The sequence below is a fragment of the Pseudomonas sp. LBUM1647 genome, assembly GCF_059716175.1.
Genome location: NZ_CP166809.1, coordinates 3786943 through 3844613 on the forward strand (window position 1 = coordinate 3786943; position 57671 = coordinate 3844613).

Sequence of the window (57671 nt, forward strand, 5' to 3'; positions counted from 1 at the left end):
TGACCGATGGACACCGCCTGGGATTTGAGCGCGATCTGCGCCCCGCCAAGGCTGTAGGTGCCCGCCAGTTGCCAGCCTTCGATCGGCATCAAGCGATCGGTAGCGCCAGTGCAGAGGATCAACGCATCGTAATCCACCGTCGAGTGCTTGCCCTGACTGACGCAGCACAATTGTCCCGGCGTGAGGTTCCACACCAGCGTGTCAGGTCGGTAATCAATCCGTTCGCGCAAGTGATCAAAACTTTCGTGCAGGTCCCGGGCCTTGGCGGCTTCGGTGCCGTACAGCGTGGCGTAATCGCGGGTGAAGCCTTCCGGTTGGCGACGGTAGATCTGCCCGCCATCCCGGCGATTTTCATCGATCAGGATAGGTTTTAACCCAGCGGCCAGCAGGGTTTCGGCACAGCGAATACCGGCCGGTCCGGCGCCGACGATAACGACTTTATTAGAACTCAGCCGTGCAGTGGCCATTTCGCCTCCGGTTGTGTGGTGACGATGTCCAGTCCTTCACGGACTTCGTTGGAACAGGCACGCAGGCGTTCGCCGCTGCGGGTCCAGACCCAGCAATCCTGGCAGGCGCCCATCAAACAAAAACCGGCGCGCCGGCCCGAATCGAATTCCGACTGACGCAATGTCGAGCCCTGGGTCAGCAACGCGACCATCAGGGTATCGCCCTGCAACGCCTCGATGGGTGCGCCGTCCACCTTCAGATTGACGGTCGGCCGGCCCTGTTCGGCCAGCCTCACAAAACGCCCCTTCATGCATAAGCTCCCTGGGTCATGATGTTCAAATCCTGCTGGGTTTTCAGCAGCTCGGCCGTGTCGTGGTGGCAAAGAATTTCGCTGCCACCGGCGATGACTCGGCGGTTCGGCGCGGTGCGATTGCACAGGCCGTCGACCCGCACCGGGCACCGGTTGAGAAAGGTGCACAGCTCCGGCACGTTGGCCTTGGCCCCGATCGGCGGCAGTTCGCCACAAGTGGTGCCGCAGTTCTCCAGCCAACCCTGGCGCAGTTCCGGCACCGAATGGATCAACAGGTCGGTGTAAGGATGAAACGGCGCCTGGGCGAACGCTTGCCGAGTGCCGGCCTGGATCTTGTGGCCGCTGTACATCACCACAATGTCATCGCACAGCGCCCGCACCGTGGAGATGTCGTGGCTGATGAACAGGTACGACACCCCCAGCTCCTGACGCAGGTCGCGCAGCAGTTCGAGAATCGCCGCGCCGACCACGGTATCGAGCGCCGAGGTCACCTCATCGCACAGAATCAGATCCGGTTTGGCCGCCAGCGCCCGGGCCAGGTTGACCCGCTGTTTTTGCCCGCCGGACAGTTCATTCGGGCGCCGTTCAGCCATGTCTCGCGGGAGGCGCACCAGGTCCAGTAGCTCGCCGATGCGCTCGCGCAATGCGGCTCCTTTGAGACCGAAATACATCTTCAGTGGCCGGCTCAGAATGGTGCTGACGCTGTGCATCGGGTTGAGCGCAGTGTCGGCGTTCTGGAAGACCATTTGAATGCATCGGAACTGTTCGGCGGTGCGCTCGGAGAGGCAGCCGCCCAGGGGCTGGCCATCGAAGGTCAGCCCGCCCAGCGCCGGGGTCAGCAACCCCGCTACCACTCGCGCCAGGGTCGATTTGCCCGAACCCGACTCACCGATCACGCCGATGGCCTGGCCCCGGCGCACGGTCAGGTCGATGTCTTCCAGCACCCGAATCGACGGCATGCCGTGCATGTTCTTGTTGCCGTAACCGGCGGTCAGGCCCTGGATGGTCAGCAAGGGCGTGTCTTGCGCCACATCGCAGGGCGGACGAATCGTCGTATCCGGCCGCGCCGCCGCCAGCAGGCTGCGGGTGTATTCGTGGGCCGGGCCTTTGAGTAAGGGCGCGGTGGCGCTTTGTTCGAAAATCTCGCCGCCGTTGAGCACCACAATCTGATCGGCCATCTGCGCAACCACGGCGAGGTCGTGGGACACGTAAACCGCCGTCGCCCCACGTTCGCGCACCACCCGTTTGAAGGCGCGCAGCACGTCGATCTGGGTTGTCACGTCGAGGGCCGTCGTCGGTTCGTCGAGCACCACCAGCAGCGGATCGCTGATCAGTGCCATGGCCGCCATCACCCGCTGCAGTTGCCCGCCGGAGACTTGATGGGGGTAGCGCTGGCCGATGCGATCGGGGTCCGGCAGCGCCAGGTCACGAAACAGCTCGATGGCCTTGGCTTCGAGCACGGCCCGGCTGCCCAGGCCATGAATCAGCGCGCCTTCCACCACTTGATCGATGAGTTTCTTCGCCGGGTTGAACGCCGCCGCCGCACTCTGGGCGATATAGGACACACGGTTACCACGCAGCCCTTGCAGCTCGCTTTCGCTCAACGCCAGCATGTCGTGCTCGCCGATCTGCACCACGCCGGACGCCAGGCGACAACCGCGCCGGGCGTAACCGAGCAGCGCCAACGCGATGGTGGTCTTGCCGGAACCGGACTCGCCGATCAACGCCAGCACTTCACCTTTGGCCAGGGAGAAACTCACGCCCTTGACGATTTCTACTTCGCCGCGCTCGCCACAGGCGACTACGCGCAGGTTTTCGACTCGAATCAATTCACTCATTTCAATGGCCTCCCGAACGTCGACTACGTCGCGAAGACAGGCGGTCGATAAACAGATTCACACCGATGGTCAGGGTGCCGATGGCCAGGGCCGGAATCACGATGGCCGGCGCGCCCTGGTTGAGGCCGCCAATGTTTTCTCGTACCAGAGAACCGAGGTCGGCATCCGGTGGTTGCACACCCAGACCGAGGAAGCTCATGCCGCTGAGCAGCAGCACGATGAAGCCGAAACGCAGCCCCAGGTCCGTCAGTACCGGGTTGAGCATGTTCGGCAGGATCTCCACGCAAGCGATGTACAGCCGACGCTCGCCGCGAGTACGGGCCACTTGCACGTATTCCAGGGCTTCGATGTTCACCGCCATGCTGCGGGCAATGCGGAACGCGCCGGGGGTGAAACTCAGCACCGCGGTGCAGATCAGCAAGGTCACCGAGGAGCCGAAGGCCGAGACCATGATCAGCGCCAGCATCTTGCTCGGAATCGAGATGAAGGCATCCATCAAGCGACTGATCACCTCGTCCAGCCACTTCGGCGACACCACCGACAGCAGCGCGCAACTGGTGCCCAGCCCGCTGGCCAACACGGCCGCCACCAGCGCCAGACCGACTGTGAAACGTGCGCCGACGAGGATGCGGCTGAGCATGTCGCGGCCCAGGTAATCGGTACCAAACGGGTAAATGGCGCTGATGCTGTCAAAGACATTGTCAGAGACCACTTCGCCCACCGGGTGTGGCGCCAGCCACGGGCCGAAGATCGCCACCAGCAACCAGATAACGCACATCGCAGCCCCGATCAGACCCAGCCAGGCCGGACCATGAGACACCTTGCCAACCGACAGATCGGGGGTCACGGGCGTCGACTTCACAATGAGATTGTTCATTGGTTTCTCAGCCTCGGATTGGACAGAATCGCGCACAGGTCGGCAATCAGCACCAACCCCAGGTACGCCGTGCAAAACAGCATGGTGCAGGCCTGGACCAGCGCCATGTCGCGGTTGGTCACCGCATCGACCATCAGGCTGGCGATGCCGGGGTAGTTGAAGATCGTCTCGACGATCACCACCCCACCCAACAGGTAGGAAAGACTCAGGGCGATGGCATTGGCGATCGGCCCGATGGCATTGGGCAAGGCATGGCGCAGGACGATGCGCATCGGGCTCACGCCTTTGAGCCGGGCCATTTCCACGTAAGGGCTGTCCAGTTGATCGATCACCGCCGCCCGGGTCATGCGGGCCATTTGCGCGACGATCACGCAGCACAGCGTCAACACCGGCAAGGCGTAAGTGCGCATGAATTGCCAAGGCGAGGTGATGTCACTGGCGTACGACAGCGCCGACAACCAGCCCAGGTTCACCGCAAAAATCAGCACCGCCAGGGTCGCCACCAGAAACTCCGGAACGGCGACCATGGCCAGGGTGAAAAAGCTCAGGAAGCTGTCGATGCGCCCTCCGCGGCCCATCGCCGAGCCGATGCCCAGAATCAACGCCACCGGCACCGACACCAGCGCCGTGGCGGCCGCCAGCATCAAAGTGTTGGGTACCCGCCCGGCCATCAACTCGCTGACCGGCATGGCGTTGGAGACCGACTGGCCCATGTCACCACTCAGCAGGTTCATCAACCAGTGCAGGTAACGCAACACACCGGGCTGATCCAGCCCCAATTTCAGGCGCAACGCCGCCACCTGTTCCGGCGTGGCGAACTGCCCGAGCGATTGTTGCGCCGCGTCCCCCGGCAGTACCGCCGTGATCGCAAACACGACCATGGACACGATCAACAAGGTCACGATCGCGGCGCCCAGGCGCCGGCCGATCAACCACAGTGTGTTGCTATTCATCGCCCTACCCTCATGCAATGTCCCCGTCGCTTCAATCACCGCTCATCAAGCGTCCAGCCAGACCTGCTCGGCGAACATGTAGCCCATGAAACCGCCCAGCGGGTTGCTGCCGTAGCCTTTGATGCGCTGGTCGACACCGTCGATGTTGCTGATGAACACCGGCACGCCGATACCGCTGTGGTCATGCACCAGGGTCTGCATGTCGGCGTACATCTTGCTGCGCTTGGCGTCATCGGTTTCACCCCGGGCAAGCATCAGCAACTGATCGAACTGATCGTTCTGCCAGCCCGATTCGTTCCACGGCGCTTTCGACTGGAAGAACTGCGAGAACATCACGTCGGCGTTTGGCCGCGGGTTGATGTTGCCGAAGCTCAGCGGGTGCTTCATCCAATGATTGGACCAGTAGCCATCGCTCGGCAGGCGGTTGACGTCTAGCTTGAGCCCGGCCTGTTTTGCCGACTGTTGCAACAGCACCGCGATGTCCACCGAACCGGTGGCGGCCGGCGATGCGACCAGCGGCATGGTGATGCTTTCCATGCCGGCCTTCTTCAGCAGGAACTTGGCTTTTTCCGGGTCGTAGACCCTTTGCGGCAGGTCGGCGTTGTAGTAACGCGAACCGGGGGAAATCGGATGGTCGTTACCGACCACGGCAAAGCCACGGAACACCGCGGATTTGACCTGTTCACGGTCCAGCAGGTACTTCATGGCCTGGGTGAATTCGGCGCTTTTGCCCGGCATCTGGTCCTGGCGGATGATCAGGTCCGTGTAGTTGCCCGATGGCGCATCGACAACCCGGTGCTTGGGGCTGGCCTTGATGCGCGTGGTTGAGCGCGGGTTGACCTCGTTGATCAGGTGCACGTCGCCCGACAGCAGCGCGTTGATCCGCGACGGCTCATCGGCAATGGCGATGAACTCGATCTCGTCCAGGTACGGCAGGCCCGGTTTCCAGTAGCCGGTATTGCGTGCAGCAATCGAGCGTACGCCCGGTTTGAATTCCTTGACCTTGAACGGCCCGGTGCCGATGCCCTGGTTGAAGTCGGTGGTGCCTTCCGGAACGATCATCAGGTGCGACACGGCGAGGATCGACGGCAGCTCGGCATTCGGCGCGCTGAGGCGGATTTGCACTTCGTTGGGGCCGGTGGCTTTGATTTCTTCGAACTGCGCCATCAGCGGCATGACCTTGGAACCGGTCAGCGGATCCTTGTGGCGCGACAGCGAGTACACCACGTCGGCGGCGCTCAGGGTCTTGCCGTTGTGGAACGTCACGTCCTTGCGCAGGGTGATGGTCCACAGCGTCGCGTCGGTGTTGTCGATGCGCTCGGCCAGTTCCAGTTGCGGCACCAGATGGCTGTCGAAACGGGTCAGGCCGTTGTAGAACATGAAGTGGCGCACGTAGTCGGTCGACAACGCGCCTTTGGCCGGGTCCAGCGTATCGGCGGTGGAACTGGACATGCCGGCGACACGAATGCGCCCGCCCGGTTTGCCTTTGCCGGGGGTGGCGGCTTCTTCGGCGAACAGTTTACCGGCGGCACCGAACAGGCTGCCGGCGCCCGCAGCAGCCACACCGGCCACGCCGAGCATTTGCAGGGCATTGCGGCGCGACATGCCGCGATTGAGGCCTTCGAAAACCCGCAGGCTTTCCTGGCCGGAGATCAGTTGGGAGTCGATCTTCTTGTCAGTCATATCAGTTGTACCTGTCGATAATGAGAAGGCTCGGGTTGTCCGGAGCGTTGAAACGCAAACGACGGTGACGCCACAACATCAACTCAATGCAAATAATCCTGGAAGCGGTAATAGGCGCCCACAAACGGCAGGAACCACGGTTTGCCGAAATGCCCGGGAATCGCCGGCCATTCGAGTTCACGCCAAGGGTTGGCTTCGACGTTGCCGGCCATGACATCGGCCATGACCTGGCCCATGTGCACCGACATCTGCACGCCATGGCCGCTGTAGCCCATGGAGTGATAAATCCCGCCGTGCTGACCCGCCCGGGGTAGCCGATCGGACGTCATGTCCACCAGCCCGCCCCAGCAGTAGTCGATCTTCACGTTGGCCAACTGCGGGAACATCTGCACCATCGCCGCTTGCAGCACCTTGCCGCTCTTGGCATCGTTCACACTGTCCGACATGGCGAACCGCGCACGACCGCCAAACAGCAGGCGATTGTCCGGGGTGAGGCGAAAGTAGTTACCGATCATGCGGCTGGTGACATAGGCGCGTCGGCCCGGCAACAACTGCTCGATCAGCGACGGTGGAAGGACTTCGGTGGCAATCACGAAACTGCCCACCGGCACGATCCGCCGCCGATACCAGCCCAAACCACCGTGCTGACAGGCGCCCGTGGCCAGCAGCACCTGGCCGGCGTACAGCGATCCTTTGCTGGTGTTGACCTGATAACCGCCGGCCTGGGCTTTCCAGTCCACAACCGAGGTGCCTTGATGGATCAGCGCGCCGTGACGGGCGGCGGCCTCGGCCAACCCGACACCGAAGCGCCCGACATGCATCTGCACGCCGTTGCGCTGCAGCAAGCCGCCGTGGAACTGGGCCGAATTGACTTCCGCCCGGGTCTGCTCCGCGGTCAGCAATTCGACGTCGGCATCGACTTCCTTGCGAATCAGTTCGCAGGTCCGTGCCAGGCCCTCGTAGTGCATCAGCTTGGCCGCCAGTTTGAGCTTGCCATTGCGAATCAGGTCGCAGGCGATCTGCTCCTGTTCCACTAATGAAACGACACTCTGCACGGCACTTTCGTAAGCCTGGTAATAGGCCCGAGCCTTGTCGGCACCGAGGCTGGCGCTGAGCCCGGCGTAGTCCTGGGCAACACCGGTGTTGCACTGGCCGCCGTTGCGCCCCGATGCTTCACCGATGACCCTTCCGGCCTCGAGCACCACCACACTGGCGCCCTTCAAGGCCAGCGCCCGGGCCGCTGCCAGGCCGGTGAAACCACCACCGACGATGGCCACGTCGACCTGCCCGGGCAATGCGCCGAGCTGTGCACCGCTGAACGCCGGTGCGGTGTCGAGCCAGTAGGATTCACTGCCCATGTCTAACCCGCCTATGCCAAAAAAAAGAATGCGTTGAAGAGCGCCGTTACCGTTCGACTCAGAGACCCACCAGCGCCGCCAGCCCACCAATATCGGTGATCTGCTGGTAGCCGTAGAAGGCATTCGCCGGGACCTCGTGACCACGGGCGACGAAGGCCTTGTTCTTGATCTTCATGTCGTGGGCCGGCATCAGGTCATAACGGAAGCTGGAAGACACATGCAAGATGTCTTCCGGGCCGCAGTTGAGGTTGTCGAGCATGTACTCGAATGCCGCCAGACGCGGCTTGTAGGCCTGGGCCTGTTCGGCGGTAAAAACCTTGTGGAACGGCGCGCCGAGCTTGTCGACGTTGGACATGATCTGGCTGTCGCTGGCGTTGGAGAAAATGACAAGCGGGATCTTGTCGGCGATTTTCGACAGGCCGGCCGGCACATCGGGGTGCGGGCCCCAGGTCGGAACGGCGTCGTAATACAGCTGACCTTCGTCACGGTATTCAATGCCCCAGCGCTTGCAGGTCCGCGCCAGTGCGGTTTTGAGAATCTCGTCATACGGCATCCAGTCACCCATGACCTGGTCCAGGCGGTAGGCCGAGAAGTCTTTGACGAACTGATCCATCTGCTCGGGCTTCACGCGATCGGCGAACAGTTCGCGAGTCATCGTGCCCATGTGGAAATTGGTCAGCGTACCGTAGCAGTCGAACGTAATGAATTTGGGGCGAAGAAAGCTCATTGAGTGCGGTCCTGAAGTTCGTTGAGGTCATGGCGTGACAAGCATTCGCTCCGTTACCGAAGCTGTGATGCAGCGCTGCAGCACACCGTCATTACAACACTGTGAAATCAGCAGATGGCGTTAAAAGCGACCTTCGCTCGATACAAACCACCGTTTTAACGCCCGCCCTCAGCAGACTTTGCGGCGCGCACAAGCCTTGGGCAAACCCCGTATTTGTGCGCTCTTATGGGCCTTTATAGCCCTGCAAGGCCCGATCACGCGCCGATCTGCCGCAGAACCTGCGCCGGGCTGAACGAAAACGGGCGCTTCCTTGCGGAAGCGCCCGTTTGGGTGCGGTTTGAAACTTTCCTCTTGTAGCAGCTGCCGAGCCTGCGAGGCTGCGTTCGGCTGCGCAGCAGTCGTGAAATCATGCGCCTCGGTGTGTCAGGTAAACCACGTCATCCCGGTTGACGACTGCTTCGCAGCCGAACGCAGCCTCGCAGGCTCGGCAGCTGCTACAGATGACGTGCTGTGTGTTATTGCACGATATCGATCAGCACACTCTTGAAGCGTAAATTGGCTTCGAACGCTTCGCGCCCCAGGTCCTTGCCGATACCGGAGCGCTTGTAGCCGCCCGTCGGCAGGATGTAATCGTTACTGCGCCCGTAACGGTTAACCCAAACGGTCCCCGCCTCCAGCCGCCGGACCAGACGCAGGGCGCGATTGATATCGGCGGTGTGCACCCCCGCCGCCAATCCGTAGGTGGCGTGCGCGGCCAGGCTCAGCGCCTGTTCTTCATCATCGAATGCCTGCACCGTCAGCACCGGGCCGAAGATTTCTTCGCCGATGGCCGGGTTGTCATTGTCCAGACCCGCCAGCAAGGTCGGTTGGTAATAAGCGCCGCCCAGACCTTCAAACACTCCGCCGCCGGTCAGCACCTCAGCGCCGGCCTGACGCGAGCGTTGGACGATGCCGTCGATGCGGCTGGCTTGCAGTCGGGAAATGATCGGCGACAGCGTGCTCTCGGCTGACCAGGTCGGCCCCGGGCGCAGTTCCTCGAAATACGCCTGCAGATGCGCAATAAACGGCTCCATGATCGAGCGTTGGATTAGCAGTCGCGAGCCGGACACGCACACCTGCCCGGCGTTACCGGTGATGGCCAGCGCCACAGTGCGCGCGGTTTTGGCGATGTCCGGCACGTCGGCGAATACCAGTTGCGGGCTCTTGCCGCCGAGCTCCAGGGTCACCGGTTTCGGCCCCACCAGCGCGCAGGTCGACATGATGCTGGACCCGGTCGCCGTGGACCCGGTGAACGTCACCTTGGCCACGCGCGGATGGCGACACAAGGCATCGCCAGTGATGCGGCCATCGCCCTGGATGACGTTGAAAATCCCCGCCGGAATGCCCGCCTGTAGTGCCAGTTCGGCAAAGCGCAGGCTGGAGAACGGCGTCAGCTCCGAAGGTTTGAGGACCACGGCATTACCGGCGGCCAACGCCGGGGCCACTTTCCAGGAGGCCATGCTCAAGGGGAAATTCCACGGTGCGATGGCGGCAATGACGCCGTAGGGCTCGGCGATCTGCATGCCCAGTCGATCGGTCTGGGTCGCCGCGACGTGACCGCCATGCTTGTCCGCCAGTTCGGCGAAGAAGCGAATGCCTTCGGCGACATAAGGAATATCCCAGGCGATCACATCTTTATGAGGACGCGTCGAGCCCACGGCTTCCAGCGGAGCCAGAATGGCGGCGTCCGCCTCGATCAGATCGGCCCAGCGGCGCATCACCCGCGCCCGCTCCCGGGGTGGACGACTGGCCCAGTCACTGCGGTTGAACGCCTGCCAGGCATCCGTAACGGCTTCATCCACCAGGTCGGCATCGGCGATTGGCAACTGGGCATAGACCTGACCGTCAGAGGGGCGCACCACCTCAAGCCCGGGTTGTGCATCGCGGTATTTACCCGCAATGAAGTGAGCACTGCGCACAGCGATAAGGCGGGGATCGAAGCTATCCATGGAGCACTCCAAAAAAGGGACGATGCGTCGTGAACTCAGGTCTCCATCGTAGAAAAAAAGCCCTGGCATTTGCTGCCGACCTTGCGGTGCATTTAAGTAGTAAGTGTGGTCTGCCGGCCTCGGGCTTGCGGAATCTGCCGAATGCTCCAGCCCCTCTTGTCAGGCCTTCACACAGATGGGATACAGGCACCATCGCGCTGGAAATCCGGCCGCTCGCGCACACTGTCCAACGGAGACTCGCCATGTCCGCCTTGCAACAACCTGCTTATGTCTATCGCCCGATGACGGCCGCCGACCTGCCCTCGGCCCATGCTTTGTCCGTGCAGTTGAAGTGGCCCCATCGCCTGGACGACTGGGCGATGCTGCAACGGGTCAGTGACGGCTTTGTGGTGCTGGATGGCGAGCGTCTGATCGGCACGGCATTCGCCTGCCCCCAAGGTGGCTTCACCACCATTGGCCTGGTGATCGTCAGTGATGACTATCAGGGCAAGGGCATCGGCCGCAAGCTCATGGAACAGGCACTGGATGCTTGCCAGTCACGCACCCCGATGCTCAACGCCACACTGGCCGGCGCGCCGCTTTACGCCAGCCAGGGCTTTGTCGAATTCGGCCGGATTCAGCAGCATCAGGGCAATGCCAATGCACCTGCACCCGCCGCACTGGCCGACGGCGAACATTGCCGTGTGCTGAACGCGGCGGATCAGGCTCGCGTGCTGGCGTTGGCCAACGCCGGCAGCGGGCTGGATCGCAAAGCGGTACTCGCCGATCTGTTTGAGGTGGTCGAGCATTCGGTGGGGATCGAACGCGACGGCCAGCTACGCGCCTTCGCCTTGCTGCGCCCCTTCGGCCGTGGTCGTTGCATCGGCCCGGTGGTCGCCGAAAACCTCCAGCAGGCCAAACACCTGATCGCCGTTTTGCTGGCGCAAGTACCGGACGCCTTCGTGCGCATCGACATCCCGGCAGACAGCGGCCTGGCCGAATGGCTGGAGTCCGCAGGTTTGAAGCAGATCGATACCGTGGCGCAAATGGCCAAGGGCACGCCGCCGCAAACAGCCAATGGCGTCCAGCAGTTCGCACTGGTGACTCAAGCCATCGGCTGATCGCTGTCCCCACAGTCTTTTTTTTTGGAGCGTCACCCGTATGTCTGAACCTACCGTTTTGCTGTTGGCTCGCGCCGACGGCAGCCGCGTTGCCACGTCTTTTACAGCAGCGTCTTTGGGTGCTTTCGATCCGTTCAAGGACGGTCGCCAGCAGGCCTACAACGGCCCGGACGGCGTGTCAGCGGGCATCGTGCACATCAGCGGAACGTTCGATAGCGATGACTTTCCGCACACCGAAGTGATCGTGGTCCATGCCGGCCACGTCGTGCTGCAATCCGAGGAGCAGACGCTGGAACTCGGTGTCGGCGCCGGCGCCGTGATCGGTCGCGGCACATCGTTGCGACTCCAGGCCCACGCTGATACGTGCTGGGCCTTTTGTGCAGTCACCAGCCCCTCCGCACTCCCGACACCCGGTCTGACCGCCCTCGACCCGCTGGACATGCTCTCGCCTTCGGCCGCACCGGAACCGCAGATTCTGATCGGGCCGACGCCGCAGTGCCGCTCACACAATGCCTTCGAAGACGACGCCACCCACTTGCGTGTCGGCGTTTGGGATTCGACACCGTATGAGCGTCACGGCCGCCCCCACAAACTCCATGAATTGATGAATCTGATCGAAGGCAGCGTCACCTTGCTGGCGCCTGATGGAACGAGCGTGAAGGTCAACACCGGCGACAGCGTGTTTGTGCCGCTAGGGGCACCGTGCGCGTGGAAAAGTACGCGGTATGTGCGCAAGTTCTATGCGGTGAAGTAGTGGCCATTTTTCCTATCCTTTTACGCACACCACCTGACGCAAGGTGTGCAGTACTTCCACCAACTCGCGCTGGGCGTGCATGACGTGGTCGATGTCCTTGTAGGCCATCGGAATTTCATCGATGACGGCAGCGTCCTTGCGGCACTCCACATGGGCGGTGGCACGGATCTGGTCTTCGACGGTGAACAGGCTTTTCGCTTTGGTACGACTCATGGTGCGGCCGGCGCCGTGGCTGCAGGAGCAGAATGAATCCTCGTTACCCAGCCCACGGACGATGAAGCTTTTGGCGCCCATCGATCCCGGAATAATCCCCAACTCGCCCTTCTTCGCCGACACCGCGCCTTTACGGGTGACCAGAATTTCCTCACCAAAATGCCGCTCTTTCTGCACGTAGTTGTGGTGGCAGTTTACCGCTTCCAGCGCCACCTCAAAGGGCTTGCTGATCACTTTTCGGGTCGCCTGAATCACCGCTTGCATCATCAATTCACGGTTCTGCCTGGCGAAGTCCTGGGCCCAGCCGACCGCTTCGACGTAGTCATCGAAGTGCCGGCTGCCCTCTTTAAAGTAAGCCAGGTCACGGTCCGGCAGATTGGCGAGGTGCTGACGCATGTCCGCCTGAGCCATTTGAATGAACAGGTTGCCAATAGCGTTGCCGACACCACGGGAACCGCTGTGCAGCATGAACCAGACCCGGTCGGTTTCATCCAGGCACACTTCGATGAAGTGGTTCCCACTACCCAGCGTGCCCAAGTGCCCACGGTTGTTGGTGTTGGCGAGTTTCGGGTACTTGCCGGTGATCGCCTTGAACCGTGGGTCCAGTGCCGCCCAGGCCCGGTCCGCCTGATGCGGAACGCTGTCCCAGGCGCCTTTGTCCCGAACGCCGCGCCCACTGGTGCGACCATGGGGCACCGCTTTCTCGATCGCGCAACGCAAGCCATGCAGGTTGTCCGGCAAATCGCTGGCGGTCAGCGACGTGCACGCGGCGATCATCCCGCAGCCAATATCCACCCCAACAGCGGCCGGAATGATCGCGCCGATCGTGGGAATCACGCTGCCGATGGTCGAGCCCTTGCCCAGGTGTACGTCGGGCATCACGGCCAGATGCTTGAAGATGAACGGCATCTTGGCGGTGTTCATCAATTGCTGTCTGGCTTCGTGTTCTACCGGGACGCCTTCGGTCCAGAGCTTGATCGGTTTACCGTTGGCGACTTCCAGCAGTTGGTAGGTATGTGCTTGCATGATTTTGATTCTTTTCTATTGGCCGATTGTTCGGCGTTGTTCTGGCGCCTAAGGTGAAAAAGGTATAGCAGCCGACGCGCCAGCTTTGATTTTCCTACTTCGCGGAAAAAAGGGGACAAATTTATTTACCGGGAGTCGCCCGGTACGCAAGCTTCGATGAGCAGACGCGGCTCCCCCGAGTAGCGCTCGGTACACCGTAGAAAACAGCCACCGACCTGTCTTTTGTTTTTTGTGTACATATCCGTTTCTGCGGTCACGGCTGCTTATGGTTCCGCTCTTACAGCGGGTTACTTGGAAAAGCCCCAAGTAACCAAGGGCTTTTGCCCCTTTCGTTCGGTGGCTCGCCTAGGCTCGCCATGCCCTCGCTCCGGTCCTGCTCCGTGGGCCCGCCGCCATCCATGCCGGGTTGCCCACTGCGCAGAACCTCCACTCGGCCTCTCGAGGGGGCGTGCACCGCAAAAGCCAAAGCGAGGCGGCCTACCGGCCGGCCTGGCTTCAAGTGAACACATTTCCCTGTAGGAGCTGTCGAGCGAAGCGAGGCTGCGATCTTTTGATCTTGCCGTTGCCGTTGCCGTTGCTTTGTTTTGCCTTTAGATCTGCCGCCCCTTTCCCAGAGGCCGAACGCAGGCGTTGCGCAGGGGGCACCGCGGCAGGGATGCCGCGGTAGCCGCCCCCGGCCATGGATGGCCGATGGCGGCGGGCCCCCGGAGTAATGCCGGAGTGAGGGCATGCCGAGCCTAGGCGAGGCACCGAATGGAGGGGCAAAAGCCCTTGGTTACTTGGGGCTCTTCCAAGTGACTCGCTGTAAAAGCGAAACCGCCAGCAGCCATCACCGCAGAAACGGATATGTACCCCAACCCTAAGTGAACAGCGTTACGCTCAGTGAGCGGCGTTTTCTGTGGATCCTGCTGGAGTAACGAATAGGCATCACTTCAGCTATTGGCGATGGAACCTAGTGATCCATAGCTGCAAACCCGCGTTCCAGATCCTCAATCAACGCCTCGACATCCTCAAGCCCGATATGCAACCGCAGCACCGGATTCAATGAACGATCCGTAGCACTGTTGCGATCCGTGGTATCGGCAACGGTGACCAGGCTTTCGTAGCCGCCCCAGGAAGCACCGAGCCCAAACACCTGCAGCGAATCAATAAAGCGTTCGACGTAGGTTGGGTCTGCGTCATGCAGCTCGAAGGACAGCAACCCGTTGCTGCCATTGAAATCGCGCTGCCACAGCGCGTGACCGGGATGCTCGGGCAACGCTGGATGGAACACCCGTTTCACCTGCGGTTGCGCTTGCAGCCAATGAGCGATTTCAAGCGCCTGGCGCTCGTGCACTTCCAGTCGCGGCGCCAGGGTTCGCGCGCCGCGCAGCACCAGGTAGGCGTCGTCGGGGCTGACGGTGGCGCCAAAGGTGTCGCCCATGGACGCCAGCGGCTGCCAGACGTCTTCGCGGGTGCAGACGCTGCCCATGACCACGTCGCTGTGGCCGCACAGGTACTTGGTCAATGCCATGATCGAGATGTCCGCGCCCAGGGTCAGCGGCCGGTACAGGTAACCCGAGCCCCAGGTGTTGTCGACAGCCAGGAGAATGCCTCGCGGTTTGCACAGGGCGGCGATGGCCGGCAAATCGCAGAGCTCATACAGCAAGGAACCCGGCACTTCGGTGTAGACCATTTTGGTGTTGGCTTGCAGTTGCGCTTGCAGGCCGCCGCCATCCGGCGCGAAGTAGCTGACTTGAATGCCGAACGGCTCAAGAAACTCACGGGCCAGCCGTCTCACGGGCGCGTAGACCGCGTCGCTGATCAGTACGTGATCGCCGGGCCGAAGGTAGGCCAGGAAGGTCTGCGCAATCGCCGCCAGCCCGGTGCCGAACAAGCGCGTGCGGTAACCGCCCTCCAGCTCCGTCACGAAATCTTCCAGGGCGAAGGCCGTCGGATTGCCTCGGGCGCCATAGCTCAGGACCCGCTCGCTATCACGGCGAGCACGGGCGTCGCGCATTTGCGCCAGGTTATCGAACAGCACCGTGCTCAACCGCGTGACCGGCACGTTGACTGCCCGACCGCCACCGCCCTGCTCGGTACGCGCCGAATGGACCAGACGCGTACGCACCCGGGCATCGCGGGGCACTGTGACGCGCAGCGGCTTGAGACTGGCGATTTCGTCGTCGCTCATCTGCGCCAGCAAACCGATTTCCCAGGCCAGGTACTGACGCGCCGCGTCCTTGTTACCGGCGTGACGGTCATGGGTGAAGAACAGAAAATCGATGCATTGCTGATCGGGCGGTGTATGGGCGGATTCCTGCACGGCAAGGCCCGCCGCACGCCAGGCATCAAGTCCGCCGTCCAGCAGCCGGACTTGAAGGTGCTGATTTTCCGGCAGTTCCTGCGCCGCGAAAGCAGCCAGCAAAGGATCATCGGCGACCAACACCAGTGGCCGTTGCTTATCGGCCACTTCAGACGCCAGCAACGAGCGAATCGACCAGCGCGACCCGACGATATGGCCCTTGCGATAAGTCATGCTCGGTCGCAGGTCAATCAGCGCGACCGCGTCATCCTTCAGCGCATCGGCCAAGGCCCGCGCCGTGATCGATGGCAACGCCTCATGAGCGGACATTTCGCCAGCGGCCAACTCCAGACTGCTGCTCACTCCACCCTCCAGGACATACGCTTCATGCCCCAACTGCCGCAACCAACTGGCAATAATCGGTGCCCGCACGCCATCACTGTCGAACAGCACCAACCGCGCCTGGCGCACGCCGACATACAGATCGGTGGATTGAATCAACTGCCCGCCCGGTGTGTGTTGTGCACCCGGCAGACTGCCCGCGGCAAACTCCTCGGCGGTGCGCACATCGCACAAAAACAGGCTTCGACCGGCCTCCTCGGCCCATTGCTCAACCTGCGCCGCCTCAACGGTCTTCACACCGGCGCGTTCCGCCAGTTGCGCAGCAGCGAGTCGCTTCCCCGGCAAGGTGCCAGACGACACCTCCTCGGCGTACCGTCGGGTGCTGCCATGCTCCAGCTGAAAATCTTCCAGATACCAACCCTGAGTTCCGTTTTCCAGCGCGTAGATCGGGTTCTTCAACCCCAGATTGATCAACGTCTGGGCCCCGATAATGCTGCGGGTCCGACCGGCACAATTGACCACGATCGGCGTGCTTTCGTCCGGCACCAGATCGTGGACGCGATAACCCAGCTCACCATTCGGGCAGCACACCGAACCGGGAATGGTCATCTTGCGGTACTCATCGAACGGCCGACCGTCGAGCACCACCAGCGGCTCGCCGCGCTCTTGCCATTCGGCCAGTTGCTGCGCGGTGACATGCGGCGTATGACTTGCCTCTTCCACCAATTCACCAAACGCCTTTGAGGGCACATGCACGCCGGCAAACAACTGAAAACCGGCGACCTGCCAGCCATCAGCACCGCCGTCGAGCACATGCACCTGGCTATATCCGAGCGCCTGTAGTCGTTGAGCGGAGCGCCCCGCCACATCCCCGCCGCCCTGGTCATAGATCACCAGCCGGACCTGAGGATTCGGCGCCAGACGCCGGGCCTCCAGCTCCAGGCGGCTGTAGGGCAAATTCACCCCGAAAAACAGGTGGGCTTCGCCATATTGGCCGTGCTCGCGCACGTCAAACAGGGCGATTTCCTGCCCGTCGAACAGCCACTGCTGCAGTTGCCCTGGAGTTACGGTCTGGCTCATGGGAGTCCCGTTTGAAAAAAGAGTTATTGAAGCGCCAGAGAGCGCTCATTGGCCGCAACTTCCCGACCCTTCGCATACGCACGCTGAATGGCCGGTCGCGCCTTGAGGCGTTCGCGCCAGGCATGGACATGCGGGTAGTCCGCCAGGTCCTGGCCCTGTCGCAACGGTTGAATCCACGGAAAGATCGCCATGTCGGCGATGGAGTAATCGCCCGCCACAAACGGCACGTCAGACAGACGCGTTTCCAGCACCCAATACAGCCGCGTGGCTTCGGCATTGAGCAAGTCCAGGGCGAACGCAATCGGTTCAGGCGCCTTCTCCTTGAACAGCTGCAACTGGCTCAGGTACGGGGTGATATGCCCCACCTGCCAGAACAGCCATTCCTGAACTTTTTGTCGCTCGGCACTGCCGGCCGCCGGCAAGAAACGCCCGGCCTTGTCGGCCAGGTAATTGAGGATGGCACCAGACTCGAACAGGCTCAGCGGCTCGCTTAAGCCCTGGGGTGCATGGTCGACGATCGCCGGAATCCGTCCATTGGCGCTGATGCGCTGGAACGCTGCCTGCTTCTGCTCGCCTTCACGGATGTTGACCGGCAGCACACGGTACTCAAGTTCCAGTTCTTCCAGCAGGATGCCGATCTTCAAGCCATTACCAGTCGGCCAGTAATACAGATCGATCATGCGTAGGCCTTGATCGACGGCGCCATTTGCGAGGCGTTGTAATTGAGGATGCGCCCGTCGGCCTCGACGCCGTAACGGCCGTTGAGGGATTCAAGTGGCAAACCGTACAGGTGGAAATGCAGGGTCGCCTGCTCGCCTTCGACACGAATGCCGTGCAGGTCTTCGCCAAGAAACGAGATGGAAGTGCCGGGCTGCACGATCACTTCTTTTTCCAGGTGCAAGGTGGTGAAACCGGGCTCGCGGCCTTCGTCATCACGGCGGTAGACGTAGTTGATTTCCTGGCCTTCGACCGCGCTGATGATCGCCCAGGTTTCATGGTTATGAGGGATCGTGCTTTTGCCCGGCAACAGCGAGTTCAGGTACAGCGTCGGCGTGTCGCCATCGTCATTGAGACGGTAGCGGAACGCGGTGCTGCCCTGCCCCGGTACTGGCGCGGGGAACTCGTCGAAATTGAACAGATCACGGCGCTCGGCCAGGGCTTCAAGCAAGGAAACGATGTCTACCAGCGCGGCGCGGTCGACGCCTCGTTGATGGATGACGCGGATTTTCTTCAGGAAATCCTCGATGACGGCGGCACGGTTAACGGTACTCATGAACAGGCTCCTCGGTATTAGACGGACAGGCTGTAGCGACTCAGGTTGGTCAACAGATACGGATCATTGGCGATGGGCGGCCGGCGCCCCGGATCACCCAGGGCGTGACGCAAAAACTCCTGAGTGCGCTCGCTGGTGGGGTGCTGAAAGATTTGCGCGGCGCTGCCGTGCTCGACGATCACGCCGTTCTCGGTGAAATAGACGATGTCGCTGATTTCTTCGGCGAAGCGCATTTCGTGGGTGACCAGCACGCAGGTCATGCCCTCTTCGGTCAACTCGCGAATCACCGTCAGCACCTCGCCGACGGTTTCCGGATCGAGGGCCGAGGTCACCTCATCAAACAGAATCAGTTCCGGGCGCATCGCCAGGGCGCGGGCAATCGCCACCCGTTGTTGCTGACCGCCCGAGAGCTGGCCCGGATAGGTATCGGCCTTGTGTTCCATCCGCACCTTGGCCAACAAGGCGCGGGCGTCTTTCTCGGCTTCGATCCGGTTGCGACCCAGCACCTTGCGCGGGGCAATCACCAGGTTTTCCAGTACCGACAAATGCGGGAACAGGTTGTATTGCTGGAACACAAACCCGACACGCTTGCGCAACTCGATGCGCTGGGCTTCCTTAGCCTGCGTGTGAACCTCGGTCGTGCCAACACGGATGCTGCCGCGCTGGGGCTGCAACAGGCCGGTAATGCAGCGCAGGATGGTCGATTTGCCGGAGCCGGACGGGCCGATGATCGACACGGCCTGGCCGCGATGCACGTCAAGGTCGATGCCTTTGAGCACCGGGTTATTGCCAAACGACAGGTGCAGGTCGCGCAGACTGACCAGGGGCTCGGCGACGGTTTCAGTAGAAGGCATAACGTCGCTCCAGGCGTTGGGTGAGTCGGGAAATCGGGTAGCAATAGGCAAAGAACAGCACCAACAGGCTCAGGTAAATCACCACGGTGAAGCCGGTCATGTTCACGGTGTTGCTGGCGATTTGCGCGGTGTCGATCACGTCATGTACACCCACCAGGGACGCCAGCGCAGTGCCCATGGTGATCACCGCATACAGGTTCATCCACGGCGGCAACATGCGCTTGAAACACTGCGGCAGGATGATCGAACGGAAAATCTGCCCGCGGGTGAACGCCAGGGAACGTGCGGCTTCCCACTGGGTGCTAGGGATCGAGGCAATGGCGCCACGGAAGATTTCCGCGACATTGGCACTCGCCGGCAAGGCCAGGCCGAGGGTGACCTTGACCCAATCCGGGAAGGAGACATAGGCACTGCCGATGTGGATCTCGAACGGGAACACATAGGTGGTGAAATAGATCAGCACCAGCCAAGGCGCATTACGGAAAATCTGCACCCAGATCCTCGCTGGCAAACGCAGAAGTCGCAGTGGCGATAGCGCCAACGCGCCGACCAACAGCCCCAGCAACGACCCCAGACCGATGGCGACGAGGCTGATCAGAATGTTCTGGCCAAAGCCCACCGCCAGCGCCGGCGACCATTGCAGCAAGGCCTTGAACACCGGGCTTTGCGGGGCGAAATACACCAGCCACAGTACGACGCAAACCAACAACAGCAGCTTGCCGACATGTCGGCGCGGCCAGGCGAGCGGCGCGCTGACGGACGATTCAATGGCCATAGCCGGGCATCCTCAGGCGCGCTTCAAGGTAGCGCCCCACGCAATTGACGATAAAACTCAGCAGGCCGAAAAAGCTCAGGATCAGAATCATCAGCTCCAGCACGTTGTCGCTTTGGGTCCAGATCATGATCGCCGCGTAAGTGATGTCCCCCACGGCAATGGCCGAGGCCACGGCGGTCATCTTCACCAGGTCGATCAGGTTGTTGATCAGCGATGGCAAAGCAAAACGCAGGGCCAACGGCAGCTGCACATTCCACAGCAGCTGACGGCTGCTGAACGCCAGTGAACTGGCCGCTTCCAGCGTCACGGTCGGCACCGCCTCGATGCCGGCGCGCAAGGCTTCGGCATGGAATGCGCCCTTGTGCAACGAAATCACGATCACCACCCAGGCGAACGGTGTCAGCGGGTTGGCCGCGCCGACGGCCTGAGTCAGCAACATGTTCAGCACCAGGAAGGCGCAATACAGCTGCACCAGCGTCGGCGTGTTGCGGGTGACCTCGACAAATACTCGTGCCGGTTTCGCCAGCCAGGGTTTTCCAGAGGTCAGCATCGCCGCCAACCCGACACCGGCCAGCAAGCTGCCGACAATGGTGAACAGGCAAAGCAGCACCGTGGTCAACGCACCCTGCTCCAGGGTTCCGCGCTGGTAGGCGTCCAGCAGAAAACCGTAGTTCAGGCCCAACCCGGCGGTCCAGTGGACGAAAAGCTCCAGCCAATGGCTCATGGTTCGCCCCGCAATTGCACGCAGGCGTGAGCGATGCGACGCCCGGCTTCGACAACGCTGTCGGTCGCCGTGGCGATGGACAGGCGAAACCACGGCGACAAGCCATAAGCGCTGCCCGCCACACCGGCCACGCCCTCTTCCAGCAAATACGCCACGACATCGGCGTCACTGTTAAGGCATACGCCGTCCGGACGATAACGCCCCAGCAACCCGGCGCAGCGAACAAACACGAAGAAGCCGCCTTGGGGTTCCAGCACTTCAAGACCGTCCACGTTGCGTAAGGCGCTCACCAGTAAATCCCGACGCTGCTGATAGGCCGATACCTGTTCTGGCAAGAAATCCAGACCACCCTCGAAGGCCGCAAACGCAGCAGCCTGTCCTACCGAAGAGGCTCCCGACGTGGATTGCGATTGCACGACGGCCATTGCCGTCGTCAGCACTTGCGGCCCGGCACCGAAACCGATGCGCCACCCGGTCATGGCGTACGTCTTCGACACACCGCCCACCAGCAGGCAGCGCGACTGCAAGTCCGGCGCGACGTTGAGCAGGCTCTGCGCCGGATGACCGTCAAAGCGGATATGTTCGTAGAGTTCATCCAGCAGAATCAGCACCTGCGGATGGCGACGCAGCACCTCGGCCAAGGCTTGCAGCTCGGCCGCGCTGTACACCGCGCCGCTGGGGTTGCCGGGGCCGTTGAGGATCAGCCAGCGAGTCCGCTCGCCGATGTGTTGCTGCAGCTGTTCTGCGGTGAGCTTGCAGCCCTGCGCCAGTGCGCACTCGATAAACACCGGATCGCCGCCATTGAAGCGCACGCTGTCCGGGAATGACGGCCAGTACGGCGTCGGCACCAGCACTTCATCGCCGTCGTCGAGGGTCGCGGCGAAGGCATTGAAAATGATCTGCTTCGCCCCGTTGGCAATCACGATCGATTCCAGCGGATAGTCCAGACGGTTTTCCTGCTGGAGTTTGCGTTGCACCGCGACACGCAAGGCTTTTACTCCCGGCGTCGGGGTGTACTTGGTGGCACCGGCGGCGATGGCGGCATAAGCGGCCTGCTTGATGTGTTCGGGGGTGTCGAAATCCGGCTCGCCGGTGGTCAGGTCGAGGATGTCGCGACCGGCATCACGCAACGCCGTGGCTTGGGATTTCGCGGCGGCATTGGCCGACAGCGAGACGCGCTGAACGCGTTTGGACAGACGAAGCGTCATGACGGAACCACCTCCAATACCTTGCCCGGATTGAGCAGGTTTTTCGGGTCCAGCGCCTGCTTGATGCGGCGCATCAGGTCCAGCTCCACCGGGCTTTTGTAGCGCCCGAGCATGTCCCGTTTGCGCTGGCCGATGCCGTGTTCCGCGCTGATCGAACCGCCGTGGGCATGGGCGCTGTCGTGCACCAGCAAACTCAACGCCGCGTAATGGGCCATGTGCGCCTCGGCAGTCGAATCAAGCGGATGAGCAACGTTGTAGTGCAGGTTGCCGTCGCCCAAATGGCCGAACGTGAAATGGCGGACACCGGGAAAATTCGCCTGCAACAACGCATCGGTCTGGGCGACAAACGCCACGACCTGGGAAATCGGTACTGAAATATCGTGCTTCATGTTGCGACCGGCGCGCTTCTGCGCCTCGCTCATGTTTTCCCGCAGCAGCCACAGGGCTTCGCTTTGGGCCAGGCTTTCGGCGATCAACGCATCGACCAGCAACTCGCGCACGAAGGCCTCCCCCAGCACTTCTTCAAAGGCTTGGCGGGCATGGGCTTCGCTGTGGTTGTCGGACAGTTCCAACAGCGCAAACCAAGGCTGCACGGCGCCGAGAAAGGGTTGCGGACCTTCGGGAAATTGCTCGCGCAGCAGCGCGAGGCAGTCGGCACTGAGCAGTTCGAACGCGGTGAGGCTGGCACCGAAACCGGCGCGGGCATGGGACAGCAATTGCACTGCCTGGTCCAGGGAGTCGAAGGCCAAGAGTGCCGTCGCCTGAGCCTTGGGCAGCGGGAAGAGTTTCAAGGTCGCGGCGGTGATGATGCCGAGGGTGCCTTCACTGCCGATGAACAGGTCGCGCAGGTCGTAACCGGTGTTGTCCTTGCGCAAGCCGCGCAGGCCATTCCAGATTTCACCCTCGGCGGTGACCACTTCCAGGCCCAGGGTCAGCTCACGGGTATTGCCATAACGCAGCACCGCGGTGCCACCGGCATTGGTGCCCAGATTGCCGCCGATGGTGCAACTGCCTTCGGCGCCCAGACTCAGGGGAAACAGCCGGCCGGCGTCGCGCGCAACGTCCTGGACGGTTTGCAGAATGCAGCCCGCTTCGACGGTCAGGGTGTCGTTGTCGGTGTCCACCACCCGCACACGATTCAGCCGATCGAGCAGCAACAACACCGCTCGGCCGCTGGCATCCGGGGTCGCGCCGCCCATCAACCCGGTGTTGCCGCCCTGCACCACCACCGGCGTATCACTGGCCACGCACGCGCGAACCACGGCCGCGACTTCCTCGGTGTTCGCCGGATGCACCGCAGCGATGACCTGCCCGACATAACGGCCCTGTTTGTCGGTCAGGTAAGGCGCGGCTTCTTCACTGCTCTGCACATGACTGGGGCCGAGCAGTTGCTGCAACGCAACAAACAACGGCGAACTCATGGTTGCGACGCCAGGGGTGTCGCGTTGCGGTACTGCTCATGCAGATCACGCAATGCCTTGGACGGCGTCATGCCGGTGCGCTCGCCCAATTCGATCAGCCAGCCGCTGCGGTGCCAGTCGCGCACGATGGCGTCCAGTTTTGCCTGGGTATCGCGCTCACCTTTGCGCAGCCAGATCACCGAGTTCGACGGGATCAAATCACCCGGCAGCGGGATTTCATAATCAGCCCACTCGGCATCGCTCAACAACGCGTGCATGGTCGGACTGACATGCACCGCCGCCACGCAACCATTGCCGCGCAGCGACAACAACGATTCGGATTGGCTGCGGAACGCCTTGATCTCGGCGCCGTAGGTTTCCTGCAACGGTTTGATGAAGTTGCTGCCCTGGGACACGCACACCGGCTTGCCCTTGAGATCAGCCCATTGAGTCACGTCAGCGCCTTTGCGAATCAACGCGGCGCCGCCGACTTCTTCATAAGGCGTGGGTACGTAATCGAGAATCTCGCCGCGCTCTTCGGTGAACTGCATATTGGCGATTAGGATGTCGACCTTGCCCTGTTGCAGGAACTGCACGCGGTTGGGCGCCAGTACCGAAACGGTCTTCGCTTCGACGCCCAAAGCCTTGGCGATGCCCTTGGCCAGTTCAACGTTATAGCCCAAGTGTTCGCCAGTCTTCGGGTCGATGGTGCCGAATGGCGGACCACTGAGAATCACCCCGACACTGATGGCGTGGCGTTGCTCGATCTTGTCCAGCGTAGCATCGGCCTGGGCAAGGCTGGCGCCTAACGCGGCGGACCAGGCGAGGCAAAGCGTGGTCAGGGTTCTGACGGAAAAATATCGGTTCATGCACGACTACCTTGAACGACCGCCCGGCAAAAGGACGGTCTGTTGAAAACGATGAGGTGGAGAACCGGGGTCAGGCGCCGTTGGCCTGGAACTGTTTCTGCAGTTCCACCAGGGCGGGTGACGCGGGGGTGATGTGGTTGCGGGTCTGGGCCTCAATCAACCAGCCGCTGCGGTGCAGCTCCTTGACGATCGGGTCGAGCTTGGCCTGGGTATCGCTTTCTCCGGGGCGGGTCCAGATCACCGACGGCGCGGGGTTGAGTTCCGGCGTAAGCGCGCGATAGCCCTGCCATTCGGCGGTGCCGGCGAGCAGCGGATTGATCAGCGTGGCGTCATGCACGGCCGCGACGCAATTGTTGCCGCGCAGCGCCAGCAGGGATTCCGAGGAACTCTTGAAGGCTTTGATCTCGACGCCCAACTCGGTGAGCGGCTTGATGTAGCTGCTGCCCTGGGAGGTGCAGACCGGTTGGTTTTTCAGGTCTTCCCAACGGGTGATTTTGCTGTCCTTCAACACCGCTGCGGTTCCGCCTACGCGGTAGAACGGCGTCGGCACAAACCCGAGGATCTCGCCGCGTTCGGCGGTCCACTCCATGTTGGCAATCAGCAAATCGACTTTGCCCTGCTGCAAAAACTGCACGCGGTTGGCGGGCAATACCGGCACCAGCTGCACTTCGGCGCCCAGTTGCCGTCCCAGCTCCTGAGCGAGGTCAACATTCAAACCGCGCGGCTTTTGGGTCGTTGGATCAATCCCGCCAAACGGGCCGCCGGACAGCAATACACCGACCACCAGCACATGCCGTTGTTCGATCTTGTCCAGGGTTGCATCAGCCTGGGCACCGGTGCTGGCAACCAGCGAGATCAAGGCGCCCAGCATCACAGGCAACAATTGTTTTACGGCTGAGCACTTTTGCGGCATGGATCTTCCCCTGATGATTGATCGGCGTACCCCGACCTGATGTGGAGGCATCCTAGGTACAGCGTTGAAGTAACGGAAATTCAAATATCTAATATCGTTATAACTTCCCGTATTCACACCGAAGGCGTATTTCCATAAAGCCCGAATTTACTGGCACTCAAGATCTACCAAAGAAAAAAATCAGCAAAAATACATAAATAATCGTAATGTTTATGTTTTCAGCCTTGATATAAAAACAGCCCCGGAAATGCCCATGTCGACCTCACCCACCCTCGATCTCGAATTACTGCGCACCTTCATTGCCGTGGTTGATCACCACAGTTTTGCCGAGGCCGGCGCGCAACTGGCCCGCACGCAATCGTCGGTCACCCAACACATGCAACGCCTGGAACAGCAAGTGGGGGTGAGCCTGTTCGAAAAGCGCGGACGGCAAAAGCAACTCACCGAACCCGGCTTGCAGTTGCTGCGTCATGCCCGGCAGATGCTGTCGCTCAACGACGAGGCGCTGAACTCGCTGCGTGAAAGCAGCTTGAGTGGTGTGTTGCGCATCGGTTCGCCCCACGATATTGCCGACACCATCCTGCCGCCGATCCTCAGCCACATCGCCCGCTCGGCACCACGCTTGCGCCTGGAGATCGATGTCGGGCGCAGCCCGTTTCTGATGGACGACTTGCACCGGGGCAAGGTCGACATGGTGATTTCCACCCGCCAGGACTCGAGCCTGGAAGGCTTCGCCTTACGCACTTCGCCGGTGTGGTGGATCTGCTCGGCGCGGTACATTCACAACCCCGGCGAACCGCTGCCACTGATCCTCGTGGATGAACCAAGCATCTACCGGCGCTATGCCCTGGAAGCACTGGAACGCGCCAACATCAGTTGGCGCCAGGCGTACCTGGCGTCGAATCTGATTGGCATCAAGGCCGCGACCCGCGCGGGTCTGGGTGTCACCCCCAGAAGCATGGAGATGCTCGGTCCAGACATGCGCGTGCTGGGTGAAAATGACGGATTGCCGCGACTGCCGGACGTGACCTACTACCTGTGGATCAGGCCCAACACCGCGAACTTGATTGCCCGAAAGGCCTATGACTTGATTCGTGCGAGCCAGGGGTTGTCCTTTTCCTGACGTGAGCGGCTCCGCGGATTCAAGCCCTGGCCATTTCAGAGTTTGGCGATCGAGACCTCCGTGGATTTGACGAAGGCAATCACCTCGCTCCCCACTTTCAACTCCAGATCGCGCACTGAACGGGTGGTAATCACCGAGGTGACGATGCCGGAGGCGGTTTGCACATCGATTTCGGAGACCACTTCGCCTGTCACAATTTCCTTGATGACACCCTTGAATTGGTTGCGGACGTTGATCGCTTTGATGGTCATGATGAGGCTTCCTGTCTGATGTCGAATACATCCGCACGGATGTGCAGGCCTTCAAAATGAACCTCACGAACAAATATTAAAAGGAATAAATATCGATTTGCTTATTCCTATATCGAATATAAAGTCCGCCCCAGCATTTACCACAACGCCACGGTATAGCTGGCGATCACGCGGTTCTCATCCAGGTCATTACCGAAGTTCGAGCGCACCGACGCGTTGCGCCATTTGAGGCCGAGCCCTTTCAACGAACCGTCCTGCACCACGTAAGCGATATCGGTGTTGCGCTCCCATTCCTTGCCTTCACCCGGCGCAGTGCGTTGCACATTGTCGCCAGAGATGTAGCGCGTCATGAAGGTCAACCCCGGCACACCGAGTGCGGCAAAGTTGAAGTCGTAGCGCGCTTGCCAGGAATGTTCGTCGATGTTGGCGAAGTCACCGATTTGCACGAAGTTGACCAGGTACGGATCGCTGCGCCCGATATACGGAAACGGATCGTCGCCGCTCATGCGCTGATAGCCAAAGCCCAGCGCATGACCGCCCAGGCTGTAGGTGAACAACGCACCGAAGGCCTGGTTATCGATATCTCGAAAGTTGCCGTCTTCGGTGCTGCGCGCATAGCGTACGTCGCTCTTGAGCGACTGGCCGGAGCCCAGGTCCAGCGCGTGCACAAGCCCGAGGTAATTTTGCTGGTAGATGTTTTCCAGCTTGCCGTAGCGGTATTGGGTCGTCAGGTTCGGCAACCATTGATAGTCCACCCCGGCAAACTGGAACTTGTCACTCTGCCCGCCGATGCGGTTGGCGGTCATGTCTTGATAGTCGGTGGAGTCGACAAAATTGATCTGCGTGAGCTGACCGGCCGTGAGCTTCAAACGATCGATTTCCTGCACATTCACCAGGCCACCCTTGAACGTTCCCGGCAGCAGGCGGGTATCGTTGGAATTCACCACCGGGTCCTTGAAAAACGGCTGCGATGAAATTCAGGGCCACTTTTTCAGCAGAGCGGTCAGCGCAGAGGAAATCAGTCTGTTACTGCGTACGCCCCGGTTCCCGCAACCAAGCCGTATTGCGAGCCCTGACTCGGCAAGGCGAAAACGCCATGTAAAACGCCCAAGCAGTCCAATGCCCGGGCATTAATACTGCGCAGAGCCCATCCCCAACTTTTCAACAGCGAAATCGTGACGTTGCCGATCGGCGCCAGCGCAGCATAAAGGACTTCCGAAGTTGGCGAGCAGTTGAGCGCGCTACCGCCCGTCGAATGAGGGCCAGCCCGCATTATCGGCGCGGATACCGCGGCTACGCTTCACTGGCAAGTGCTACATCTACCTACGCCCCGCAGTTCTGAGCGTGACCATCGAACTCAAACAGTTCCGAATGGAGCAAAGAGCTATGCGTCCCTTCAAGTTGATCGCTTTCCTTCCCGTTGCGATTGTCGGCACCTTGCTGGCATCGGCACCCGTGTTTGCGGAGCAAGTTACCGGCACGCTGGGTACGCCCAGTGCCACCATCAGTATCAGCGGTGCGCAACTGCCCCCACCCGATCCGAAGTTTGGCGGCGTCATTCAGGACGACGCCTTGCATTCCAAACCGTGGTGGGCTCCACGCGTGGTTCCGCCGAAAGGGGCGCCCAACGTGCTGTTGATCATCACCGACGACGCCGGCTTTGGCGTGCCCAGCACCTTCGGTGGCGTCATTCCGACACCGACAATGGATCGCATCGCGCAGCAAGGGCTGCGCTTCAACCGGACCTTCTCCACGGCGCTGTGCTCGCCGACTCGGGCCGCGCTGATCACCGGGCGCAATCACCACTCGGCGGGCTTCGGTGTGATCTCGGAGCAGTCGACCGGCTTCCCGGGCTACAACAGCATCATCGACCGGGACAAGGCGACTATCGGGCGCATCCTGCGTGACAACGGCTACTCCACCTCCTGGTTCGGCAAGGACCACAACACACCAGTCTTCGCTGCCAGCCAGGCCGGGCCATTCGATCAATGGCCAACCGGCATGGGCTTTGAGTACTTTTACGGCTTCGTCGGTGGCGATTCCAATCAATGGGAGCCAAACCTGTTCCGCAATACGACCCAAATCTATCCGTTCCTTGGCAAGTCGCCCGGCACCTGGAACCTGGTCACGGCCATGGCCGATGACGCGATCGACTGGATGACACGCATCCATCAGATCGACCCCAACAAACCGTTTTTCATCAAGTACGCGCCCGGCGCCACGCACGCGCCGCACCACCCCACCAAGGAGTGGGTCGACAAAATCAGCCAGATGAAGCTCTTCGACGAGGGGTGGAACAAAGTGCGCGAGCGCATCTTCGAAAACCAGAAGCGCCTGGGGGTGGTGCCGAAAGATGCCCAGTTGCCACCGTGGCCGAAAGAGGTGCTGAAGGAGTGGGACCAACTGACGGCCGAGGAGCAGAAGCTCTATATCCGTCAAGTTGAGGTCTTCGCCGCCTATGTCGCCTACAGCGACAGTGAGATCGGCCGCGTCGTCCAGGCAGTCGAGGATCTGGGCAAGCTCGACAATACGTTGATCATCTATATCAACGGCGACAACGGCACCAGTGCCGAGGGGGGACCACTTGGCACCCCCAACGAAGTCGCCTTTTTCAACGGCATCAGTGTGCCGGTTGCGGAACAAATGAAGTACTACGACGTGTGGGGCACCGATAAAACCTATAACCACATGTCGGCCGGCTGGTCCTGGACCTTCGACACACCGTTTTCCTGGTTCAAGCAAAATGCCTCACAGCTCGGCGGCATCAATCAGAACATGGCGGTGTCATGGCCGGCGCGGATCAAGGACAAGGGCGGCCTGCGCGAGCAGTTCGTGCATGTGATTGATGTGGTGCCAACGATCCTTGAGGCGGCCGGCATCCAAGCGCCCGACACGGTGGATGGCATCCAGCAGAAACCGATCGAAGGGACGAGCTTTGCCTACACCTTCGACGCGAAGAATGCCAAGGTGCCGTCGCAGCACACGACGCAATACTTCGAAATGATGGGCCAGTGGGCCCTGTACAAGGACGGCTGGTTTCTGAGCACGAAGGTCAATCGTGCGCCGTGGGAAGCCTTTGGCCCGGCCAACACGGATCCGTTGAACAACCAGGTGCTTGAGCTCTTCAACCTGAACACCGACTTCAACCAGACCGATAACCTCGCGGCCGCGAACCAGGAGAAGGTCAAAGAGATGAAGCAGATGTTCATCGCCGAGGCCAAGAAGTACCAGGTTTTGCCGCTGGACGCCTCCGTGGGTGCGCGCATCATTGCGCCGCGCCCAAACATCACCGCCGGACGCACGGAGTTCGTCTATACGAAGCCGATGACCGGATTGCCGCAGGGCGACTCGCCGCTGTTGCTAAACACCTCCTACACGATCAGCGCCGACATTGAAGTACCGCAGGGTGGTGCCGAGGGCATGATCCTTACGTCTGGAGGACGGTTCTCGGGGTATGGTTTCTACCTGCTGAAGGGTAAACCGGTGTTCTTGTGGAACCTGATTGATCTGCAACGCGTGAAGTGGGAAAGCACTGAGGCGCTACCGCCGGGCCGGCACACGATTGAGTTTGACTTCAAGTACGAAGGGATTGGTGTGGGCACGCTCGAGTTCAACGACTTCAGCGGCCTCGCCCAGCCCGGCACTGGCACGTTAAAGGTGGATAACAAGGTGGTCGCCACACAACGTATGGAGCGCACGCTGCCGATGATCCTGCAGTGGGACGAGGCGTTCGACATCGGTTCCGACACACTGACCGGCGTGAACGATGCGGACTACCAGCCGCCGTTCCCACTGACGGCCAAACTCAACCAGCTGACGATCAAGGTCAATCGCCCGCAGTTGTCACCCGAGGACATCAAGAAGTTGCAGGCTGCGATGGAGGAGAAGGCAAAGCAGGATTGAGCCCGCGTCGGGTGTGAGGAGCGCAGACGGTGCCTGCCTGGGCGCAGATTTCACCCGTGGTCAAAGGGTTAGCAATAGTCACAACCTACAGAAACCAAGGGGAGCGCAAATGCTTAACAGGAAACGGCGATTGGGCATCGCTTTAGTCGCAGTCGGGATAGTGTCTGCCGGCCTGGCTTTTGCGGCGTACCAGCACATTCGCGGTCCGTCGCCTTTGACCCTCGGTGTTGGGGAAAATGGCCCCGTGGGTATGGTCTGGCTGCCTGCGGGTGAATTTTTGATGGGCAGCGATCATAAGCAGGCGCGACCCAACGAGGGGCCGGCTCACAAGGTTCGACTCGACGGCTATTGGATCGACCGCTACGACGTCACCAATGCTGATTTCGCCCGTTTCATTTCTGAAACGCATTACATCACCACCGCAGAACGCAAACCCGAATGGGAAGACCTGAAGGTACAACTTCCGCCGGGTACTCCAGAGCCGGACGACAGTGTCATGGTACCTGGGGCATTGGTTTTCGTAGGCACAGACAGACCAATCCCTCTGAATGACTTCAGTCAGTGGTGGGCATTTGTCCAGGGGGCCGACTGGCGCCACCCGTTGGGCCCCGACAGTACAATCGAGGGCAAGGAAACCCATCCAGTTGTTCAGGTTTCACGCGAGGATGCACAGGCGTATGCAGCATGGGCTCATAAGCGCCTGCTGACCGAAGCTGAATGGGAATACGCCGCCAGAGGCGGACTGGAACAAGCGAACTATGCGTGGGGGAATGATTTTTCGCCTGGTGGAGAAAAGATGGCAAACACCTGGGATGAGATACAACCCTTTCCCGTTACCGGGTCCAGCAATAAATTCAAGATAGGCACCAAACCGGTAGGCAGTTACAGACCTAACGCCTATGGGCTATACGACATGTCCGGGAACGTTTGGCAGTGGGTCGCCGATTGGTACCGTGCTGATGCGTTTAAAGTTGGACTGAAACTGAATTCGACAGGCGAAGTAGCGGTTAACCCGGTGGGGCCAGCTGAGAGCTACGACCCAGAACTCGGAGTAACGGCCAACGCACCACAGCGCGTGATTCGAGGGGGCTCTTTTCTGTGTAGCGACAGCTATTGCACGAGCTTTCGAACCAGTGCCAGGCAAGGTGCGGATCCTATGAATTCCATGTCCCATCTCGGCTTTCGCTTGGCGATGAGTAATGACCAATGGGAAAAGAACCAGACTCAGCTACGCGCTGCGCCAGGACACTGATATGAACTTCAGCTGGGTCACCCTCAGGCTCGGGACATGCCGGTGGATCAGACAAAAACCTTGTCCGGCGATCGAACCTCGGACTAGTTCGGCAATGTCAGGATTCATGCGCTCACGGGCAACATGACCTGATGTTTCTGAAGTTGTATTGACGACAAATACGACTTAATCCAAGGAGCACAAAGCACCATGAACATGTCCCGAAAATTGCTCGTCGGTGCCGCTCTGACCGGGGTTCTACTCGGCGGTTGCACGTCGAAAGTCACCGAGCGTGAGCAGTACTCCGGTTACCTGTCCAAATACAACAACCTTCAAGAAATTTCCACCCCCAGCGGCGGCACGGCGATGCGTTGGGTGAGCCCGTCGTGGAACCCGAATGCGTATGACACGGTGGTGTTCAACCGGCTGGAACTCTATCCGGCACCTAAGCCCAATGAGCGGGTCAACCAGCAGACACTTGACGATATCCAGAACTACATGACCACAAAGGCCAAAGGAGTGCTAGGCCAGAAATACCGGCTGGTATCCACTACGGACGCAGCACCGGCCGGCTCTAAACCCTTGATTCTCCGAGCGGCCATCACCGGGGTAACAGCTTCGAACGAAGGCATGAAGTGGTATGAAATAGTTCCGGTCGCTGCCGTGGTCGGGGCGACACAAGCAGCCACCGGTCACCGGGACCAAGACACTAACTTGTTCATCGAAGCCGAGTTTATTGACGCAAACACCAATCAAACCGTTGCCAAGGTGGTGCGCAAGGTGTTCGGCACCCAGCTTTCGAATGAAAGCGAGAAAATCACCACCCAGGACTTCAAGGCCGCAATCGACAAATTGAATGCCGACCTGTGGGCATTCATCCGCAGTTGAGCCCTGCATACAACCGCCAACACCCGTTGGCGGTTGAAAAAACCTCAACCGGAGGGCAGCTGACATGTCGGCTCATTCATCGCTTAGATACGAAAAATTTCAAATGCCATTACTCTGCGCCGCCCTCCTCACCAGCGTGCTCGCGCTGAGCGCTTGCGCGACGGTTGACGCCCAGACGACTGCTTACGTTGGGGTTGAACATCCTGCACCGACTCTGGCCAGCGAGGTCCAGGTATTACGGGTAGAACCCACCCGGCCCAACGTACGGCTGGGTGAGATCCTGATCGATGCCAGTGTCGATCCAGCGCCGCCCATCACACAAGTTGAACAGAAACTGCGTGAACAGGCCGCCACACTGGGTGCAGACGCAGTCGTCGTCGTTTATGACCACATTCAGCCAGTGGCTGCGTACGTTTCCGGGCCGCTATGGAACCGGGACATAGAAACGATTCAGGGACGAAAACTCAAAGGCATTGCCATCCGATATCAATAATGAGGTGCACAGAAATGAAAACAATCTTGTCTTGGATGACGCTTACGTTGGTGGCTGTGCTGATCAGTGCCTGCTCCACCGTGGGATCAACCGATGGTGGTGCCGGTGAAATCGAGATTCGCTCAGGGAAGATCGAGCAGATATCGCTGACGCAGATGCAGACCAATCACGACAGTGGCGTCGGCGCTGTTCTCGGTGGCCTTGGCGGTCTCGGTATCGGTAGCCTGATCGGTCGTGGCACCGGACGCGACGTCGCCATGGTTGCGGGCGCTCTCGCTGGCGCTGTCGGCGGCAATTACGTGGAGAAGAAAAAATACGACCAACCGATAGAAGCGCAACAGATCATCGTGCGGGTCAAAAGTGGTGTGCTGGTATTGGTTACCCAGCCGATCAATCCATCCCTCGGTAAAGGCATGAATGTTTACATCCAAGGCTCAGGTAATGACGCTCGAGTGGTACCGCAAGGCGGTTAAAGCTCACTTAGGTCTTCGGTACTACTCCGACCAAAAATGCTTTCAACTGACTCGCGATTCGAAGGCGACGCGAGCCTTTCTCACGACGGCAGGAATTCCAAGGTGATTCGATGCGCATTTTTCTCTTATGAGCCATATAGCTATCGGACTCATCGCCTTCGTCGCTATCTTCGGCGGCGCCCTTGTTGGCATCTTTGCTGCGAGGGCTTTGCCCGAGCATCACCTCAGCAATGAGTCGCGCAATGCGATCTCCGTTTCAGCGGCGATTGTCGGAGGATGCCCGCGTTAAGCTGCGCAATTACGCGAAGGCGAAAATGCAGGAGTTGTTCCCGGCCATGGGAGAACCGTCACAGTCAACCGAAGCGACTGTCGGGATGATGGAGGCGACACAAGAATCGATTCTATTGCTTGTTCCGACTGATCCGAGACAGCGCTGGCTGCGCTCGCAGGCGCTCACACTTTCAGACGATGTTTTACAGGCGCGCTGGCTGCTGGCGGAACAGCGTGCCAGCACCATTCCGGTACCGTTCCTGATCCTGATCCTGCTGATCTTTTGGCTTAGTTTGGTATTCGCCAGCTTCGGTTTGTTCGCACCTCGCAACGCCACGACTATCGCCGTTTTCTGCCTCTGTTCGGTTGCAGTTTCTGGAGGTATCACAATGATTCTGGAGCTGGACTCGCCCTTCTCCGGCCTGGTTCATGTCTCCGGTGAGCCGATGCGCCAAGCGCTGGCCGAGATCATCCGTTGATCAACTAGTCGAGAGAAGGTCGGTCAGCACATAAAATTCGCCTAGCCGAAGACCTCGTCATCCCCGGAACAGAGACACTCGAATATCTCCTTTCATCGGTGACTGCATGACCGGTTTTCAGGAAAAGCAGGAACACTCTCCAGGATAGTTTGCTCTGTTGCTCTGCGGCGGCTATGGGTCCGATTGCTGCCCTTCGCCACAGACGGCAATCGGCAATCGGCAATCGGCCCCGAACTTACCATCAGTGCCCCGGTCTCGCTTGGGACTCTTCAAAATGATGCCGTAACAATGGCACCCCTCGCTAATAGCCAGCGTAGACACCTACTCGCCCATAAAACCCCTCTTGAAAAACGCGATAAATAGCTAGCTATTTGTTGATGAAAGTCTGAAGTATTCATTTGAACTTTCAGATTCTTTCACCCCGCCGCCTATGCCTAACATCGGCCCCACAGCGAACTAGCCACGGCAGCGCTAAGTGGGACCCATCAGGCAGAGACCCGGCTCAACAATCCTCTGCCGTTGCTGGCCCTTGATCGCCGACTGGCTTTGTCGAAGTGCTTTTGCAACAGGCCTAAGGATTTTTGAGGATAACCGATGAAGCTGGAAATTTTCCGCACGCTGTGGGGTTACACCGCCAGCAAGGCCCAGGCGCTTGAAGAGCTGCTGCAGGCGGGCTTTGATGGAATGGAAGCACGTCTGCCACTGGACGCCCGTGAACGGGCTGAGTTCGCTACCTTTCTCCAGGCCAATCGCCTGGGTTACATCAGCACAGTCTTCACGGCGTACGATGTGCTGCCGGAGCAGTCGGCGACCGCTGACGTTCACCTCAATGACCTTGATCAGAAACTTGCGTGGGCCGCCGAACTCGGCCCACGTTTCGTCAACGTGCTGGCGGGCAATGACCGTTGGTCCTTGCCACAACAAGTGGAGTTCTTCGGTCAGGCACTGGAGCTGGCGCGCAAGCACGGTCAGGTCTGCAGTTTCGAAACCCACCGCTCGCGTTCGCTGTTCAACCCCTGGGTGACCCTGGAGTTGATCCGGCAACTGCCCGATCTGTTGTTCACCAGTGACATCAGCCATTGGGTCGTGACCTGCGAGCGTCTGTTGAATGACCCGGCCGATGATCTGAGCGCTTTCATCGAGCGGGTTCACCATATCCAGGCACGGGTCGGTTACGACCAGGGCCCACAGGTTCCGCACCCGGCGGCTCCCGAATATGCAAAAGAACTGGCTTTCCATCAGCAGCACTGGGAAAGCATCTGGCGCTCGCAGCAAGCCCGCGGTTACCAGGTCAGCACCCTGACCCCGGAATTCGGCGCCGACGGCTACCTGCATCATTTGCCCTTCACCAATGTCCCGGTCGCCGACCTATGGTCATTGAACGTGTGGATGGGCCAGACCGAGCGCGAACACTTCGAGCGTTTCCACCACTCAAGCAATCCTTAGGGAGCCGATGCGTCATGCCTGACAATAAAAACAACAGCGCCAGCACTGACACACACAAAGCCAACTTCAATAGCATCCCGGTGGTCAACATCGCCGGTCTGTTCAGCTTCGAACTGGAACACCGCCTGGCCGTGGCCGAACATTTGGGGCGCGCCGCCAGTGAAGTCGGGTTTCTCTATATCACCGATCACGGTATCGACCCGCAACTGATCGCCAACCTGCGCAAGGCTGCCAAGGACTTTTTCGACCAGCCCTTCGACACCAAGATGCGGCACTACATCGGCACCTCGAAAACCCACAAGGGCTTTGTACCCGAAGGCGAAGAGGTCTATTCCAAAGGCAAGCCGGACCACAAGGAAGCCTTCGACGTCGGCTTCGAAGTCCCGGCCGATGACCCGCTGGTGCTGGCCAACACCCCGTTGCTAGGACCCAACGACTGGCCGCAGCTGGCGGGTTTCAAGGCGTCGGTGCAGGCCTACTATGAAGCGATCTTCGCCTTGGGCCGGCGCCTGTTCGGCGGCTTTGCCCTGACCCTGGGCCTGGAAGAAAACTATTTCGACAGCCTGGTCACTCGCCCGCCGTCAAAGCTGCGCCTGATCCACTACCCCTTCGACGGTGCCGCCCATGACGCACCGGGTCTTGGAGCCCATACTGATTATGAGTGCTTCACCATCCTCCTGGCCGACAAACCAGGCCTTGAGGTGATGAACAACCTTGGACAATGGATCGATGCACCACCGATTGCCGATGCCTTTGTGGTCAACATCGGCGACATGCTGGAAGTGATGACGGCAGGCGCATTCGTTGCCACTGCGCACCGGGTGCGGAGCGTGAAGGAGGAGCGTTATTCCTTTCCACTGTTTTATGCCTGCGACTATCACACCCAGATCAAACCGCTGCCCGGGTTCGCCCAGGGAGGTAACGACTACGAAGAAATCACGATCGGCGAACACATGTATGGCCAGGCACTGCAGACCTATCAGTATCTGCGCCAGAGGGTGGCCAATGGGGACGTTCAACTGCCAGGCAAGGCACGCAAGCCCGCCAGTTTCGGACATTTGAAAAATCAGGCTCAACCGTCCTGATTGAAGTTTTCAGTTACCCCTTACCTACGCCGGAGCCAGTAAAAAATGAAAAACAATAAAAAAAACCTGTTGAGCTTGGCTGTATTGGCAGCCGGTATGCTCGGTGCCTCGTTGAGCATGGCCGCATCAGACACGTTCAAGGTCGGCATGGAAGTCACCTACCCGCCCTTCGAGTCCTATGACAAGGACAAAAACGTGGTGGGCTCGGACCCGGAACTGGCAACGGCCCTGGCCAAGCACATGAACGCCAAGGTGGAGTTCATCGACACCAAGTTCCCGAGCCTGATCCTGGGCCTGAACTCCGCCAAATACGACGCGGTCATTTCCGGCATGTACATCACACCGGAGCGCCAGACTCAGGCCCAAACCATCGCCTATGCCAACACCGGTGCCGCAGTCATGGTGCCCAAGGGCAGCGAGATCAATGCGAAAAAACCTGAAGACCTGTGCGGCTTGAAACTGGGCCTGGAACAGGGCACCACCTGGGTCAAGGAATTCAAGAAGCTCTCCGATGAGTACTGCGTGCCGAACAACAAAGGCGCCATCACCGTCAGCGAGTACCCCTCGGCGCCCGAAGTGACCCAGGCCCTGTTGTCCAAAAACATTCAGGCCCAGGTTGAAATCGCTGGCGCTGCAAAAATGATCGCGGAAAAGACCAATGGCCGGGTAGTGATCACCACAGAACACCCGATCTATCAGCAAACCCTGGGTATCTTCGTCAAGAAAGGTAACGACGAAACATTCCAGGCCGTGCAAAAAGCCTTCGAGGAGACCAAAAAGAGCGGTGAATACGCCGCTATTCTTAAGAAATATGGCTTGGAAGAACCGACTGCCCACTAAGAACGTGTCCTTGTAGTCTGGTCATCTGCCGCCCCTGCACCGGGGCGGCAGATCGAGGTGCCCTATGCAATTCGATTGGTCGTATTTCTTCTCCCTGTTCTCCCTGCCGGACTTCTGGAAGGCCTGCATCACCGTGGTCCAGCTCAGTGCCCTGGCCTGGTTCCTCGGCATGCTGCTGGGTTTTGGCCTGGCCACGGCCAAGCTGTCCCAGTCGCCCTTACTGCGCATTCCCGCGGCGGTCTACATCTGGTTCTTCCGCAGCATCCCGTTGCTGGTGCTGGTGGTCTTCGTCTACAACTTGCCCCAATTGTTTCCCGGTAGCGGACCGATTCTGTCAAACCCCTTCTACTCTGGCTTGCTGGCCCTGGTGGTCACGGAAGCGGCTTACATGGCGGAGATCCACCGTGGTGGTCTGATCTCCGTGGCCAAGGGCCAGAAGGAAGCAGGCCGCGCGCTGGGTGTCGGCCTGTTCGGCATGCAGCGCTTGATCGTGATCCCCCAGGCTTTTCGTATCTCGCTGCCTACGCTGATCAATGAATACATCACGGTGGTCAAGCTGACGTCGTTGGTCTCGGTCATCTCCCTGACCGAAATCCTCACGGTCGGCCAACGCCTCTATGCCACCAACTTCCTGGTCATGGAAACCCTGGCGGCGGTGGGCGTGTACTACGTGCTGATCGTCACGGTGTTCGGCTTTTTCCTGCAGCGTCTGGAGCGCTACCTGGACCTGAACTTCCGCAAGCCGCATACACTCGATACCGCCGCCGTGGTCAAGCTCAAGGCCTGCGCCGAAGCCTTGCCCGACAATGCGCGTAAAGCCGCGGGCAGCAACGCGACGCCCATCCTGCAACTGAAGAACATCCAGAAGAGCTATGGCACGCACCAAGTGCTGATGGGTATCGATCTGAATGTCGAATACGGCCAGGTGATCTCGATCATTGGCCCATCCGGTTCCGGCAAAACTTCGCTGATCCGCACGGTCAACGGCCTGGAAAGCATCGATACAGGCGATATTCTGTTGTTCGGTGAAAAATTCATCGAAGCCTCGGACAAACCCAACAGCGCCCGTCTGCGCAAAGGCGTGCGGCACATTGGCATGGTGTTCCAGAACTTCAATCTGTTCCCGCACCGCACCCTTCTCGACAACGTCACGCTGGCGCCGCGTTACCACGGCATCCCGGGCGAGCTGAGCGAACACCGTGCTTATGCGCTGTTGGACAAGGTCGGCCTGCTCGCCCACGCCCACAAGTACCCGCACCAGCTCTCCGGCGGACAGCAACAGCGCGTGGCGATCGCTCGTGCTTTGGCCATGGAGCCGGACATCATGCTGTTCGACGAGCCTACGTCAGCGCTCGATCCAGAGCTGGTGGGCGATGTGCTGAACGTCATACGCGACCTTGCCAGTGAAGGCATGACCATGATTATCGTCACCCACGAAATGGACTTTGCCATGTCGATATCCGACAGGGTCGTCTTCATGGAGAACGGAAATATCCAACTGGATGCTGCACCTGAAACCATACGCTGCGATGCCGAAGGAGAGAGAGTGCGGCGCTTTATGGGAATCAGTACTCGATCGCCAAACCTGCCTATAACTGCGAATCATGCGTGAGCAGGGTGCTGCAGTAGGCAACCACTTTCTTTGAACTTCCTTCTTTCAGGAAAACACGCATGAATCTTGGAATAGCAGGACGCTGGGCGCTGGTGTGCGCGGCCAGCAAAGGCCTGGGTAAAGCCTGCGCACAGGCACTCGTCAGCGAAGGCGTGAACGTGGTGATCACCGCCCGAGGCGAACAGACGCTGAATGAAACAGCCCGTCAGCTCAGAGCGATAAATCCTGAAGTGACTGTCATCGCCGTAGCCGGAGACATTTCAACACCTGAGGGTCGCGCGGCAGCCCTCATGGCCCATGAGCATTTCGATATTTTGATCAACAACGCTGGAGGCCCTCCTCCCGGGGATTTCCGCGAATGGAACCGCGACGCCTGGCTCAAGGCGCTGGATACCAACATGCTCACCCCTATCGAGTTGATCAAGGCAACGGTAGACGGTATGGCGACCCGCGGATTTGGCCGAATCATCAACATCACGTCGAGTGCCGTGAAGTCCCCTATCGAAAGCCTGGGTCTTTCCAATGGCGCGCGCAGTGGTCTGACGGGATTTATCGCAGGGCTTGCCCGGCAAGAAAACATTGCCAGTCGGAATGTGACGATCAACAACCTGCAACCGGGCTCATTCGACACCGATCGACTGCGTGACAACCTGGTCGCTGCTGCCCAAGAGTTGGGGCAAGACAGTGAAGCATTCCTCGGCGATTGCCGTAGCGAAATTCCTGCTAAACGCTTCGGCTCACCCGAGGAGTTCGGCGCTCTGTGCGCTTTCGTTTGCAGCAGTCATGCAGGCTACCTGACGGGGCAGAACTTGTTGATTGATGGAGGGGCCATTCGCTCCAGCCAATAAAGACGGCAGGCACAAGTGGAGCGGATGGCATAGAGGCTTTCGCCATTCGCCTCCTGTGTACGACGTGGTGGATTGTGTATTCATGAACCTGAGCGCCTTCGCCCGCTGGTTCAGCCGGCTCTTCGAGTGCAATCCATCGTCCTGGAGAACTCAGCCCTCACCGATAACCGCAGGAAAGCCAACACCTCAGCTGTTCAATTTGAGATGCCCGGAATGCAGGCAGGGACGCCGATGGTACAAATCGGCGTAGACCTGAAACCGGCTCAGTCGTTGGCAGTATGCGCGGATGGCCTTGGCACTCCCTGAAATCTGACGTTAGTTGGAGCATCTATTTGTATAGTCGCGCTCTCATTAAACTTTTCACGGTTCGCGTCACTGAAGAACCCGCCACTTTTCCGGGTTTTAAATTGAAATTATTCAACGCTTGCAGACTGTTCCCCCAGCAACACTTATTTGACAAAAAGTTCGCTCAACACAACTCACCCGGCTCACAGCACTGTTAAAAGCATCATTTAATGGTTCATTCATTATTGGTATGGCTCTTGCTCTGACTATTTACGTATCCATGTTTGCCTGAACGATTAAATGCCACATACAGGCAACAGTTGATAACGGAAACACTTTTCCGTTTCGCTAAATAGCCAGGAGTTAGTCAATGGCCAATGTCCAAACCGCCACTGCACTGAATGTGCTCTGGCGTCAGGCACCGGGCGGCGAGTTGCTCGACTTGGGGCGGGTCTATCTCGGCCCTTTGTCGCAGTCGCGGTTGCACAGCACGCCCAAACGGTTACTGAGCCGCCGTGAAGCGGTGTTGCTCGGCGTCTTCGCGCTGGTGCTGCACGGCGCGGTGATCTACTGGGTCAACAGCACACCGACTCCGGCGCTGCCTATAGTGCCGCCGGAAATCCCGCCGATGACCATCGAGTTTTCTCAGCCAGCACCACCCGAGGTGGAACCCCCTCCCCCCGAGCCGATTCCACAGCCCGTTGTCGAACCACCACCGCCCGAGGAGGATGAACTGGCCGTCAAGCCACCCCCGCCCAAACCGATTCCCAAACCCAAACCCGTGGTCAAACCCGTGCCCAAACCGGTCGCCAAACCGGTGGAGCAACCGCCCGCGCCACCGGCGCCACCGCAACCGGTCGCCGCTCCGGCACCACCCGCACCCGCCGCGCCCAAACCGGTGACGCCGGCATCGGCCAACGCCGGTTACCTGCATAACCCGGCGCCGGAATATCCGTCGGTGGCCATGCGTCGTGGCTGGGAAGGCACGGTGCTGTTACGGGTGCATGTGTTGGCCAGCGGCAAACCCGGCGAAATACAGATCCAGAAAAGCAGCGGACGTGATCAGCTCGATGACGCCGCACTGACTGCGGTCAAGCGCTGGAGCTTCGTCCCGGCCAAACAGGGCGACGTGACCCAGGACGGTTGGGTCAGCGTGCCCATCGATTTCAAGATCCGATAACCCTCAATTGACAACCGCGGGCCACCTGACAGAAGGCGCATCGCTACACGACCTACGTTTTGTTGGAGAGCCTAAACCATGAACCTCATCGCTTCCCCTTTCGAATCCATCGAACACGCCGTCATCTGGCTGCTGATTGTCTTCTCTGTTGCGACGTGGGGCCTGGCCCTGCTCAAGGGTGTGCAATTCACGCGCCTGAAGACCCAGGATCGCCGGTTCCACAAACAGTTCTGGGCCGCCTCGAGCCTTGATTCTGCCGCGGAACTGGCCCACAACCAACCGGGTGCCGCCGCCCGAGTGGCACTGGCCGGTTACGCTGCGATCCAGGTGCCGGATGGCGCGCAAGCTACTGACCTGAGCCAGGCGATCAACCATCAGGACCGCCTCGAACGCGCCCTGCGCCAACAGATCGTGCGCGAGCGTCGCTCGTTGGAAACCGGTCTGGCGATTCTCGCCAGTATCGGCAGCACCTCGCCCTTCATCGGTCTGTTCGGCACGGTCTGGGGGATCATGTCGGCCTTGAAAGGCATCAGCGCGGCCGGTTCTGCAAGCCTTGAAACAGTGGCCGGCCCGATCGGTGCAGCGCTGGTCGCCACCGGCGTGGGGATCGCCGTCGCGGTGCCGGCGGTGCTGGTTTACAACTACTTTTTGCGTCGCCTGAAACTGACGGCGGCGGACCTGGACGACTTCGCCCACGACTTCTACAGCCTGGCGCAAAAGAACGCCTTCCGTGTGCTGCTGCATCCGGCGCAGAAAAAAACCGGCGCCACCGCGACCGGTCAGAAAGTGAAGGAGGCCTCCTGAAATGGCCTTCTCCACACAAGACAGCGATGAAGTGCTCAGCGAAATCAACGTCACGCCTTTGGTGGACGTCATGTTGGTGTTGCTGGTGGTATTCATCGTCACCGCGCCGCTGCTGACCAATTCGATCCCGATCAACCTGCCGAAGACCGAATCGGTGGCGCCGGTTGAACAGAAAGACCCGCTGGTGGTGAGCATCGACGACAAGGGCAAGCTGTTCATCAACAAGGACGAAATCCAGCCGAATCTGCTGGAATCCAACCTGAAGTCCGCCAAGGAAAAGAACGCCGATGTGCGCGTGCAACTGCAGGCGGACAACGGGGTGAACTACGGCGAAGTGGCTCGGGCCATGGCGTCGATCGAGCGCGCAGGGATTACCAAACTGTCGGTGATTACCGCGAAGTAACTGATGGCAGGCGCCCTGAGGTTTCAGGGCGCTGAATCTCCCGAACTTCTACTCATGGGGATCAAGATGCAACTGCTGACCTTACCGCCCTCTCCCGCCCTGGCCACTTCGATCCGCGCGACGGCGCAAGTCTTTGAGGACCCAAAATCCAAAGCCCTGCTCAAGCATCTGCAACAAGTAGCGCCCAGTGAAGCCAGCGTTTTGATCATTGGCGAAACCGGTACCGGAAAGGAACTGGTGGCCCGTCACATCCACAACCTCAGTCCGCGCAGCGCTCACCCGTTCATTGCCGTGAACTGTGGTGCCTTTTCCGAATCGCTGGTCGAGGCTGAACTGTTCGGCCACGAAAAAGGCGCGTTTACCGGTGCGATCACCGCCAAGGCCGGTTGGTTCGAAGAAGCCAACGGCGGCACGCTGTTTCTCGATGAAATCGGCGATCTGCCTATGCCGATTCAGGTCAAGCTGCTTCGGGTGCTGCAAGAGCGCGAAGTGGTGAGGCTGGGCTCACGCAAGAGCATCCCGATCAATGTACGGGTGCTGGCGGCAACCAACGTTCAACTGGAAAAAGCCATCAATGCAGGTCACTTTCGCGAGGACCTGTTTTACCGGCTGGACGTGGTCAATCTGCAGCTTCCGCCACTCAAAGAACGTCCCGGCGATATCGCTCCGCTGACTCGACACTTCATCGAGACCTACAGCCGCCGTCTCGGCTACGGGCCCATCACACTGAGCCGCAGCGCCGAACACAAACTGCTCAACTACAGCTGGCCGGGCAACATTCGCGAGCTGGAAAACGTCATTCATCACACGCTGCTGATCTGTTGCGATGGCGTCATTCAGAGTGAAGACCTTCGCCTGTCGACCTTACGCAGCGAAAGACAGGATGGAACCACCACTGTCGATCAATCGGCGGATGCGTTGCTGGATCGAGCTTTCCAGAGTCTGTTTCAGGTGCCACTCGGCAACGTCCATGAAGTGGTCGAACATGCCCTGTTACGCGCTGCGTATCGGTTTTGCCATCACAACCAGGTGCATACGGCCAATCTGCTGGGGCTCACTCGCAACGCCACTCGGACGTTGCTGATCAGCCAAGGCGAATTGAGGGTCAACAAACGTCGACCTGCGCCAGCCCCGCAGGATCCACGGGCCATTCAATTGTCTATCTGAGTGCGAAATGATCGTTCCCACGCTCTGCGTCACATCCAGAAGCGGAACGCGGAGCGTGGGAACGATCAGGCATCCGTTAGCCCGGCGAGTCGATTTGATCCAGCGCCCGGTTCACCGCGAGCTCGCCTAACATGATCACTTGCGCGATGCCCAGCAGGGAGTTGCGACTCGACCCCTCCATGTGGTCCGCCAGATCCATGGCCATGACATTGGCCGAGGCCAGTGACTCGCAAGCATGGGCCAGCAGGGTTTCGGTATCGAGCTCCGGGTTGACGATGAACATCGTGCCGGGTGTGCGCGGGGTGGCCTGAATGTAGGCAGCCGAATTGAGGTAGTGATTGAGGGCGCGGTCGACAGCCTCGTGGAGTTTTTTTGAATCGAGGGATTCGTAGGGGGAAACGTCGTCCGTTTCCGGAGGATTGGGCGTTGGTTTGAACATAGATGAAACTCCTAATTGAAATAAAGGAGCCTTCACCCTCGCTACCAAACGAAGGGTGGCGGCCATACGAAGGTTGGTAGACCGGCAATTAGGACCCGGCGCCCCCGAAGGAGCCCTGCGCATGGCCACCATAAAACCGAGACCTGAAAAAGGCCCACAAACGGTGGCGCTATGCGCCTAATTGCCGGGCTACCAAACCCGATCGCTGTGATTCAGCGACGGGGCAAACGATAGAGCCCAAGCCATAGGCGCACAAGCCGGCGGATTCTGGCGTAACTGTAGGCAAACACGCAAGGTTGTGTAGCTTTCAGGAAGTAAACCTGACGTCCCTTAAACAAGCAGGTTGAGTACAGCCGAGAGGCTTTGGTCGGCTGTCAGGCCGCCATCGCGAGCAAGCTCGCTCCCACAATGGATCAGGTACACCTTTAGCTTCTCACCACTCCACAGGTCGAGCGTTAGCTCGCCTCGCCAGCTTTTGATCTGCCCGCCCCTTCGGGAGGCCGAGTGGAGGTTCTGCGCAGTGGGCAACCCGGCTTGGATGCCGGGTTAGCCGCCCCCGGCCATGGATGGCCGATGGCGGCGGGCCCACGGAGCAGGACCGGAGCGAGGGCACGCCGAGCCTAGGCGAGGAGCCGGACGCTGGGGCGAGACCTTTTGGTTCCTTTTGGCTGGGCCGGCACTCCGGGCGTTTGCCAAAAGGGACTCGCTGTAAGAGCGAAACCATAAGTGGCCGTTACCGCAGAAATGGATATGTACTCAGTCAACAAAATACAGGTCGGCTGTCAGGCCGCCTCAATCGATCGTCCCCCCGCCACCGTAGGAACGATCAGACACCGGTGTCAGGCATTTACCTCCTCCAGCACCTCATCGAACTGACGATTCCACAACCGATAATATTGCCCGCCCAAACGCAGCAGGTCTTCGTGACTGCCGTCCTCGATCACCCGCCCATTGTCGAACACCAGAATCCGGTCAAGGTGCGCCACCGTCGACAGTCGATGCGCAACCACCACCACGGTTTTTCCGTCCATGATTTCGTCGAGTTTGTCCTGGATGAAACGCTCGGTGATCGAATCCAGGCTTGAGGTCGCCTCGTCCATCACCAGAATCGGGGCGTTCTTGAGCAGCACTCGCGCGATGGCAATACGTTGGCGCTGGCCACCGGACAGCTTGACGCCGCGCTCCCCGACCAGGGACTCGTAACCGTGTTCCATGCTGTCGATGAACTCACTGGCACCCGCGCGATGAATGGCCTCGGCCAGTTCCTCCTGAGAGGCATCCAGACGACCGTAGTGAATGTTCTCCCGGATGCTGCGATGGAACAGGCCGGGCTCCTGGGGAATCAGGCCAATCTGTTGGTGCAGGGAATGCTGGGTCACCTCTCGCACATTCATCCCGTCGATCAGCACTTCGCCCTGTTGCACGTCGTATAACCGCAACAGCAAATTGACCAGCGTGGACTTGCCAGAACCGGATGAGCCCACGAGCCCCACTTTCTGCCCCGCCGGGATCACGATATTCAGATGCTCGAAAATCGCCGGGCCCGAACCGTAGCTGAAACCGACATCGCGGAACTCGATATCACCTCGTTTGACCTGCAGCTTCTTCGCATGCGGGCGATCGATGACCTCATGCGGCCGAATCAGGGTGCGCACGCCGTTGGAAATATTGCCGGTGGCCTCGAAGAACTCCAGGAAACGTCGCGACAGGTTGCCCACGTCACTGATGATCAGCAGCGACAGGCTGGTCGACATGACGAACGCGGCGATATCGATGCGTTGCGTGCGCCACAGATAAAGCGCCAGCAGGAGCAGGCCCAGTTTGAGCACGACGCCGCAGCTGGTCTGAAACCAGCGAATCTTCTCCATGTAGCCGAGCGAGCGATAGGCCGCGGTCACTTCCTTGTCCAGAAAGGTGCCCAGGTAGTTGTGCTCGAAGGCGTGGCGGGCAAACAGCCGGATATTGGCCAGGTTGGACACGGCATCGACCACCTTGCCTGAACTGGTGCTTCGGGCGGCGGAGTACTGTTGCGCCAATGGGTGGCTGCGTCGGGCCAGCAAATAGCACACCGCGATGAACACCGCCGACCAGCCCGCCATGAACACCGCCAGCAAAGGTGAGGCCGTCCACAACAGCACCGTGGCCAAGCTCAGCGTCACGAGCAACGGGATGAGGTCGAACAACAGAATACTCAACGTCTGGTTGACGCCCAGTGCGATCTCGGACACCCGGTGCGCCAACGCGCCGGCAAATTCATTGCTGATGAATCGGTGAGAATGCCGTTGCAGGTAGGCGAACACCACATGCGTCACCGTGCGCCGCTGCAACGGCAATACGTGAATGTGGCACCCCGCAGCGGCACGCGTGAACAGGACTTCGCAGACAAGCAGCGTGCCGAACAGCGTCAACGGCCACTGCAGCACTTCGAAGGCCCGCTCGGCATCCAGCCCGTTACTGACCGTTCGGGTGATTTGTCCCAATCCCCAGGGAATGAGAATGGTGCAGATCACCGCCGCGATCTGCAGCAGCAGAATCGCCAGATACCACCCCTTGAAATTGCCCACAAAAAAACGCACGAACGCTGCGGGTCTTGCCGGCAGATGCTGGACTTCCCATTGGCCTTGCCGGCGCTCTCGTGGCGCGGCAGACGAAAAAAAAGAGCTCATTTAAGAATGTTTTCCTGGATGGCGCCTGTGGCCGCGCAGCTTCCAGGCAAGAATGGGCGCAGCAGCCGCCCGTTTAAAAGATGTGCTTGAAGCTCCCTGGCCCCCGCGCAGCGCTTTCCACGCCTGCGATCATCGGGCACGCCCGGCATACACCGCTGCGCCCGCCTGCGGCGAAAGCTTTCTGAACATCAGCCCCGACAAGGCGCAAACCACCCCGCCCATCACCATGACCAATGCCACGTCGCTTTCACCGACGCTGACATGACCGCGCAGTGACATGATCAGGCTCAACAACGCAGCCGCGATGCCCACCGACAGGCTCATGGTCAGCTGGATGGTCATGGCCGACAGGCTGCTGGCGCGGCTTGACTGCTCAGGCGGTACATCGGCGTAGGTCAACGCGCCGAGGGTGCTGAACTGCAGAGAACGAATGATGCCGCTGCCAAACAGCACCAGGACAACGATCCAGTAGGGCGTAGAAATATCGAATGCCGCACACGCGATGATCGTCAGCCCGGTGAACAGTGCATTGGCGGTCAAGGTGCGTCTGAAGCCGAACCGGCTGACAATCCGCACCGCCAGCAGCTTCATCAGGAAGGCACCGGCACCGCCGGCGAAACTCAACAGCCCGGCCTCCAGCGGATTGAGGCCAAAACACAGTTGGAACAAAAGCACCAACAGAAACGGCTGCGAAGCACTGCCGATTCGCATCAGATTACCGCCCCAGAAACTGGTGCCGAACGTGGGTATTTTCAGCAATGAAAGATCGATCAGTGGATGCGCGATTCGCTTGGCATGCCTGACATACAGCCCGGCACTGAGCAGACCGACTACGATCAACAGCAGCGCCCAATGGCGTTCCAGCAGACCGTGGCCGAACGCCTCGAAACCGAATACCAGACCGCCCAGGCCAACGCCGCTGAGCGTAAGGCCAAGCACATCGAGTGGCCGCCCGCGTACGCCGGGATAGTCAGGTATGTAGCGAAGCACCAGGATCAGACCCAGGATGCCGATGGGCACATTGATCAGAAAGATCCAGTGCCAGGACAACAGGGTGACGAGCAAACCGCCCAACGGCGGCCCCAGCACCGGTCCGATCAACGCCGGGATGGTCAGGTAGGACATGGCGCGCAACAGGTTTTCCCGTGCCGACCATCGAAGCAGGATCACCTGCCCCACCGGCACCATCATCGCCCCCGCGGCACCTTGCGCCATTCGCGCCAGTGACAGTTGCAACAGCGAACCGGAGCTGGCACAGCCCACCGACGCCAAGGTGAACAGCACGATAGCGCTGACAAACACCCGTCGCGGCCCGAACCGGTCCGCCGCCCAACCGCTGACCGGCACAAACAGCGCGACGGCCAATAGGTACAGCGACACGACCAGGTTCATGCGCACGCTGGGTTCGTCAAAATCCCGCGCCATTTGTGGCAATGCCGTGAGCACGGCCGTGGCGTCGATCAGCTCCATGAACAGCGCGCAACCGATAATCATCGGCACCCGGCGAAAGCTGCTCTCCTTAAGCTTCAACGCGCGGGTATCGGACGGACCGATGACCGCGCCCAGTTCAAGGTTGCCCATGTCAGAACAGTCCCGAGGTCGGTGGCGGCGTGCCTTTGAGTTGCCACGCGCCCACCGCTGCAGCTTTCCAGTGTCGAGGATTGTGATTGGCCACGGTGCGCGCGTTGCGCCAGTGACGGTCGAGGTTATGCGCGCGGCCGGTGGTGGAGGCGCCGCCAACGTCGAACAGCAGTTCCGCCGCCTTGAGCGCGGACTCTGCAGCGATGTATTGGGCCTGTGCGACATCGATCGCTGCCTGATCCACCGCTTGAGGATCGAGATCCGCCGCCCAGGCCCTGTCGATAGACTCCGCCGCGCGCAATACCACCGCTTCGGCGGTGAACGCACGGGCAGCGATGTCACCGACACTCAGCTCCACATACGGATCATCAACGGAACGCGTGGCCGTGCTGTGCTTGATCGGCCGCGCATGGTCGTTGGCAAACGCCACCGCATCGTTCAGCGAGTTACGCGCGATACCGGCCTGCACCGCCGCAAGAAACAGCTGCAAAAACGGAGTGACGATGGTGCGTTTGCCCTCCTCCACAGTCCGCGTGCGAATTTCATCGGCCTTGACCACCACATCATGCAAATGGGTGGTACCGCTCGCCGTCAGCCGCTGCCCCATGGCGTCGAAATCATCCAGCAACTCCAGCCCCTGTCGATCACGCGGCAGGATGAAGGATACCGGCTGATCATTTTCGTCCAGGGCAACCGCGCTGACCCAGTCGGCATACAAGGATCCGGTGCTGTAGTACTTGCTGCCGCTGGCACGATAATGCGCGCCGTCGCGCACGATGCGCGCACTGATCGAGCCGTTGGCCCCGCCGACCTCCCAACCGGCGTTGCCCAGCACGGCGCCCTTCAAGTAGCGCTCGAACCAGCGCTCACGCTCGCCCTCGGCGCCTTCGGCACGTGAAGCCAACAATCCCTCGACGAACCCGAAGCCGGGTCGTAACGCCTGGGCCACGTTGGAGTCCACCGACGCAATACGAATCAACAAGGCAATCACATCTTTGACTGAGCCGCCGGAACCGCCGTATCGAACGGGAATCCGGCAGGTAAAAAAACTCGCTTTTGCAATCTGTGCCACGGCATCGAAAGGCAACGACCGATCACGTTCACGCTGTGCGGCACCGGTGGCGATGTGCGGCAACAACTCGTCAGCGCGGGCGTTGAGTGCTTCGACCGAAATGATGGGTCGTTCGGGTACAGCGGACAACTGACTCATGACAATTCCTTGTGCAAGGTTCGAACTTAGATGGCGATTTTCCACAGGCGGGCTTCGTCAAACAGCAACACCGCGCTTTCCGGTTCTATCGGCGGCACCACCAGCGTGGCCCCGGCACCGGGCAGACGTGGCACGGCGCCTAGCAGGCGACGGGTGTATTCATGTTGCGGGTTCTGGAACAGCGTCTCGACCGCTGCGCTTTCCACGACCTTGCCGTGCCGCATCACCAGCACCTCGTCGCTGACGTGGCGGATCACCCCCAGGTCATGGGAGATGAACAGGTACGCCAGACCCAGTTCGGCCTGCAGGTCCGCCAGCAGATCCAGCACCTGCGCCTGCACCGAGACGTCCAGTGCCGAGACGGGCTCGTCGCAGATGATGACTTTCGGATTGCTGGCAATTGCACGGGCGATGGCCACGCGTTGGCGTTGCCCGCCCGACAACTGCAACGGCCTGCGTGTCACCAGCTCTGCCGGCAGGCGCACCTGATGCAACAGTTGAGCGATGCGCGCCGGTTGTTGCTCGGCGGCGATACCGGCGACATCGAGTGCGTCAGCCAGCACCTGCCCGACGCTCCAGCGCGGATCGAAGGAGCTCAGCGGGTCCTGGTAGATGACACTGATATCGCGCCGATACACCCGGCGCGCCTTCTCCTCGACCCGGCCACTGCCGACACCCGCCCAGGCCCAGTCAAGGAAGGTCACGTCACCGGCATCCGGTTCCAGCAGACCGAGGACGATCCGCGCCACAGTGGTCTTGCCCGAACCGGACTCGCCGACAATGCCCAGCGTGCGCCCGGCCCGAAGTTCGAAGCTGACATCGTCGACCACTTGCCGCGATCGCTGATCGGGCCCGACGTAACGCTTGCCCAGCCGTGACGCCTTTAACAACACCGGCGAGTCGACGCCGGGACGTCGCTGCACCGGGCCCGTATTGCGCTCTGGCGACAGACGTGTGCCACGGACATGTTCGGCGGGCACCGCATCGAGCAGCGAACGGGTGTAGGCATGACGCGGATCGCGCAAGACTTGCTCCATCGGTCCTTGCTCCACCACCTCGCCATGACGCAGTACCAGCACTTCATCCGCCAGTTGCGCCACCACCGCCAGGTCATGGCTGATGATCAGCAGAGAATCGCCACGGGCCTTGATGTCTTGCAGCACTTCGAGAATCTGCGCCTGCACCGTGGCATCCAGCGCGGTGGTGGGTTCATCGGCGATGACCAGGCCGGGGGTCAGTGCCAGAGCACTGGCGATCAGTGCGCGCTGACGAAGTCCGCCCGAGAGTTGATCGGGGCGTTGTCGGGCGCGCAGTCGCGGTTCAGGTACGCCGACCTTTTCCAGCAGTTCGATGACCCGTTCTGCACGGCTGCGACGATCACCCCAACGATGGGTCTCGAGGACCTCGAGAATTTCCTTGCCCACCGGGCGCAGCGGATCGAGCGACACCAGCGCATCCTGCAACACAAAACCGATGCCCTTGCCCCGCAACTCACGCCAGCCACGCTCGGACAGACTCAACAAATCGTGCCCGTCATAACTCAAGTTGCGGGCCGTCACTCGCGCACCGGCGCCCGCCAGACCGATCAGACTGCGAGCGGTGACACTTTTGCCTGAGCCAGACTCACCGACCAGCGCCAGGGTCTTGCCCGGCTCCAGTACAAACGACAGATTGCGCACCACAGACTGGCCGTCGAACTCGATGCTCAGGTCCTCGACGATCAAACGTTTATCGCTCATGACAGGCGGCCCTCCAGGCGTTGTTGCAGGTAACGGCCGGCGACCGTGGTTGAGAGTGTGGTCAGAACGATGAACAGCCCCGGGAAGAACGTCAGCCACCAGGCATTGGCGATGAAGTCCCGACCCATCGACAGCATCGTCCCCCACTCCGGCGCGGGTGGACGTGCGCCCAATCCCAGAAAACTCAGGGCCGAGGCCCAGACAATCGCCTGGCCCACGCCCATGGTCAGGGTCACGATCAGCGGACGCATGGCGTTGGGTAACAGCTGCCGGGCGATGATCCGCAACGGTGGATGTCCCAATGCCCTGGCGGCTTCGATGTAGCCCGCATTGCGCACCGCCAGCACCTGGCCGCGGACCATGCGTGCGTACCCGGGCGCCCCGCCCAAACCGGTGGCGACGATCAGTGGGCCGATGCCACTGCCGAAGATCGCCACGAACAGCAACGCCAGAATCAGGCTGGGGAACGCAAACAGCACTTCCAGAAACCAGCCGACACCGCGGTCGATGCGTGCACCGCCTAACCCGCCCAGCAAACCCAGAACGATCGCGATGCTCATGGCCAGCGCGGTGGCCGCCAACCCGATAAACAAAGACTGGCGAGTGCCGTAAATCACCCGAGAGAAGATGTCGCGCCCGGATTGATCGGTGCCGAACCAATGCGCCCACCCCGGCGCCTGGAACGCATCATGTGGAACGATCGCCAGTGGATCGCTATGGGCAAACAACTGCGGCACCAGTGCCGCGACAATCAGAAACAGCAGGAACGTGACGGCCAACAGTGGACCCGGCCGAACTTTCCACGCCGTGCGCTGGACCCGAAGCGTGGCCAGCGGTGCCTCAAGAGTAAGTTCGCTCATGCCGGATTCCCCTGTTGGCGAGGGTCGATCCACAGGTACAGCAGATCGACAAGAATGTTGGCCAGTACATACCCGGCCGCGACCACCAGACTGATGCCGATGGTCAACGGCAAGTCCTGGGCCTGCACGGCCTGGAATAACTGACGCCCCAAGCCCTTGCGGGAAAAGATCACTTCAATCACCACGGCGCCGCTGATCAGCGCCCCGATCGCCCAGCCCGACAGGGAAATCCCCGGCAGCACGGCATGGCGCAACGCATGTTTGAAGCGCACCGCAAAATCGCTCAGGCCTCGGGTCCGGGCGGTCAGCACGAACGGTTGATCGAGGGTCAATTCAAGTGATTCGCGGGTCACCTGAGCGATGAATCCCGCCAGCGGAATGGCCAGCGCCACCGAGGGCAATACCAACGTTCGCCAGCCATCGCTGCCGGCGGGCGGAAATAGCCGCAGACCGAAGGCGAACACCGCCAACAGCAAGATTCCGAGCCAGAAGTGCGGTAACGCAGCAGCCAGAGTCTCTGCCAGCGAAGCCAGGCTGCCCACCCAGCGTCGACGGCCCGCCGTCAGCACCGTCAACGCCAACACCAGCACCCACGCCAGCACCAATGAGGTGAAGGTCAGTTCCAGCGTCGGCCAGGACTGTTCGGCAAGTACCTTGGTCACAGGCAAATGCTGGGAATAGGAAATGCCCAGATCCCCCTGGACCAGCCGCCCCAGGTACAGCGCGTACTGCACGGCCAGCGGTTTGTCGAGGCCATATTCGCGAGTGGCCTCGGCGATGGTTTCCGCCGTCGGGTTGCCGCTCGGGCCACCGAGAATTGCCAGCACCGGATCGCCGGGCATCAGTCGCAAGGCAAAGAACGTCAGCGTGGCGACCGCCCACAGCACCAGAATGCCGCCGGCAAGCCGCCACAGCGCGCGTCGCCCCAGCTGTGCAAAACGCTCGCGTTGTGGATTGGGTAATTGATTGGAACGTGTCGAGCTACTCATTTGTTCACCCATGCGTCATAGAGGTAAGTCACCGCCAACGAAGGGTCCAGGCGGACGCCCTGAGTGGTTTTGTAGATGCCCAGCCGCGTGCTCTGCGGGTAAGTGGTCAGTTGCAGGTATTGCTGCGAGGCCACTTGCTGGGCCTTGTAATAAAGGGCCCGGCGCTGCTCCGCATCCTGCGTGGTCAGTGCTTGCTGGATAAGCCCGTCGAAGGCCGGCTCGCTGAACCCGGCGGTGTTCTGGTGATAACCCCCTACCCCGGCCGGGCGAATGAACTCGGAGCTGAAAATGATCCGCAGCACATCGGCGGTGTTGGTGTTCCAGTAGCCCAGGCGAATGTCGTAATCCCAGTCCGCCTGGCGCTTGGTCGCCTGCACATCGCTCATCTGCTCGACGATCAACTCAAAACCGGCCTGGCGGGTAGTGGCCTGGACCTGCTCCCACAACGTGTATTCCGACGGTGGCGTGCGATTGCCCATGACCACGTGGACCTGCAAACGCTTGCCGTCCCTGGTCCGATAACCTTCGCTGTCGCGCTGCGTCCAGCCTGCCGCGTCAAGCAGTCGCGCCGCTTTGGCAGGGTCGTAATCCTGAGCCTTCTGGAAGTCCGGACTGTAGAAACGCGTCGCCGGGCTGAGCGGTCCGCCAGCACGGGGGAACTCGTTGAAGTAAACGCTTTTCAGCGCACCCTCGATGTCCGCGCTGCGCACGAAGGCTTCACGTACGTTCAGATCATTGAACGGCGCACGGGTAATGTTCAGCGTGCCGTTGGTGGGGTTGCCCGGACGCTGGGCAATGATCAATGTCAGGTCCGGATTGCGTCGGGCTGCTTCATGGGATTCCGGTGGCAATGTCTCGATCACGTCCACTTCGCCCGCCTGCAACGAGGCAAACCGCACCGAAGGCTCCTGAATGAACTTCCAGACGATGCGCTCCAGCCACGCCGGTCCTTGATGTTTGGCCGTGGGTGGCGCCGAGTTGTAATCAGGATTGCGCACCAGTTCAACGTGGCTTTGGCGATCCCAACGGACGACCTTGAAAGGCCCGGTGCCCACCGGGCTTTCACAGTTCACATCACGCGGCCGGAGCAGCGCCGTGGGTGACTCGATGCCGAGAAACCCTTGGGCCAAGACCTCCAGAAACGCCGCATAGGGCGTGGCCAGGTGAACCACGGCGGTGTGTTCATCGAGCACATCGGCGCTGCGGTATTGGCGGATATAACCGCCTGCCGTACTGGACTGGGTTTTTGGATTGGCCATGTGATCGAGGTTGGCCTTGACCGCAGCGGCGTTAAACGGCGTTCCGTCGGTGAATCGCACGTCATCGCGAAGGTGGAAGGTGTAGCTCAGACCGTCGGCGGATACTTCCCAGCGTTTGGCCAGCCATGGACCTATCCGGCCCTCCGCGTCCATCGACACCAGCGAATCGAGATACTGTTGCGCGATAAACACTTGGGGCATGTCCCCTGCTACATGAGGATCCAGGCACGTCGGCTCGCGGTCCGTGGCGTAGACCAGCGTGCCACCGCTGACCGGCTGATCGCTGCGCGCGACGGTCGAAGTGTCCTGGCCGCAACCGGCCAACAAGCCGCAGATCGCGGCGATTCCAATCATTGGATTGTGCTTGAGCAGCGATCTGGATCGCGTGCCGTGAGGGCGCAACTGCTGGGGAAGTTCTCGCATGGGTCCTGATATGCCTTGAGTCCGGGAACAAGGTCATTGCACAAGGCATGCCGGGTTTTTCAGCCAATAAAACCGGGGGATTCAGCGATTGAGTGAGGGTGACAAGGGAGCAAATTGTTCAGGTGGTGTTGGTGGGGCAACAGTGGGATCAACCTGGGATTATTTGTGGCTGTGTTGGCCCCATCGCGAGCAAGCTCGCTCCCACATTTAATCTCCAGTGAACACAAAATCTGTGAACGACCGAGATCCCTGTGGGAGCGAGCTTGCTCGCGATGGGCCAGCACACATTATGCAAAACGCAGCGGACTCGCCGGTGAGCGCAACGCCGCCGGATCACGATAACGAGCGCCGAAGTGGTCGTTCGGCAGCCGTGCCTGCCCGGCGCCGAACAGCCGCTCGCGCAAGGTCTCACCATCGTTGTAAGACTCGCGAAAACGCCCTCGCCGGCGCAGTTCGGGTATCACCAGTTCGATGAAATCACGGGCAGTTTCGAAGGACAGGTACTGCCGCAAGTTGATGCCGTCAATGCCGTCCTCATCCAGCCATTTTTCAATTTCATCCGCGACCACGCTCGGTGTGCCGGCGACAAAAAAGCGCTCACGATTAAACCCTCCAAACTGTGCCAACACCGTTCCCACGGTCGACTCCGGTTTATACCGCTGCAAACTTTGCCAGCCTTTGACCTCGCGACGGATCAGATTGCCAATCAGTTCATCGCGCGGATAGGCCGTCAGATCGACCGCTGACTGCGCATGCGCCAGCGACGCTTCGACGCTCATCAGTTTGCGATAGCTGTCGAGCTTGGTGCTGACCTCTTCATCGGTACGACCGACGATCACCCCGGCCATGACGATGAACTTCAACCCGGCGGGATCACGGCCGTGGGCGATTGCCTTTTGGCGCATGGCCTGAATGTTCTCGCGCACGCTGCGGGTGTCTGCCCCTCCTGTGAAAACCACTTCGGCATGGCGACCGGCAAATTCGATGCCGGCTGGCGAGCCGGTGGCCTGAAACAATACCGGCGTGCGTTGTCGGGACGGCTGGCAGAGGTGCGGCCCGGCAACTTTGAAATGCTCGCCGACATGTTCGATGTAACGCACCTTTTCCGGGTCAGTGTAGATGCGCTGCTCACGGTCCTGAATCACCGCATCGTCGTCCCAGGAGCCTTCCCACAGCTTGTAAAGCACGTCCAGGTACTCATCGGCAATTTCATAGCGATGGTCGTGGACCACTTCGGTGTCGTGCCCGAAGTTACGCGCGGCATTGGGCAGATAGGAGGTGACGATGTTCCAGCCCACCCGGCCCTTGGTCAGGTGATCGAGGGTGCTCATGCGGCGGGCGAAGGCGAACGGCGGCTCGTAAGTGGTGGAAAACGTCGCACCAAACCCAAGGTTGCGCGTGACCGCCGCCATCGCCGGAATCACCAGCAGCGGATCGTTGCTGGGAATCTGCATCGCTTCGCGCAGCGACGTTTCCGGTCCGTCGCGGAATCGATCGTAGGTGCCGATGACATCGGCGAGAAAGACGCCATCGAATGTCCCGTACTCCAGCAACTGGGCCAGCTCGGTCCAGTAATCGAGGTCATTGAAGCGGTGCCGGTTGTTCTCGGGATGCACCCACAGGCCGTGCACGATATGGCTCACGCAATTCATTTCGAACAGATTGACGTGTAACTGCTTGCTCATCGATGAGCACTCCTGAGTGTTCGAATTGGGGAATGGCATTCAACAAGGCGCGGGTGTACGGGTGGCGCGGCTGATCGAACACCTGGCGCACGGGGCCCGACTCGACGATCCCGCCGTCTTTCATCACCAGCACGTGATCGCTGACGCTGTTGATCACCCCCAGATCATGGGAAATGAACAGGCACGCCAGGCCCAGACGGCGTTTGAGATCGGACAGCAGTTCGAGAATCTGTGCCTGCACCGAAACGTCCAGCGCCGACACCGGTTCATCGCAGACCAACACGTGCGGTTTCGGTGCCAATGCACGGGCAATAGCGACACGCTGACGCTGGCCGCCGGACAACTCGATCGGTCGGCGTATCAGAAAGCTTTCGTCGAGCCGGACCAGCCTCAACAACGCAACGGCCCGTTCACGACGCGTGCCTTGATCGGCATGGCTCGTCGCGTCCAGCGCTTCATACAGGACGCGCTCCACGGTGTAGCGCGGATCGAAGGAACTCAGCGGGTCTTGAAACACCACTTGAATGCGTTGGCGCTCCTCGCGTTTCTCACGACTGTTGAGGCTCGACCAGGCTCGGCCACGCAGCAGCACGTCGCCGCTGTCAGGGGTTTCCAGCCCCAGCAGCATGCGCGTCAGGGTGGTTTTGCCCGAGCCGGACTCACCGACGATGCCCAGGGTTTGTCCCCCACGCAGTTCGAAGGACGCTTGCGCCACGGCCGTGCGCACTTTGCCGTCCGGCCCTTTGAACGCCTTGCGCAGCTGTTGCGCCTGAACCACCAGCGGCCGGTCAATACTGATCGTTTGTGAGGTTTCACTGCGCCGCACATGCACCGAGCGTGCGGCCATCAGCAGCGACTGCGTGTACGGGTGCTGAGGATCGTGCAGTACCGCATCCGCCGAACCCTGTTCGACGATGACGCCGTTGTGCATCACCGCGATCCTGTCGGCCAAACGCGCCACCACAGCCAGGTCATGGCTTACCACCAACATTGCCGTGTCGCTGCGGCGCAGAGACTCAAGCAACCGCAGCACCTGATCCTGC

The 57671-nt window shown here is 60.4% G+C and carries 49 protein-coding genes and 1 pseudogene (2 of these 50 only partly in view); 18 read left to right on the plus strand and 32 right to left on the minus strand.

Features of this window, described 5'->3' with window-relative positions; translation table 11 throughout:
- The 9 genes from ACA059_RS17260 to ACA059_RS17300 form a co-directional block, all read right to left on the minus strand.
- Positions 1–467: the 5' end (the start) of an FAD/NAD(P)-dependent oxidoreductase gene (locus ACA059_RS17260; protein WP_497630236.1), read on the minus strand. It extends 925 nt beyond the left edge of the window; 467 of the gene's 1392 nt are visible here — the first part of the coding sequence; the start codon lies at positions 465–467; its stop codon lies beyond the left edge, outside the window.
- On the minus strand, positions 449–757 hold the full coding sequence (locus ACA059_RS17265; protein ID WP_497630237.1) for a (2Fe-2S)-binding protein: 309 nt from the start codon (positions 755–757) through the stop codon (positions 449–451). The genes ACA059_RS17260 and ACA059_RS17265 overlap by 19 nt, the downstream gene beginning before the upstream one ends.
- Complete coding sequence (locus tag ACA059_RS17270) at positions 754–2595, minus strand: ABC transporter ATP-binding protein (RefSeq protein WP_497630238.1); 1842 nt, start codon at positions 2593–2595, stop codon at positions 754–756. The genes ACA059_RS17265 and ACA059_RS17270 overlap by 4 nt, the downstream gene beginning before the upstream one ends.
- A gap of 1 nt (position 2596) precedes the next feature.
- A complete protein-coding gene (locus ACA059_RS17275) occupies positions 2597–3472 on the minus strand; it encodes an ABC transporter permease (RefSeq protein WP_497630239.1) in 876 nt (291 codons plus the stop codon).
- Positions 3469–4425 (minus strand): ABC transporter permease, encoded by a 957-nt coding sequence (locus ACA059_RS17280; RefSeq protein ID WP_123366699.1) that lies wholly within the window; start codon positions 4423–4425, stop codon positions 3469–3471. The genes ACA059_RS17275 and ACA059_RS17280 overlap by 4 nt, the downstream gene beginning before the upstream one ends.
- A 45-nt stretch (positions 4426–4470) precedes the next feature.
- On the minus strand, positions 4471–6108 hold the full coding sequence (locus tag ACA059_RS17285; protein WP_497630240.1) for an ABC transporter substrate-binding protein: 1638 nt from the start codon (positions 6106–6108) through the stop codon (positions 4471–4473).
- 83 nt (positions 6109–6191) lie between these two features.
- Positions 6192–7466 carry an NAD(P)/FAD-dependent oxidoreductase gene (locus tag ACA059_RS17290; RefSeq protein WP_497630241.1) on the minus strand — a complete coding sequence of 425 codons (1275 nt, stop codon included), beginning with the start codon at positions 7464–7466 and terminating at the stop codon, positions 6192–6194.
- A 58-nt stretch (positions 7467–7524) separates the two neighbouring features.
- The gene (locus tag ACA059_RS17295) at positions 7525–8193 is read right to left on the minus strand and encodes a haloacid dehalogenase type II (protein ID WP_129444761.1); all 669 of its coding nucleotides are present in this window, start codon (positions 8191–8193) and stop codon (positions 7525–7527) included.
- A 515-nt stretch (positions 8194–8708) separates the two neighbouring features.
- Positions 8709–10181, minus strand: a complete 1473-nt coding sequence (locus ACA059_RS17300) for an aldehyde dehydrogenase family protein (RefSeq protein ID WP_497630242.1) — start codon at positions 10179–10181, stop codon at positions 8709–8711.
- A 242-nt stretch (positions 10182–10423) separates the two neighbouring features.
- Here ACA059_RS17300 and ACA059_RS17305 point away from each other — a divergent pair, with 242 nt between their 5' ends.
- The gene (locus ACA059_RS17305; RefSeq protein WP_497630243.1) at positions 10424–11281 is read left to right on the plus strand and encodes a GNAT family N-acetyltransferase; all 858 of its coding nucleotides are present in this window, start codon (positions 10424–10426) and stop codon (positions 11279–11281) included.
- 40 nt (positions 11282–11321) lie between these two features.
- A complete protein-coding gene (locus ACA059_RS17310; RefSeq protein ID WP_497630244.1) occupies positions 11322–12035 on the plus strand; it encodes a cupin domain-containing protein in 714 nt (237 codons plus the stop codon).
- 12 nt (positions 12036–12047) lie between these two features.
- Here the strand turns inward: ACA059_RS17310 and ACA059_RS17315 are convergent, their stop codons facing one another.
- The 11 genes from ACA059_RS17315 to ACA059_RS17365 all read right to left on the minus strand — a co-directional run bounded on the left by ACA059_RS17315 (position 12048) and on the right by ACA059_RS17365 (position 24996).
- Positions 12048–13274 carry an RtcB family protein gene (locus tag ACA059_RS17315; protein ID WP_497630245.1) on the minus strand — a complete coding sequence of 409 codons (1227 nt, stop codon included), beginning with the start codon at positions 13272–13274 and terminating at the stop codon, positions 12048–12050.
- Between the two features lie 952 nt (positions 13275–14226).
- Positions 14227–16980: a cystathionine beta-lyase gene (metC, locus tag ACA059_RS17320; protein WP_497630246.1), complete on the minus strand. Its 2754-nt coding sequence runs from the start codon at positions 16978–16980 to the stop codon at positions 14227–14229.
- 23 nt (positions 16981–17003) lie between these two features.
- Positions 17004–17660, minus strand: a complete 657-nt coding sequence (locus tag ACA059_RS17325) for a glutathione binding-like protein (RefSeq protein ID WP_497630247.1) — start codon at positions 17658–17660, stop codon at positions 17004–17006.
- The gene (locus tag ACA059_RS17330) at positions 17657–18253 is read right to left on the minus strand and encodes a cysteine dioxygenase family protein (RefSeq protein ID WP_497630248.1); all 597 of its coding nucleotides are present in this window, start codon (positions 18251–18253) and stop codon (positions 17657–17659) included. Before ACA059_RS17330 ends, ACA059_RS17325 begins: the two co-directional genes overlap by 4 nt.
- A 17-nt stretch (positions 18254–18270) precedes the next feature.
- Positions 18271–19107: an amino acid ABC transporter ATP-binding protein gene (locus ACA059_RS17335; RefSeq protein WP_497630249.1), complete on the minus strand. Its 837-nt coding sequence runs from the start codon at positions 19105–19107 to the stop codon at positions 18271–18273.
- Positions 19094–19882: an amino acid ABC transporter permease gene (locus ACA059_RS17340; RefSeq protein WP_497630250.1), complete on the minus strand. Its 789-nt coding sequence runs from the start codon at positions 19880–19882 to the stop codon at positions 19094–19096. The genes ACA059_RS17335 and ACA059_RS17340 overlap by 14 nt, the downstream gene beginning before the upstream one ends.
- Entirely contained in the window at positions 19872–20606 is a 735-nt protein-coding gene (locus tag ACA059_RS17345) for an amino acid ABC transporter permease (protein WP_497630252.1), read from the minus strand. The genes ACA059_RS17340 and ACA059_RS17345 overlap by 11 nt, the downstream gene beginning before the upstream one ends.
- Positions 20603–21814 carry an aminotransferase class I/II-fold pyridoxal phosphate-dependent enzyme gene (locus tag ACA059_RS17350; protein ID WP_497630253.1) on the minus strand — a complete coding sequence of 404 codons (1212 nt, stop codon included), beginning with the start codon at positions 21812–21814 and terminating at the stop codon, positions 20603–20605. The genes ACA059_RS17345 and ACA059_RS17350 overlap by 4 nt, the downstream gene beginning before the upstream one ends.
- Complete coding sequence (locus ACA059_RS17355; protein ID WP_497630254.1) at positions 21811–23235, minus strand: FAD-binding oxidoreductase; 1425 nt, start codon at positions 23233–23235, stop codon at positions 21811–21813. The genes ACA059_RS17350 and ACA059_RS17355 overlap by 4 nt, the downstream gene beginning before the upstream one ends.
- On the minus strand, positions 23232–24083 hold the full coding sequence (locus ACA059_RS17360) for a transporter substrate-binding domain-containing protein (RefSeq protein WP_497630255.1): 852 nt from the start codon (positions 24081–24083) through the stop codon (positions 23232–23234). The genes ACA059_RS17355 and ACA059_RS17360 overlap by 4 nt, the downstream gene beginning before the upstream one ends.
- A gap of 70 nt (positions 24084–24153) precedes the next feature.
- Positions 24154–24996 carry a transporter substrate-binding domain-containing protein gene (locus ACA059_RS17365; protein WP_497630256.1) on the minus strand — a complete coding sequence of 281 codons (843 nt, stop codon included), beginning with the start codon at positions 24994–24996 and terminating at the stop codon, positions 24154–24156.
- A gap of 253 nt (positions 24997–25249) precedes the next feature.
- Between ACA059_RS17365 and ACA059_RS17370 the strand changes: the two genes are divergently transcribed.
- On the plus strand, positions 25250–26119 hold the full coding sequence (locus ACA059_RS17370; protein ID WP_497630257.1) for a LysR substrate-binding domain-containing protein: 870 nt from the start codon (positions 25250–25252) through the stop codon (positions 26117–26119).
- 35 nt (positions 26120–26154) lie between these two features.
- Here ACA059_RS17370 and ACA059_RS17375 read toward each other — a convergent pair whose 3' ends face one another.
- Positions 26155–26370 (minus strand): TOBE domain-containing protein, encoded by a 216-nt coding sequence (locus ACA059_RS17375; protein ID WP_008145745.1) that lies wholly within the window; start codon positions 26368–26370, stop codon positions 26155–26157.
- 137 nt (positions 26371–26507) lie between these two features.
- Positions 26508–27326 (minus strand): annotated as a pseudogene (locus ACA059_RS17380) (OprD family outer membrane porin); the annotation flags it as partial.
- Positions 27327–27756: 430 nt separating this feature from the next.
- On the opposite strand from ACA059_RS17380, the gene ACA059_RS17385 reads away from it, so the two are divergent.
- The 15 genes from ACA059_RS17385 to ACA059_RS17455 all read left to right on the plus strand — a co-directional run bounded on the left by ACA059_RS17385 (position 27757) and on the right by ACA059_RS17455 (position 43777).
- On the plus strand, positions 27757–30273 hold the full coding sequence (locus tag ACA059_RS17385; RefSeq protein ID WP_497630258.1) for an arylsulfatase: 2517 nt from the start codon (positions 27757–27759) through the stop codon (positions 30271–30273).
- Between the two features lie 130 nt (positions 30274–30403).
- On the plus strand, positions 30404–31525 hold the full coding sequence (locus tag ACA059_RS17390; RefSeq protein WP_497630259.1) for a formylglycine-generating enzyme family protein: 1122 nt from the start codon (positions 30404–30406) through the stop codon (positions 31523–31525).
- A 189-nt stretch (positions 31526–31714) separates the two neighbouring features.
- A complete protein-coding gene (locus tag ACA059_RS17395) occupies positions 31715–32392 on the plus strand; it encodes a DUF3313 domain-containing protein (protein ID WP_497630260.1) in 678 nt (225 codons plus the stop codon).
- A 64-nt stretch (positions 32393–32456) separates the two neighbouring features.
- Positions 32457–32885, plus strand: a complete 429-nt coding sequence (locus ACA059_RS17400; RefSeq protein ID WP_497630261.1) for a hypothetical protein — start codon at positions 32457–32459, stop codon at positions 32883–32885.
- Between the two features lie 14 nt (positions 32886–32899).
- Entirely contained in the window at positions 32900–33358 is a 459-nt protein-coding gene (locus ACA059_RS17405; protein ID WP_497630262.1) for a glycine zipper 2TM domain-containing protein, read from the plus strand.
- A gap of 242 nt (positions 33359–33600) precedes the next feature.
- A complete protein-coding gene (locus ACA059_RS17410) occupies positions 33601–34107 on the plus strand; it encodes a bestrophin-like domain (RefSeq protein WP_497630263.1) in 507 nt (168 codons plus the stop codon).
- Between the two features lie 594 nt (positions 34108–34701).
- Positions 34702–35553 (plus strand): sugar phosphate isomerase/epimerase family protein, encoded by an 852-nt coding sequence (locus ACA059_RS17415; RefSeq protein ID WP_497630264.1) that lies wholly within the window; start codon positions 34702–34704, stop codon positions 35551–35553.
- A 14-nt stretch (positions 35554–35567) separates the two neighbouring features.
- The gene (locus ACA059_RS17420; protein ID WP_497630265.1) at positions 35568–36638 is read left to right on the plus strand and encodes an isopenicillin N synthase family dioxygenase; all 1071 of its coding nucleotides are present in this window, start codon (positions 35568–35570) and stop codon (positions 36636–36638) included.
- Positions 36639–36683: 45 nt separating this feature from the next.
- Positions 36684–37478 (plus strand): ABC transporter substrate-binding protein, encoded by a 795-nt coding sequence (locus tag ACA059_RS17425; RefSeq protein ID WP_497630266.1) that lies wholly within the window; start codon positions 36684–36686, stop codon positions 37476–37478.
- A 64-nt stretch (positions 37479–37542) separates the two neighbouring features.
- Positions 37543–39090, plus strand: a complete 1548-nt coding sequence (locus ACA059_RS17430; protein ID WP_497630268.1) for an amino acid ABC transporter permease/ATP-binding protein — start codon at positions 37543–37545, stop codon at positions 39088–39090.
- 59 nt (positions 39091–39149) lie between these two features.
- The gene (locus ACA059_RS17435; RefSeq protein WP_497630269.1) at positions 39150–39938 is read left to right on the plus strand and encodes an SDR family oxidoreductase; all 789 of its coding nucleotides are present in this window, start codon (positions 39150–39152) and stop codon (positions 39936–39938) included.
- Positions 39939–40593: 655 nt separating this feature from the next.
- Entirely contained in the window at positions 40594–41403 is an 810-nt protein-coding gene (locus tag ACA059_RS17440; protein ID WP_497630270.1) for an energy transducer TonB, read from the plus strand.
- A 78-nt stretch (positions 41404–41481) separates the two neighbouring features.
- Positions 41482–42207, plus strand: coding sequence for a MotA/TolQ/ExbB proton channel family protein (locus ACA059_RS17445; RefSeq protein WP_497630272.1), 726 nt, complete (start codon positions 41482–41484; stop codon positions 42205–42207).
- A gap of 1 nt (position 42208) precedes the next feature.
- Positions 42209–42610 carry an ExbD/TolR family protein gene (locus ACA059_RS17450; RefSeq protein ID WP_497630273.1) on the plus strand — a complete coding sequence of 134 codons (402 nt, stop codon included), beginning with the start codon at positions 42209–42211 and terminating at the stop codon, positions 42608–42610.
- A 66-nt stretch (positions 42611–42676) separates the two neighbouring features.
- Positions 42677–43777, plus strand: coding sequence for a sigma-54 interaction domain-containing protein (locus tag ACA059_RS17455; protein ID WP_497630274.1), 1101 nt, complete (start codon positions 42677–42679; stop codon positions 43775–43777).
- A gap of 76 nt (positions 43778–43853) precedes the next feature.
- On the opposite strand, the gene ACA059_RS17460 is transcribed toward ACA059_RS17455, so the two are convergent.
- The 10 genes from ACA059_RS17460 to ACA059_RS17505 form a co-directional block, all read right to left on the minus strand.
- Entirely contained in the window at positions 43854–44216 is a 363-nt protein-coding gene (locus ACA059_RS17460) for a DUF6124 family protein (protein WP_497630275.1), read from the minus strand.
- Between the two features lie 839 nt (positions 44217–45055).
- Positions 45056–46882, minus strand: coding sequence for an ABC transporter ATP-binding protein (locus ACA059_RS17465; protein ID WP_497630277.1), 1827 nt, complete (start codon positions 46880–46882; stop codon positions 45056–45058).
- 129 nt (positions 46883–47011) lie between these two features.
- Entirely contained in the window at positions 47012–48376 is a 1365-nt protein-coding gene (locus tag ACA059_RS17470; RefSeq protein WP_497634692.1) for an MFS transporter, read from the minus strand.
- 88 nt (positions 48377–48464) lie between these two features.
- Positions 48465–49673 (minus strand): acyl-CoA dehydrogenase family protein, encoded by a 1209-nt coding sequence (locus ACA059_RS17475; RefSeq protein WP_497630278.1) that lies wholly within the window; start codon positions 49671–49673, stop codon positions 48465–48467.
- A gap of 26 nt (positions 49674–49699) precedes the next feature.
- A complete protein-coding gene (locus tag ACA059_RS17480; protein WP_497630279.1) occupies positions 49700–51412 on the minus strand; it encodes a dipeptide ABC transporter ATP-binding protein in 1713 nt (570 codons plus the stop codon).
- Positions 51409–52272, minus strand: coding sequence for an ABC transporter permease (locus tag ACA059_RS17485; RefSeq protein ID WP_497630280.1), 864 nt, complete (start codon positions 52270–52272; stop codon positions 51409–51411). Before ACA059_RS17485 ends, ACA059_RS17480 begins: the two co-directional genes overlap by 4 nt.
- Positions 52269–53261, minus strand: coding sequence for an ABC transporter permease (locus tag ACA059_RS17490; protein WP_497630281.1), 993 nt, complete (start codon positions 53259–53261; stop codon positions 52269–52271). Before ACA059_RS17490 ends, ACA059_RS17485 begins: the two co-directional genes overlap by 4 nt.
- Positions 53258–54874, minus strand: coding sequence for an ABC transporter substrate-binding protein (locus ACA059_RS17495; RefSeq protein ID WP_497630282.1), 1617 nt, complete (start codon positions 54872–54874; stop codon positions 53258–53260). Before ACA059_RS17495 ends, ACA059_RS17490 begins: the two co-directional genes overlap by 4 nt.
- Positions 54875–55230: 356 nt before the next feature.
- Positions 55231–56628, minus strand: a complete 1398-nt coding sequence (locus ACA059_RS17500; protein WP_497630283.1) for an LLM class flavin-dependent oxidoreductase — start codon at positions 56626–56628, stop codon at positions 55231–55233.
- Positions 56525–57671 carry the 3' portion of a dipeptide ABC transporter ATP-binding protein gene (locus tag ACA059_RS17505; RefSeq protein ID WP_497630284.1) on the minus strand. Its footprint extends 578 nt past the window's final position, so only the last 1147 of its 1725 coding nucleotides appear in the window; its start codon lies off the right edge, out of view — the gene reads right to left on this strand; it ends in the stop codon at positions 56525–56527. The genes ACA059_RS17500 and ACA059_RS17505 overlap by 104 nt, the downstream gene beginning before the upstream one ends.

Bases quoted from the DNA above. Each gene is read 5' to 3' on its own strand.
- ACA059_RS17265 (WP_497630237.1), bottom strand. From the start codon at position 757: ATGAAGGGGCGTTTTGTGAGGCTGGCCGAACAGGGCCGGCCGACCGTC.
- ACA059_RS17270 (WP_497630238.1), bottom strand. From the start codon at position 2,595: ATGAGTGAATTGATTCGAGTCGAAAACCTGCGCGTAGTCGCCTGTGGC.
- ACA059_RS17275 (WP_497630239.1), bottom strand. From the start codon at position 3,472: ATGAACAATCTCATTGTGAAGTCGACGCCCGTGACCCCCGATCTGTCG.
- ACA059_RS17280 (WP_123366699.1), bottom strand. From the start codon at position 4,425: ATGAATAGCAACACACTGTGGTTGATCGGCCGGCGCCTGGGCGCCGCG.
- ACA059_RS17285 (WP_497630240.1), bottom strand. From the start codon at position 6,108: ATGACTGACAAGAAGATCGACTCCCAACTGATCTCCGGCCAGGAAAGC.
- ACA059_RS17290 (WP_497630241.1), bottom strand. From the start codon at position 7,466: ATGGGCAGTGAATCCTACTGGCTCGACACCGCACCGGCGTTCAGCGGT.
- ACA059_RS17295 (WP_129444761.1), bottom strand. From the start codon at position 8,193: ATGAGCTTTCTTCGCCCCAAATTCATTACGTTCGACTGCTACGGTACG.
- ACA059_RS17300 (WP_497630242.1), bottom strand. From the start codon at position 10,181: ATGGATAGCTTCGATCCCCGCCTTATCGCTGTGCGCAGTGCTCACTTC.
- ACA059_RS17305 (WP_497630243.1), top strand. From the start codon at position 10,424: ATGTCCGCCTTGCAACAACCTGCTTATGTCTATCGCCCGATGACGGCC.
- ACA059_RS17310 (WP_497630244.1), top strand. From the start codon at position 11,322: ATGTCTGAACCTACCGTTTTGCTGTTGGCTCGCGCCGACGGCAGCCGC.
- ACA059_RS17315 (WP_497630245.1), bottom strand. From the start codon at position 13,274: ATGCAAGCACATACCTACCAACTGCTGGAAGTCGCCAACGGTAAACCG.
- metC (WP_497630246.1), bottom strand. From the start codon at position 16,980: ATGAGCCAGACCGTAACTCCAGGGCAACTGCAGCAGTGGCTGTTCGAC.
- ACA059_RS17325 (WP_497630247.1), bottom strand. From the start codon at position 17,660: ATGATCGATCTGTATTACTGGCCGACTGGTAATGGCTTGAAGATCGGC.
- ACA059_RS17330 (WP_497630248.1), bottom strand. From the start codon at position 18,253: ATGAGTACCGTTAACCGTGCCGCCGTCATCGAGGATTTCCTGAAGAAA.
- ACA059_RS17335 (WP_497630249.1), bottom strand. From the start codon at position 19,107: ATGCCTTCTACTGAAACCGTCGCCGAGCCCCTGGTCAGTCTGCGCGAC.
- ACA059_RS17340 (WP_497630250.1), bottom strand. From the start codon at position 19,882: ATGGCCATTGAATCGTCCGTCAGCGCGCCGCTCGCCTGGCCGCGCCGA.
- ACA059_RS17345 (WP_497630252.1), bottom strand. From the start codon at position 20,606: ATGAGCCATTGGCTGGAGCTTTTCGTCCACTGGACCGCCGGGTTGGGC.
- ACA059_RS17350 (WP_497630253.1), bottom strand. From the start codon at position 21,814: ATGACGCTTCGTCTGTCCAAACGCGTTCAGCGCGTCTCGCTGTCGGCC.
- ACA059_RS17355 (WP_497630254.1), bottom strand. From the start codon at position 23,235: ATGAGTTCGCCGTTGTTTGTTGCGTTGCAGCAACTGCTCGGCCCCAGT.
- ACA059_RS17360 (WP_497630255.1), bottom strand. From the start codon at position 24,083: ATGAACCGATATTTTTCCGTCAGAACCCTGACCACGCTTTGCCTCGCC.
- ACA059_RS17365 (WP_497630256.1), bottom strand. From the start codon at position 24,996: ATGCCGCAAAAGTGCTCAGCCGTAAAACAATTGTTGCCTGTGATGCTG.
- ACA059_RS17370 (WP_497630257.1), top strand. From the start codon at position 25,250: ATGTCGACCTCACCCACCCTCGATCTCGAATTACTGCGCACCTTCATT.
- ACA059_RS17375 (WP_008145745.1), bottom strand. From the start codon at position 26,370: ATGACCATCAAAGCGATCAACGTCCGCAACCAATTCAAGGGTGTCATC.
- ACA059_RS17385 (WP_497630258.1), top strand. From the start codon at position 27,757: ATGCGTCCCTTCAAGTTGATCGCTTTCCTTCCCGTTGCGATTGTCGGC.
- ACA059_RS17395 (WP_497630260.1), top strand. From the start codon at position 31,715: ATGAACATGTCCCGAAAATTGCTCGTCGGTGCCGCTCTGACCGGGGTT.
- ACA059_RS17400 (WP_497630261.1), top strand. From the start codon at position 32,457: ATGTCGGCTCATTCATCGCTTAGATACGAAAAATTTCAAATGCCATTA.
- ACA059_RS17405 (WP_497630262.1), top strand. From the start codon at position 32,900: ATGAAAACAATCTTGTCTTGGATGACGCTTACGTTGGTGGCTGTGCTG.
- ACA059_RS17410 (WP_497630263.1), top strand. From the start codon at position 33,601: ATGCGATCTCCGTTTCAGCGGCGATTGTCGGAGGATGCCCGCGTTAAG.
- ACA059_RS17415 (WP_497630264.1), top strand. From the start codon at position 34,702: ATGAAGCTGGAAATTTTCCGCACGCTGTGGGGTTACACCGCCAGCAAG.
- ACA059_RS17420 (WP_497630265.1), top strand. From the start codon at position 35,568: ATGCCTGACAATAAAAACAACAGCGCCAGCACTGACACACACAAAGCC.
- ACA059_RS17425 (WP_497630266.1), top strand. From the start codon at position 36,684: ATGAAAAACAATAAAAAAAACCTGTTGAGCTTGGCTGTATTGGCAGCC.
- ACA059_RS17430 (WP_497630268.1), top strand. From the start codon at position 37,543: ATGCAATTCGATTGGTCGTATTTCTTCTCCCTGTTCTCCCTGCCGGAC.
- ACA059_RS17435 (WP_497630269.1), top strand. From the start codon at position 39,150: ATGAATCTTGGAATAGCAGGACGCTGGGCGCTGGTGTGCGCGGCCAGC.
- ACA059_RS17440 (WP_497630270.1), top strand. From the start codon at position 40,594: ATGGCCAATGTCCAAACCGCCACTGCACTGAATGTGCTCTGGCGTCAG.
- ACA059_RS17445 (WP_497630272.1), top strand. From the start codon at position 41,482: ATGAACCTCATCGCTTCCCCTTTCGAATCCATCGAACACGCCGTCATC.
- ACA059_RS17450 (WP_497630273.1), top strand. From the start codon at position 42,209: ATGGCCTTCTCCACACAAGACAGCGATGAAGTGCTCAGCGAAATCAAC.
- ACA059_RS17455 (WP_497630274.1), top strand. From the start codon at position 42,677: ATGCAACTGCTGACCTTACCGCCCTCTCCCGCCCTGGCCACTTCGATC.
- ACA059_RS17460 (WP_497630275.1), bottom strand. From the start codon at position 44,216: ATGTTCAAACCAACGCCCAATCCTCCGGAAACGGACGACGTTTCCCCC.
- ACA059_RS17465 (WP_497630277.1), bottom strand. From the start codon at position 46,882: ATGAGCTCTTTTTTTTCGTCTGCCGCGCCACGAGAGCGCCGGCAAGGC.
- ACA059_RS17470 (WP_497634692.1), bottom strand. From the start codon at position 48,376: ATGATTATCGGTTGCGCGCTGTTCATGGAGCTGATCGACGCCACGGCC.
- ACA059_RS17475 (WP_497630278.1), bottom strand. From the start codon at position 49,673: ATGAGTCAGTTGTCCGCTGTACCCGAACGACCCATCATTTCGGTCGAA.
- ACA059_RS17480 (WP_497630279.1), bottom strand. From the start codon at position 51,412: ATGAGCGATAAACGTTTGATCGTCGAGGACCTGAGCATCGAGTTCGAC.
- ACA059_RS17485 (WP_497630280.1), bottom strand. From the start codon at position 52,272: ATGAGCGAACTTACTCTTGAGGCACCGCTGGCCACGCTTCGGGTCCAG.
- ACA059_RS17490 (WP_497630281.1), bottom strand. From the start codon at position 53,261: ATGAGTAGCTCGACACGTTCCAATCAATTACCCAATCCACAACGCGAG.
- ACA059_RS17495 (WP_497630282.1), bottom strand. From the start codon at position 54,874: ATGATTGGAATCGCCGCGATCTGCGGCTTGTTGGCCGGTTGCGGCCAG.
- ACA059_RS17500 (WP_497630283.1), bottom strand. From the start codon at position 56,628: ATGAGCAAGCAGTTACACGTCAATCTGTTCGAAATGAATTGCGTGAGC.